The following is a 56,218-nucleotide window of genomic DNA, read 5'->3' on the forward strand; positions in this document are numbered from 1 at the left end:
ACACCCGGGTCAACACCCCCACCGACACCAAATCCGACAACCGACGATCCGACTCCGGCTTCACCCACCCAGCACGAGGCATACCACCAAACTACACCGCTGTAAGCTTAACTGAACGGTATTGGGGTTAAAGGGCGATTGCCCAGTCTGTTGGCTATTCCGTGATCCGTCGCTAGGGTTTGCATCAGGTTTGACCTGCATCTCACGCCACGGGATTCCGCGGCACCCGCAGATACTGATCCGCGCCCGGCATCGGCTGTGGACCCGAAGGACGGCTCATGCGGCACACCCCCGCTTCCCCCGCACGCAGGCGGCTCGCCCAAGCCGGACTGGCCGTTGCCCTGACGCTCGCGGGAGCCGTGATAGTGCAGCCCTCGGCCGCCTTCGCGGCCAGTACGACACTGATGGTCTCCACCACCGCCGACATCGCCGCCGGTTCGGCGGCGTGTGGCAGCAACGCCACCACGCCGCCGTCACCACTGAGCCTGCGTGAGGCAACCTGCCTCGCCGACAACATCAGCCTGAGCACGGGCAACGCCATCACGATCAACGTGCCGGCCGGCACCTACAACCTCACCAGCGGCGAGCTGCAGCCAGGTTCCAACGGCAATGCCACCATCACCATCACCGGGGCAGGCGCGGGCGCCACGGTGGTGAACGCCGGCAGAGCCAGCCGGGTCTTCGACCTCGACGCCAACGTGGTGGGCGGGGTGACGGCCGACATCTCCGGCCTGACGATCACCGGTGGAAGTGACAGCTCGTTCGGCGGCGGCGGCATCATCGGTGGCTCGGCCAGCGCGACCACTGGTGACACGCTCACCCTCAATGCCGTCACGGTCACCGACAACGCCTCGTCCGTGGGATCACCCGCGGCCACCAACAAGTTCGGCGGCGGCGTGCAGTTCGCCGGCGGCTCGCTGACCATCACCAACTCCACGATCAGCAACAACACCTCGAACTCCAGCCCGGGCACCGGCGTGGCCTACGGAGCCCAGGGTTCCGCCGCGGGTGAGCACCTCACCATCAGCAACACCACGTTCAGCGGCAACTACGGAACCAACACCGCCGGAACGGCGCAGAACAACGGCGGCGCGCTCTACGTCAAGACGGCCGTCGGCGGCACCAGCTACGACGTCACCGACTCGCGCTTCGTGAACAACTCGATCACCTCGAGCACCGGCGGCGCGACCGGCGGTGCCATCCTCGCGGGCAGCGGCACCCTGAACGTCAGTGGCTCGACCTTCACCGGAAACACGGTCAGCGGAGGCAACGCCCAGACCGGTGGCGCCATCCAGCTGAACAACGCCACCGCCGGCCTGCACTACAACCGGTTCACCCAGAACGTCGCCAGCACCGGATCGGCACTGGCCGCCAACGCCAGCACGGTCGACGCGGCCAGCAACTGGTGGGGCTGCAACACCGGTCCGGACACGACCGGCTGTGACACGGTGTCGGGCGGCGCGACCGTCGTGCCCCGCCTCGTCCTGACGGCCAGCGCCTCGCCCGCCACGATCGTCGGCCCGAATGCCACCTCCACGATCACCGCCGGGTTCACAACCGACTCCCTCGGCGCGACGGTGGGCGGCGCGCAGCTCACCGCGTTCGCCGGCCAGCCGATTCAGTGGCAGGACCCGCAGCCGGGCGACGCGACGGTGAGCTCCGCGGCGACCGCGGTCAGCTCCGGCCAGTCGAGCACCACCTACAACTCCCACACCGGCAGCGGCCCGGGCCACGTGCTGGCCACCTTCGACAACGCCACCGTCACCGCGGCGATCACCGTGAACCAGGCGCCGGCGATCACCAGCGGCAACACCGCGGCCTTCGACATCGGCCAGACCGGCTCGTTCACCGTCACCACCACCGGTTACCCGACGGCAAGCATCACACAATCCGGCACGCTGCCGAACGGCCTCACCTTCGTCGACAACGGCGACGGCACGGCCACCCTGAGCGGCACCCCGGCGGCCGGTAGCGGCGGCACCTACCCGCTGTCGGTCACCGCCGCCAACGGGGTCAACCCGGACGCCACCCAGACCCTGACCGTCAGCGTGGACCAGCCACCGGCCTTCACCAGCCCCCCGTCAGCCACCTTCACGGCGGGCTCCGTGGCTAGCTTTACGGTCACCACGTCGGGATCACCGACCGCGACCGTCAGCCGGACCGGCGGCACCCTACCGTCCGGCCTGAGTTTCGCGGCCGGGTCCGGTGGCACCGCTACCATCTCGGGCACCCCGGCGGCCGGAACGGGCGGCACCTACTCTGTGACGCTGTCGGCCACCAACCGGGTCAACCCGGACGCCACCCAGACCCTCACCATCACCGTCCAGCAGGCACCGGCCGTCACGGCCAACCCGTCCAGCCAGACGGTGAACCCCGGAGCCTCGGTGACGTTCAGCGCCGCCGCTAGCGGGTACCCGACGCCGACGGTCCAGTGGCAGCGCTCCACCGACGGCGGCGCCAGCTTCAGCAACATCGCCGGCGCGACGAGTACCGGCTACACCCTTACCACGGCCGGAGCCGACAGCGGCAAGAGGTACCGGGCCGTCTTCACCAACGTGGTGAGCTCGGCGACCACCACCGCGGCCACCCTGACCGTCGGCTCCGCGCCGACCGTCAGCAGCTCCAACACCACCACCTTCGAGGTCGGCACCGCCGGCAGCTTCACGGTCACCACCGCTGGCTTCCCGGACCCGACGCTGACCACCAGCGGCACTATGCCGAGCTGGCTGACCTTCACCGACCGGGGCGACGGTACGGCGACGCTGACCGGTACCCCGCCGGTGGGCGCGGGCGGCAGCTATCCCTTCACGGTGCTGGCCGACAATGGGTTCAGCCCGTCCGACAGCCAGGCCTTCACCCTGAACGTCGACGAGTCCCCGACCATCACCAGCGCCGACTCCGCGACCTTCACGGTGGGCGCCGCCTCCAGCTTCGCCGTGACGACCAGTGCCGGCTTCCCGGTCGCGACCACCGTCACCGAGTCCGGCACCCTGCCCGGCGGCATCACCTTCACCGCGAACGGCAGTGGCGGCGCGACCCTGTCGGGAACTCCGGCGGCCGGTACGGGCGGCAGCTACCCGATCGCCATCAGCGCCTCCGCCACCGGCGGCAGCACGTCGGCGCGGACCCAGAGCTTCACGCTCACGGTGACCGAGCCGCCGACGATCACCAGCACGGACTCGGCGACTTTCACCGTCGGCCAGGCCGGCTCCTTCACGGTGCGGACCGCCGGCGGGAAGCCCAGCGGCCCCGGTGACATCACGCTGACCGAATCCGGCGCCCTGCCGACCGGCGTCACGTTCGCCGACCAGGGCGACGGCACGGCAGTGCTCTCGGGCAGTCCGGCCCTCGACACCGGCGGCAGCTACCCGTTTGCCATCACCGCCACCAACGGCGTGGGCCCGGACGCGACCCAGTCCTTCACGCTCACCGTGCGCCAGCCGCCGCGGTTCACCAGCACGAACCACGTCACGTTCACCCTCGGTGCCGCGGCCGCCTTCACCGTCACCACGTCCAGCGGTGTACCGGCCACGCCGGTCACCATCACGGTGACCGACCCGACCGCGCTGCCGGCCGGCATCACCCTCGTCGACCAGGGCGACGGCACCGCGATCCTGGGCGGCACCCCGACGGCCGGCGGGGTGTTCCACTTCAGCCTGAGGGCCGGTAACACGGTGGCGCCGGACGCGACCCAGAGCTTCACGGTCACCGTCAACGAGGCGCCGAGCATCACCAGCGCCGACCACACGACGTTCACCGTCGGCACCAGTGGCACGTTCACGGTGATCACCAACGCGGGTACGCCGGCGGCGACGACGCTGAGCGAGACCGGAAGCCTTCCGCGCGGCGTCACCTTCGCCGGCCGGGGCAACGGTACGGCGACGCTCTCGGGCACGCCGGCCACCGGAACGGGCGGCGTCTACAGCCTCACCATCCGCGCGAAGAATGCCGGCCTGCCGGCAACGAGCCAGTCGTTCACGCTGACGGTCACCGAATCGGCCGTCGTCACGAGCGCGAATCACACGACGTTCACCGCTGGTACGCACGGGTCGTTCACTTTCACCACCTCAGGTGATTACCCGGCCCCGCCGCGGTTGTCGGCCAGCGGGAACCTGCCCGACGGCGTGACCTTCGTGGCGCACCCGGACGGCACGGCGACGCTGTCCGGCACCGCGATGGCCGGCGGGGTGTACCCGCTGACCATCACGGCATCGAAGAACGTGCTCCCGCAGGCCCAGAACGCGCGTGCGGCCAGGAGCGTCCAGCGTGCGGCCGCGTCCACGTCGGACATCAGCCAGTCGTTCACCCTCACCGTGAACGCGCCGCCGACGATCACCAGCCAGCCCAAGGCCACCTTTCCGGCAGGACTGGCCGATACCTTCACCGTCACCACGAGGGCCGGCGTTCCGGCGCCGACCACGCTGAGCGCGACGGGGCCGTTGCCCGAGGGCATCACGTTCACGCCGAACGCCGACGGCACCGCGACGCTGTCCGGCACCGCGACGGCCTCGGCGCTCAATACGTACCCGATCACCCTCACCGCGTCCAACGGCGTGGACCCGGACGCAACGCAGGCCTTCGAGCTCACCATCGCGCCGCCGCCGGTGCTCCCGTCGCCGCCGCCGGTGCTCCTGGTGGCCGCCTCGCCGGCCGAGCCGATCGGCCTCAGTGGCGGTGGCACGCCGATCAGCGGCACGCCGATCAGCGGCGGCGGTGGTGCAGGCGGCCTCGCAAACACCGGCCCGGACACCGACCCCCGTAGCACGGCCGGCTATGCCGCGCTGCTGATGCTCACCGGCTTCTCGCTGCTGTTCCTCAGCCGCCGTCGCCATCGCGGCGGCGCGCTGTAGCGCACCGCGGCGATAACCAACGAAACGCCGCTGCTGTGCGTACGGGCCGTCTTCGGTAAGCCCGATAAATCGGTTGCGCGGTCGACTAGCGTTGACAAATCGTGACTGCCGATTCGATTCTGGCGACCGAACAAGCCCACCTACTACAGTCCCTCGCCTGCCTCGACGAGATGCGGGACGCGGCCGAGCGTATCGCCGACTACGGCGTCGATGCCCTTGCCAGTGAGGGGCTCGGCAGGATGCGTGCCGCGCGCATCCAGCACCTCGCTGCCGATGCCTCGGCGCCACCGTTCTTCGGGCGCACCGATCGCGAGGCCGAGGCCGAGCACCCGTCCGGCGAGGTCTTTCACATCGGCCGCCGGCATATCCGCGACGACTCCGGTGACCCGATGGTGGTGGACTGGCGCGCTCCCATCGCCCGGCCGTTCTACCGCGCGTCGACGGTGGACCGGCAGGGTGTGCGCTTACGCCGACGGTTCGGCTTCGCGGACGGCCGGCTGACGTCCTTCGAGGACGAGCGGCTGGACGCCGGTGAGGAGCTGGGGCTGGCCTCGGACCTGCTGCGCGAAGAGATCGAGCGTCCCCGGGTCGGCCCGATGCGCGACATCGTCGCGACGATCCAGCCTGACCAGGACGAGCTGGTGCGGGCGGATCTCGACACCTCGCTGTGCATCCAGGGCGCGCCCGGCACCGGCAAGACGGCGGTCGGCCTGCACCGGGCGGCGTACCTGCTCTACAGCTATCCGGAGCGGCTGCGTCGTTCCGGCGTGCTGGTGGTCGGTCCGAACTCGGCGTTCCTGCGCTACATCGCCCAGGTGCTGCCGGCCCTCGGCGAGAACGGCATCCAGCAGACGACCGTGGACCAGCTCGTCGCGCACGTGCCGGCAACCCGGCAGGAGCCGGTCGAGGTGGCGGTGCTCAAAGGCGATGCCCGGATGGCCGACCTGCTGCGCCGGGCCGTGTTCAGCTATATCGCCAAGCCGGTGGACGACGTGGTCCCCATCGTGGGGACGCGGCGCTACCGGATTCCGGTGGAGCGGGTACGGCGCTATGTCGACGACGCGCGACGTTCACTGGCGGCCGGTGAGCTGCGCTGGGATTCGGCGCGCGAGCGGCTGCGGAACCTGCTCGCCCAGGACGTCCGGCGGCAACGCGAGGACGTGGGCGGCGCCCCGTCGGACAGCGAGACCCGCAAGGTCGCCAGGTCCCAGCAGGTGCGGGAGTTCGTGGACAGCGTCTGGCCTGCGCTCGACCCCCGGGCGGTGCTGGTGCGGCTGTACACCGATCCGGCCTTCGCCCGGCGCTGCACGGGCACCTCGCTCACCGACGAGGAGCTGGCGCTGCTCGCCTGGACCGGTGCCCCGCCCCGCACGCCGCGGCTGGCGAAGTTCTCGGCGGCGGATCAGGTACTGGTCGATGAGCTGACGGGGCTTCTCAGCAGCAATGACGCCTACGTGCACGTGGTGGTGGACGAGGCGCAGGATCTGTCCCCGATGCAGTGCCGGGCGGTCGCCAGGCGCTGCCCGCTGGGCTCGATCACCGTGCTCGGCGACGTGGCGCAGGCAACCGCGCCCTGGGCCGCGGGCTCCTGGCCGGTCACGTTGACGCACCTGGGCCAGCCGCACGCCGTCGTCCGTCCGCTGACCATCGGCTACCGGGTGCCGGGTGAGGTGCTGGAGGTGGCGAACCGGCTGCTAGCGCACATCGCCCCGAATGTTCCGCCGGCCTCGTCCGTGCGTGCCGGCGGGGACGCGCTGACGTACTCCACGGATGTGGCAACGGCCGTCCGCCGGTGCCTCGCCGTGGCGGGATCCATTGCCGTCATCGTGCCGGACGCCCGGGCGGACGCCGTGCTCGGTGAACTGGCCTCAGCCGGGATCGAGGCGGCCACCCTGGCCGAGGAGCTGGGCCACCGGGTGACGGTGGTGCCGGCCACGGCCGCCAAGGGCCTGGAGTACGACTCGGTGGTGCTGGTCGAGCCCGCGGAGATCGTGGCCGCGGAACCGACTCGGGTCGGCGGGCTGCGCCGGCTGTACGTGGCGTGGACGAGGGCGGTCTCGCGGCTGGCGGTGGTCCATCAGCAGCCGCTGCCCGAGGAGCTGACCGAGCCGATGGAGCACCGCGAACCAGCCGGCCTCATCGGCTAACGGTTATCCGCTAACGGCTAACGGCTAACGGCTAACGGTTATCCGCTAACGGCTGCGGCGGGCGGCCCGGGCCGCGATCTTCTCCCGGCGGAGGGCGGTGGCCTGGGTGCGCTCGCGCCGGGACCGTTCCTCGCGGATCGCCTCGCCGGTCCCCAACGCGTACCCGGCCTTGTACAGCCGGTGCTCGGTCGTCTCGGTCATGTAGCCGATCGCGTAGATGAGTCCCATCAGCCCGCCGCCCAGGGCACTCATACCCCTGATCCAGAACGGTCCCGGAATGAAGATCAGGACGGCGGCGATCAGCGGTGACATCTGCAGCAGCGAGCGCAGGACGTGTCGCAGCCACCAGGTGCGCGAGGTGGTGTCGTGCAGCACCCAGGCGCGCAGTTCCGCCGGAAGCCGGGCGCCGAAGGAGTACCTGAGCCACTGCCACGGGCTCGGCCGGCGGCGAACAGTCGGTTCTGTCATGACACCTCCCCTGGTCGGCTGGCGTCTTCTTCGGTAACCAGGTTACGGCTCGTAGCACCGGCGGATGCGACCATCGGCCTGCGAAGGTAAGGCGGATGTGAAACGATTCGGCGCCCTACCGTCCACTGATCAGGAACCGCCACCATGAACGAGAGCTTCGGTCCGCCTCGCCCCGCCGCTCAGGCCTGGTACCCGCTACCGGCGGCGCCCCGTCCGCCGGAGGCAGTGGACGAGGGTTGGCCATCGCCAGCTTCGTGCTGTCGGCACTCGCGCTGGTCGGTGTCCTCGCGGTCGCTGCGTGGGTGATCTTCGTCGGCCCCGGGGGTGGCAGCGGCGCCAGCGTGCCGCTGACCGGTCAGCTGCCCCGGTCAGCCGCCGGAGCCGCCCTCGCCGGCAGTGATCTGTCCGCTGCCGTCACCGCCCGCGTCCGCCAGGACGGCGGCGACGTCGCGGAAATGACCTGCCCTCGGACCCCCAAGGTCGGCCAGGGAGTGGTCACCGTCTGCCATGGCGTGATCAGCGGATCGGACTACGCGGTCGTCGTGTACTTCGAGACTGCGGACGGCCGCTTCACCCTCGAGCCGGTGTGACACCCGGACAGGGGCGAAACAGCCCGCGCCTCAGCCTTGGGTGATGTAGCTCTCCAGCTGTCCCCGGGCCGTCTCAAGGTCCCGGATCCGGGCGGCTACCACGTCGCCGATACTCACGATGCCGGCCAGCTCGCCGCCGTCCAGCACCGGGACGTGCCGGATTCGCCGTTCGGTCATGGCGACGCTGATCCGGTCCACCGAGTCGGCCGGCTCGCACGTGAAGAGCTCGGTCGTCATCAGGTCGGCCACGGAGGCGTCGAGCACCCCCGCGCCCTCGCTGTTCAGCCCCCGCACGACGTCCCGCTCGGAGACGATGCCGATCGGACGGTCATGCTCCACCACCACGACGGCGCCGATCCGGTTCTCGGCCAGCACCGCGGCGAGTTCGGCTGCCGAGGCCTCCGGCGCGATGGTCAGCACCGCGGCTCCCTTGCTTCGCAGTATGTCGGCGATGATCATGCGACCTCCCGGACCCGGCCCTGCTCGTCCCGGCCTGTACCTGCACCCGGGAGTGGAACGCTAGTCACTGCGGAGGCGCCGCGAAAGGGGACTGCGGTCAGCCGCGAAAGGCGACTGCGGGTCAGCGGTAGCGGAAGCCGTCCAGAAAGCGCCGGAACACCCCGCCCTGGCGGGGTAGCGGCGCGGCGGGCGGGGGCGGCGTGGCACGCTGCCGGGCGATCGGCTGGTCGTAGTCCGTCCGTGTGATGGCGTCGACGACCTGGGCCTCGCTGAAGTCCTCGGAGCCTTCGATCTGCGGTACGAAACCGACCAACACGCCGTTACGCATCACCTGCGCCTCGAGGCCCGCTGTGCCGTCGGTGTCCCACTCGGCCTCCCGCCCGTCGCCCAGGGCAACCCGCACTCCGAACCGATACACGCCGGCGTGCGCAAGCTGGGCGTCCATCCCCCGGTCGCGCAGCGCGTCCACCACCCGGCGGGCTCTGTTCTCGTCCATCGCCTCACAGTACGGCGGGCCACCAGGCCGGATGGTGCCGGCAAGTCGCTGCGGCAGCCGCGGAGTCATGCTGGAAATCCTCGGTGTTACCGATGAGTACATGGCGTGCGCCACAGCAGGCCCGGCTTCGTGCGACTATGTGGGCAAGCAATGGCTTCGGGTGCTCGACACCCCTGAGTCGCCGGTCGCCGCACATTGCCTTGGCAGAGCAAAGCAGCACCCAGCGGCGATCCCGTGGCGGTGCTCAGAACGCGAGGAGCGTAGATGTCGCTGCACCATGAAGTCCTTCCGGAGCCGGACCTGATCCAGCTGCTGACTCCCGAGGGCATCCGGGTCGAGCACCCGGACTATCCGTTGACGATCACCGACGACGAGATCAAGTCGCTGTACCGGGACCTGGTGCTGGTGCGCCGGTTCGACGGCGAGGCGACCGCGTTGCAGCGTCAGGGTGAACTCGGTCTGTGGGCCTCCTGCCTCGGCCAGGAAGCGGCCCAGGTCGGCCCGGGTCGCGCGATGCGCACCCAGGACATGGCGTTTCCCACCTACCGCGAGCACGGTGTGGCCTGGTGCCGTGATGTCGACCCGCTGACCTTGCTCGGCATGTTCCGCGGTGTCAGCCTCGGCGGCTGGAATCCCAACGACAACAACTTCAACCTGTACACGATCGTGCTCGGCGCGCAGACGCTGCACGCGGTCGGCTACGCGATGGGCGTCACCCGCGACGGGGCCGTCGGCACCGGCGAGGCCGACCGCGACACCGCGGTCCTGGCCTTCTTCGGCGACGGCGCGTCCAGCCAGGGTGACGTCAACGAGGCGTTCATCTGGGCGGCCGCGGCGAATCTGCCCGTTGTCTTCTACTGCCAGAACAACCAGTGGGCGATCTCTGAGGCGGTGGAGCGCCAGAGCCGGGTTCCGCTGTACCAGCGGGCCTCAGGATTCGGCTTCCCCGGCGTCCGCATCGACGGCAATGACGTCCTGGCCTGCCTTGCCGTGAGCAGGATGGCCCTGGACGACGCCCGCTCCGGACAGGGGCCGACGCTGATCGAGGCCTACACCTACCGGATGGGTGCGCACACCACGTCGGATGACCCGACCCGCTACCGGCTCACCGACGAGCTCGAGACCTGGCGGCTGCGGGATCCACTGGAGCGGGTTCGCGCCTACCTCGTCCGTGAGGCGGCCGTCGGTCAGGACTTCTTCGACGAGCTCGAGGCGGAGTCCGAGGCGCTGGCCGAACGCATCCGTGAGGCCTGCCGGACGCTGCCGGATCCGAGTCCGCTGTCCCCCTTCGACCACGTGTACGCCGAGCAGACCGACGAGCTTGCCGAGCAACGTGCCGACTACGCCGACTACCTGAACTCCTTCGAAGGGTCAGGCCATAAATGAGTGAGCATCGCAGTGAGCGTCAGCGAGCGAGGAGCGGAGCGAAAGTAGCGCCGAGTGAGCATCGCAGTGAGCGTCAGCGAGCGAGGAGCGGAGCGAAGGTAGCGATGAGCGCTTGCGCGAAGAGCGGAGACCGGAAATGACCACTTTGAGCATGGCGAACGCGCTGAATACGGCGCTGCGTGACCGCCTGGAGCACGACCCCAAGGTTCTCGTGATGGGCCTGGACGTCGGCAAGCTCGGCGGCGTCTTCCGGATCACCGACGGCCTGCAGAAGGACTTCGGCGAGGACCGCGTGATCGACGCACCGCTCGGCGAGTCGGGCATCATCGGGTCCGCGGTCGGCCTGGCCATCCGTGGCTACCGCCCGGTCTGTGAGATCCAGTTCGACGGCTTCGTCTACCCGGCGTTCGACCAGATCGTCAGCCAGCTGGCGAAGTTCCACAACCGCTCGCTGGGCATGGTCAAGATGCCCATCACCATCCGGATTCCCTACGGCGGCGGCATCGGCGCAGTGGAGCACCACTCCGAGTCACCCGAGGCCTACTTCGCCCACACCGCCGGCCTGAAGGTCGTCACCTGCTCCAATCCCTCGGACGCGTACTGGATGCTGCGCCAGTCCATCCAGAGCGACGACCCGGTGGTGTTCTTCGAACCGAAACGCCGCTACTGGGCCAAGGGCGAGGTGGACACCGCCGGAACGCCGGCCCTCCTGCACAAGGCGCACGTCGTCCGTCCGGGCAAGGACGCCACTTTGGTCGCGTACGGACCGATGGTGGCGACGGCGCTGGACGCCGCGAAGGCCGCCGCCGAGGACGGCCGCGAGCTGGAGGTAGTGGATCTGCGTTCGCTGTCACCGATCGACACCGACACCGTCGTGGAATCGGTCCGAAAGACCGGCCGGCTGGTGATCGTGCACGAGGCGTCGGTCAATCTGGGCATGGGCGCGGAGATCGCCGCCCGGGTGCAGGAGCGGGCCTTCTACTCCCTGGAGGCGCCGATCCTGCGGGTCGGTGGCTTCGACACTCCGTACCCGGCGAGTCGGATCGAAGAGGAGTGGTTGCCAGACGTCGACCGCATCCTCGACGCGGTCGACCGCACCTTCGTGTACTGAGCGCCGGAATCCAGGAGACATCTACCCGTGGCTGAACTGAAGCAATTCAAACTCCCCGATGTCGGCGAGGGATTGACCGAGGCCGACATCCTGCGCTGGGAAGTCAGGGTCGGCGACCCCGTCGTGGTGAACCAGGTGCTTGTCGAGGTCGAGACCGCCAAGGCCGCCGTCGAGCTGCCGTCGCCCTTCGCCGGCGTGGTGCACGAGCTGCACTTCGCCGAGGGCACCACCGTCGACGTCGGGCAGCCGATCATCACCATCCGGGTGGGCGCGGGCGAGCTGCCGTCGGACGCGGCCCAGCCGGTGAACGGCAGCGGCCCGACGCAGCCCCTGGTCGGCGGCGGCGCGGAGGACATGATTCCGACCCCGCCGGCCGATGGCGGCGTGTCCCCCGATGGCACGGACAGCAGCGGCCCGTCCGCGCCGGCCGTCGAGCGGCAGGCGGTGCTGGTCGGGTACGGCGTCTCCGGCGAGCGGGCGCGGCGCCGCAAGCGGTCACAGCCGTCCGCCGCATTGCCGGCGCCGAGCGCCAACCCGGCGTTCGACGTCACCCCGGGCACCACCGCGGCCGTCGCGGTCGTCAACCCGGACCGGACGGTGCTGGCGAAGCCGCCGGTTCGCAAGCTGGCGAAGAGCCTGGGCGTCGATCTCAGCACGGTGATCGCCACCGGACCGAACGGCACCATCTCGCGGGAGGACGTGCAGCAGGCGATCTCGATGCCACCGGCAGCGACGGCGGTGCCCGCGCGGGGGGCGGAGACGCGCATCCCGATCAAGGGGGTGCGCAAGCACACCGCCGCGGCGATGGTGGCCTCGGCCTTCACCGCCCCGCACGTCACCGAGTTCATCACCGTCGACGTGTCCGAGATGATGGAGCTGCGCAAGCGCATCGAGGCCCGTGCTGAATTCAAGGGCGTCAAGGTGTCACCGCTGCTGTTCGTGGCGCGGGCGGTGTTGTGGGCGGCCGAGCGGACGCCGATCATCAACTCCACCTGGGACGAGGCGGCCGGCGAGATCGTGATCAAGCATCACGTCAACCTCGGCATCGCGGCGGCCACCGAACGGGGCCTGATCGTCCCGAACATCAAGAACTCGGGCGCGCTGTCGCTGCTGGAGCTGGCCGGTGCGCTCACCGACCTCACCGAGACGGCGCGTTCGGGCAAGACCGCGCCCGCGGACATGAGTGGCGGAACCTTCACGATCACCAACGTCGGCGTGTTCGGTATCGACACCGGTACGCCCATCCTCAACCCCGGAGAGGCCGCGATCCTGGCCTTCGGCGCGATCCGCCGGCAGCCCTGGGTTGTCGGTACCGGGGACGACGAGCGGATCGAACCGCGTTGGATCACCCAGCTGGCGGTGTCCTTCGACCACCGCTCGGTGGACGGCCAGCAGGGCTCGGAGTTCCTCGCGGACGTCGCGGCCGTGCTGCGGGACCCGGGGCTTGCCCTGCTCTAGCAACGAGCTGCGCGATCAGGGGCCGTCGGACCGCTACTGCGGCTCGACGGCCCTTGTGCTGCTGGCCGATTCTGCTGAGCCTTGAGGGTCGAGAAGATCAGCCGGGCAGGTTCGATTCGATCGCGCTGACCACGCGCTCGTCCTCGGGCTCGGTGCGTGGATCGAAGCGGGCCACCACCTCGCCCGACGGCGCGATCAGGAACTTCTCGAAGTTCCAGCGGATGTCGCCGGTGTAGCCCTCGGCGTCCGGCACGTCGACCAACTCGGCGTAGAGGGGGTGCCGCTGGGGTCCGTTGACGTCCACCTTCTGTGTGAGCGGGAAGCTGACCCCGTACGTGGTCGAGCAGAACTCGGCGATCTCGGCATCCGTGCCTGGCTCCTGGCCGGCGAACTGGTTGCAGGGAATTCCGAGCACGGTGAAGCCACGGCTGCCGAATTGTTCCTGCAGTCGCTCCAGGCCCTCGTACTGCGGGGTGAGCCCGCACTTGGACGCCACGTTCACGACCAGCGTCGCCATGTTGGGACGCGGCGCGATGGTGGCGTCTGAATCGCCGCTCAGTGGAGCGATAGCTACCTCGTGAATCGACATGGGTCCAGCTTAGGGTGGGGTGCGCCGATGCCGCCGGCCTGTCCGGACGGCAGGCCGCGAGCGCCGAAACCAAGCTGTTCGGGATGGCGCCGACCTCACAACCCAGCGCGGCCGATCACCGCTGAGCGAAATTGCGAGGAAACGGCGCCCGGAGGTTCTAGCGTCTGGACGTGGACATCATCGAAGTGATCCCCGGCCTACACCTGCTCCCGCTGGGCATCAGCAACGCCTACGTGTGGCACGACAAGGGCGGCACAACGCTCGTCGACACCGGGCCGCCCGGCAGCGGACCCGCGATCAGAGCCGCGCTGGAAGACCTCGGGCTGCCGCGCGAGGAGCTACGGCGCATCGTTCTCACTCACTTCCACGACGACCACGCAGGCTCGGCTGCCGACCTGGCGGAGTGGGCGGGCGTCCCGGTCATCGCGGGAGCCGCCGACGCACCGTTCGTGCGAGGCGAGGACGGTCCACCGCCCGCGTTCACGCCCGCGGAGCAGCAGTGGCACGCCGTTGTCGCCGCGGACCTGCGCCCGGCGCCACCCTGTCCCGTCGATCAGGAGGTCACGGATCAGGACGTCCTGCAACTGGGCAGCGGGGCTGTCGTGCTCTCGGTGCCGGGCCACACCCCGGGCAGCATCGCCCTACACCTCCCGGAGGCCGGAGTGCTGCTCACCGGGGACACCATCGCCGAGCACCAGGGCGGCGTGGTGCTCGGACCCTTCAACACCGATCGCCACCAAGCCTGGCGGTCGCTGGAACGCCTCGTGGCCCTGGACGTCGACGTCGCCTGCTTCGGCCACGGCCAGCCGGTCATCGGCTCCGCCCACCAGGTCCTGCGCGCGGCCACCGACCCGTTCGGCTGAGCCCCCGCGGCCAGTGCGCCGCGGAGACGAGTGGTCTTGCTCGTCCATGCGGCACCATCTCGGGCGACGCCGCCCTTGTCAGTGCGCGTGCGCGTCGTTGGTGGGGACCGGATCGGGCAGGGATCGGACTTCAATGGCTCCGCCGGCGACGGCACAGGGCGTGTGGGCGACTAGGCGAACCGCCTCGTCGAGGTCGACTGCCTCCAGCAGGCTGAACCCGACCAGTGGTGCGCCTGCGGTGGCGAAGGGACCGGGGCTCGTGTGTGGTGTGCCGGCCGGGGTTCGTACCACCGTGGGATCGCCGACTACCGAGATGAATGCGCCTCGCTGCCGCAGCATGTCGTCCTGAGCGAGCAGCTCGGAGCGCTGGCTCTCGGACAGGACGAGCCAGTCTTCTTCTCGGCCGTAGGCGAGGCAGAGGAACTTCATCGGTAGTCGTTCTCCTTCAAGCACTCTGCAGATTTCACCAAGTCGCGCTGTCCTTGCCGATCAATGCGAGCCAACATGACCCGACGCTACTGCTCGGCGCCGACAAGCCGCCGGGCTGCCTCTGACGTTCGTGGATTTGTGACGGCAGCGTCGCCGTGCTCCGGCCGCCGTCCGACTCAACCGGTGGGGTACCCAAAGGAGCCGGCGGTGATGTCACCGTAGATACGCGCGGCAAGCGCGGAGGCGTCGTCGTCCGGATCGGTCAGCACGTGACGACCGTCGATCTCCGCGTCGGCGAACTGCAGGTACATGTGGCGGGCCGCCGCGAGGTCGGTGAAACCATGATCGGTGCGGGTGCGGACCCGCTCGAGACAAGTCTCGAGCGGAGGCAACAACGTCACGTAGTGGATCTGTTTCAGTCCCGTTCGTCGAGCGAAGGTCGGCAAGAACCACGGTCCCACCACGCCGTCGTAGACAACCCAGCAATGCCGACTGAGCCAGCCGGCGGCTGCGGCCGCTGCCTCGATGACGACAGTGTTCTGCTGATCAGATTCTGGCAGCCAGGGTGGGATGTAGCCACGTTTCAAGAATCCGAAGAACTCATCACCGGCAACGACCGCGCTCGGTTCCACCATGTCGGCGAGCTGCGATGACACCGACGACTTCCCGGCTCCAGGGGGACCGGTCACCACGATCAGCTCGCCCATGAACGCATTCTCGCCGAATCGCGCCCCTCGGCCAACGCGGTTGGTCACCCGGCTGGAGAACCGCGGCCTGCTGCAGCGCCGCAGCGTGCAGTCCGAGCTTGCCCACTCGTCTCGGCACTCGATCGCCTGGAATAAGGCTGATGTCTCGTAACGTTAGGCATAACGAAGCCACTACTGTGGTTTCGTAAGGTCAGACAGCTAAGCTGTCTGATAAATCGGGACAAGAAGCAGCAGTTGATCGAACAGAACGTGTTCGATGGGCTTGCCCGGTGCAAGCGGCAACGGCGTCACTTATCACGAAGGGCAACATCATGACGAACCTGAAGCAGAAGATCCGCGCTCGCCGGGCGTACCGCCAGTACGAGCGTGCGGTCCTCACCGCCACGCCGAGCATGCGGACCGAGTTGCTCGCTATGGCAGCGCATCAGAACTACAACCGCTGAGCAACTCTGCGGCGCGCGACTGTGCTGCACACCAAGGGCCGTCCTCCTCACGAGGGCGGCCTTTCGGCTGCCCGGAGCCGTCCCACGCTCACTTCCAGGTACGGAATCGCGTTCCGTCCCCGGTGGTTGGGTATCCACGTGACTCTTCAGCGATCAGCCCGCGTGCGGGCGCCGGAGTTTCCGGCAGGCACCTGGTTCAACGTCGACACCGCCCTCAGCCTCAAGGGCGTGCGTGGCAAGGTCGTGCTGCTCGACTTCTGGACGTTCTGCTGCGCCAACTGCCTGCACGTCATCGATGAACTCCGGGAGCTGGAGAGCCGGTTCGCCGACGAGCTGGTCATTGTCGGGGTGCACTCCCCCAAGTTCGAGCACGAGAAGTCCGACACCGCTGTGGCAGCGGCGGTCCAGCGCTACGGCGTCGAGCATCCGGTCCTCAACGACCCCGCGCTGCACCTGTGGCAGCAGTACGCGGTGCGCGCGTGGCCGACCCTGGTGCTCGTCGACCCGAACGGCTATGTGGTGGCGCAGGCAGCCGGCGAGGGACAGGTTTCCTCGCTCGGACTGCTGATCAGCGAACTCGTGGCCGAGCACGACGCCGCCGGAACCCTGCGCCGCGGCGACAATCCGTACCGTCCGCGCAAGCCGGAGCCCGGCGACCTGCGCTTTCCCGCCAAGGCCATCCGGTTGGCGGACTCCCTGCTCATTGCCGATGCCGGGCACCACCAGCTGGTCGAAACCGAACTGGACGGGTCCACCGTCCGGCGCCGGATCGGCACCGGCGAGCGCGGGAACGACGGGCAACGCCTGGCCGAGCCCAATGGCCTGACCGCCCTGCCTCCCGAACTGGCGGCCGAGGTCGGCTTCGACGTTGTCGTCGCCGACACCGCCAACCACCAGCTGCGCGGGGTGCGACTGTCCGACGGCTCGATCGAGCGCACCGTTGACCTGCCGGCCGGCCTGGCGGGGCGGACGACGGTCACCGGTGCCGTGCCCGCGGTGCTGTCACCGTGGGACGTCGCCTGGTGGCCCGCGGCGGGAGTGGTCGCCATCGCTGCCGCCGGCGTCCACCTGCTGCTGGGCTGGAACCCGCGTACCGATGCGGTGAGCATCCTGGCCGGCACCACCGTCGAGGGCCTGAAGGACGGGCCTGCCCTGGACGGGTGGCTCGCACAGCCTTCCGGCCTCGCCGTATCCGGGGAGCGACTGTGGTTCGCCGACTCCGAGAACTCGGCGCTGCGCTACCTCACCGTCGACGGGCAGTTGCACACCGCCGTGGGTGAGGGGCTGTTCGACTTCGGTCACGTCGATGGCCCCGCGGCCAAGGCCCGGCTGCAGCACCCACTGGGCGTCGCGGTCCTGGCGGACGGCTCCATCGCCGTCGCGGACACCTACAACTCCAGCATCCGATGCTACGACCCGGTCACGGACGAGGTCGGCACGCTTGCCACCGACCTGGCGGAGCCGTCCGGGCTCGTGCTGGTCGGCGGCGAGCTGGTGGTGGTGGAATCCGCCGCACACCAGCTGGTGCGGCCGGTGACCGCCGGACGGCTGACGCAGGTGCTGGCCGATCCACTCCGCACCCAGCGCCCGGTCACCGACCTGCGCGACGGGGTGCTCGAACTGAGCGTGCCGTTCGTTCCGCCGCCCGGCCGCAAGCTCGATGACCGGTACGGGCCCTCGACGCGGCTGACGGTGAGCGCCTCTCCTCCCACACTGCTCGCGGACGGCGCCGGCTCCGGGACGGAGCTGGCTCGGACGCTGGTGCTGACGGGCCACCCCGGGGACGAGGGCGTCTTGCACGTCACGGCCCAGGCCGCCTCGTGTGACGACGACCCGGCCAACGTTCATCCCGCGTGCCACCTCGCGCGCCAGGACTGGGGCGTCCCCGTCCGGATCAGCGCGAGCGGTGAAACCGAGCTTCACCTTCCGCTGTTGGGGTGATCCTGCTGCGACGGACCGACCAGCTTCGCGCGAAGTGCTTCGGTGTCCCGCTCCGTCCAGCCGTGCGAAGCCAGCCAGCCGAGCACGCTGCCGTACTCGGCCCGCACAGCCGAGAGCACTGCTTCCATCACCTCGGCACTGGCGGTCGGGATCTGATCCGGCTGGGTCACCTCGCGGTCGTAGAGGTCGCTGCGCGCCAGGTGCGCGAGGATCAGCGCCATCTGTGACTGGGTGAGGGCGTAGTCGGCCGCGACGCTCTCCGGGGGAACGCCGACGATCGTCAGGGCCAGCGCGACGACGACCCCGGTTCGGTCCTTGCCCGCGGCGCAGTGCACCAGGGTGGCGCCGTCCGGCTCGGCGATCGCCCGCAGCGCGGCGACGATGGAGTCCGGCCGCCGGGTGAGGTAGCGCAGGTAGGAACTGACGACGGGTGCCCGATCGGGAGTCAGCTTGTCGCCCTGCCAGGGCAGCACCGGCTTCGCCGCGTCGTCGTCGGTGCTGTCCGCCGGATTCTCGTCGATGGCCACGACGTTCTCGGCGTTGCCGTCGGAGTCCGGATACAGCGACAGGTGGTGGACCACCACGTCCGGCTGGGCATGCAAAAGCCCGGGGGCCGCCCGCTCGACCTCGACGTCGGTGCGCAGGTCCACGACCCGGCGCACGCCGAGGTCACGTACCAGAGTCGTCACGTCCGTAGCGGTGAGGTGCTGCAGGTTGGCGGATCGGATCAGCGCGCCTGGCCGGATCGCCCGTCCATCCGCCGTGGTCATCCCGCCCACGTCGCGTACGTTGACCGCGCCCTCCAGCTGGATCCAGCGCGCCGTTACCGAACTCATGGCGACACCCTATCCAGCTAGAAGACGTCCTCGGAGACATCCATGATGGCGTTGTCGGTGCCCTCGACGATCTTGCGTCGCGACACCAGTTCGGGCAGCACATTGTTCGCGAAGAACCGGGCCACCGCCAGCTTGCCCTCGTAGAACGCCTTGTCCGAGGCTGACAGGCCGTTGCCGTCCAGCTTCTCCAGGGCAACCAGCGCCTGCCGCAGCAGCAGCCAGCCGATGACCAGGTCGCCGGCCGAGAGCAGCAGTCTGGTGGTGTTCAGTCCGACCTTGTAGATGTTGCGGATGTCGTCCTGGGTCGACGTCAGCTGCCCGATCATGGCGCCGACCATCGTGCCGACCTCGGACAGTGCCTTTCCGACGGCCTCACCCTCGACCTTGAGCCGCGCCTCGTCCCCGATCGAGTCGAGCGTGGCCTGGATCTCGGCGGACAGGGCGCCGAGCGCGGTGCCCTTGTCGCGGACGATCTTGCGGAAGAAGAAGTCCTGTCCCTGGATGGCTGTGGTGCCCTCGTACAGCGAGTCGATCTTGTTGTCGCGGATGTACTGCTCCAACGGGTAGTCCTGCAGGTAGCCGGAGCCACCGAAGACCTGCAGCGACTGGCCGAGCTGCTCGTAGGAGCGCTCCGAGCTGACGCCCTTGACGATCGGCAGCAGCAGGTCGTTGAGCCGCTCGTCGACCGACGCCTGCCGCTTCGCCTTCTCTCCAGCGGACGCCTCGCCGTCGGCCAGGCCACCGGGAACCTCGTTGCCCTTCTCGAACTCCGCGACCTGGATCTTGTCCTGCACGCTGGCCGCGTAGAGGGCGACCGCCCGCAGCCCCTCGGCGTACGCCTTCTGAGTCATCAGTTGGCGGCGGACGTCCGGATGGTTGATGATCGCCACCCGGGGAGCGGACTTGTCACCGGAACGGGTGAGGTCAGCGGACTGGATCCGGGTCTTGGCGTACTCGAGCGCGGCCAGGTAACCGGCCGAGAGCTCGGCGTAGGCCTTGCTGCCCACCATCATCCGGGCGTGCTCGATGACCTTGAACATCTGCGCGATGCCGTCGTGTACCTCGCCGAGCAGCCAGCCCTTGGCCGGGATGGTCTCGCCGAAGCGCATCTCGCACGTGGTCGACGCCTTCAGGCCCATCTTGTGCTCGACATTGGTCACCATCGCGCCGTTGCGGGTACCGAGTTCACCGGTCTGCCAGTCGAAGTCGTACTTCGGGACGATGAACAGTGACAGCCCCTTGGTGCCTGGTCCGGCGCCCTCCGGACGGGCCAGCACGTAATGGATGATGTTCTCGCTCATGTCGTGCTCGGCCGAGGTGATGAACCGCTTGACGCCCTCGATGTGCCAGCTGCCGTCGTCCTGCCTGCTCGCCTTTGTGCGGCCGGCGCCGACATCCGAGCCCGCGTCGGGCTCGGTCAGCACCATCGTCGCGCCCCACAGCCTGTCGACCATGAGCTGGCCGATCGCCTGCTGCTCCGGGGTGCCGAGCTCGTGGATGATGTTGGCGAAGGCCGGCCCGCAGTTGAACATCCACACCGCCGGGTTGGCGCCGAGCACCATCTCTCCGATGGACCACACCAGCGACCGCGGGGCCAGCGTGCCGCCGTAGGCCGGGGTGCACTCCAGGCGCCACCACTCGGCGTCCTGCCAGACCTTGTACGACTTCTTGAAGGCGGCCGGCATCATCACGGAGTTCGTGGCCGGGTCGAAGACGGGCGGGTTGCGGTCGGAGTCGACGTAGGAGTCGGCGAGCGGTCCCTCGGCCAGGGTGCGGACCTCGGCGAGGATGTCACGAGCGGTCTCGGCATCGATGTCGGCGAAGGGCCCCTTGCCCAGCCGGTCTCCGGTGCCCAGGACTTCGAACAGGTTGAACTCGATGTCTCGAAGGTTGCTCTTGTAATGGCCCATCGCCGCGCGTCTCCTTGTTACTGGTCAGTAGGAGAAGGGTATTACTGGCGAGTAGCCCTTGCAAGCGGGTCGTCCAAACCTGTGTATATCCGGCTAGCTGGCACTCCGGCGACCGGGCGGCTGCCGCGGGAAGGCCGGCTTGCCGGACTGCCGCGATAACCTCGGACACATGAAGCTGCGCGTATTCACCGAGCCCCAGCAGGGTGCCACTTACAGCCAACTGCTGACGGTCGCCAGAGCCACCGAGGACCTCGGCTTCGACGCCTTCTTCCGCTCGGACCACTACCTGCACATGGGCGATGTCAGCGGCTTGCCGGGTCCGACGGACGCGTGGATCACGCTCGCCGGACTTGCCCGCGAGACCAGCCGGATTCGCCTCGGGACCCTGGTCAGCCCGGCGACGTTCCGGCTTCCCGGCCCGCTGGCCATCAGCGTCGCCCAGATCGACGAGATGAGCGACGGCCGCGTCGAGCTGGGCCTCGGCGCGGGCTGGTTCGCCGAGGAGCACGCCGCCTATGGCATTCCCTTTCCCGGTCTCGCCGAGCGGTACCAGATCTTCGCGGAGCAACTCACCGTCATCGATGGCCTCTGGCGGGCACCGCTGGGCCAGACATTCGACTTCGCGGGCGAGCATTACACCCTCACCGGCGCTCCGGCCGTACCGAAGCCGGTCCAGTGGCCGCGGCCGCCGATCATCCTCGGCGGGGCGGGCAAGAAGCGCTCGGCCGCCCTGGCCGCCCGGTACGCCGACGAGTACAACGTCGGGTTCAAGCCGGTGGCCGAGACGAACGCGGTGTTCGACCGAATCCGCGCCGCCGTGGCCGGGGCCGGCCGGGAAGCGGACTCGATGGCCTACTCGACCGCCCAGGTCGTCTGCGTAGCCAAGGACGACGCGGGCCTGGCCCGGCGGGCGGCCGCTCTCGGACGGGACCTCGACGAGCTCCGCACGAACGGCCTGGCCGGTACTCCCGCCGAGGTGGCGGACAAGATCGGCCAGTTCGCCGACACGGGTGTCGACCGGGTCTACCTGCAGCTCATGGACCCGACCGACCTCGACCAGCTCGAACTCATCGCCGCCGACGTCAGCCCACAGCTCTGAGCTGCCCAGCTCCCGAAATGCTGAGCCGGACCCACCGCGGGCCTCAGGTGAGGACGCGCAGCCGGATCGTCTCGGGCATCGCGCGGATCTGGTCCACGATCTCTTGGGTGGTTCCGCTGACGCTGTCGGTGACCAGGTACCCGACGTCGCCCTTGGTGCCCAGCAGCTGAGCCTCGACGTTGACCTCGTGCTCGGCAAGGATGCCGTTCACCCGGGCCAGCACGCCGGGGACGTTGCGGTGCAGGTGCACCAGCCGCAGGGTGTCCTTGCGCCGGGGCAGGCCGAGGCCGGGCAGGTTGACCGACAGGGCGGTGGAACCCTCGTTCACGAAGTCGAGGAACTTGTTGGCGACGAACTGTCCGATGTCCTGCTGCGCCTCTTCGGTTGAGCCGCCGATGTGCGGGGTGAGGATGACGTTGTCGAGCCCCCGCAGCTCGGACACGAACTCGTCACCGCGCCGCTTCGGCTCCACCGGGAAGACGTCGACGGCGGCGCCCACGATGTGGCCGTCCTCGACGTGCCGCCGCAGGGCCGCGTAGTCGACGACGAAGCCACGGGACAGGTTGAGGAAGATGCTGCCCTGGCGCATCGCGGCGAACTCGGCGTCGCCGAAGATGTTCTTGTTCTCCGGTCGGCCGTCCACGTGCAGGGTCACGACGTCGGAGTCGTGCAGCAGCTCCTTCAGGCTGGCGCTGCGGTGGGCGTTGCCGAGCGCGAGCCGGTCGGCGGTGTCGTAGAACAGCACCCGCATGCCGAGGTTCTCGGCCAGGACGGACAGCTGCGTACCGATGTTGCCGTAGCCGATGATGCCCAGCGTGCGGCCGCGCACCTCGTGCGCTCCGTCGGCGGACTTGTCCCAGACGCCGGCGTGCATGGCCTTGTTCTTCTCCGTCAGCCGGCGGGTGAGCGAGATCAGTTCCGCGATCGCCATCTCGACGACGCTGCGGGTGTTGGAGAAGGGCGCGTTGAACACGGTCACCCCGTGCGCTGTGGCCGAGACCAGGTCGATCTGGTTGGTGCCGATGCAGAAGGCGCCGATAGCGAGCAGGTGCGGTGCGGCATCGAGCACCTTCTGGGTGACCTGGGTCTTGGAGCGGATGCCGAGAAGCTGTACCTGGGCAAGCGCGGCGACGAGCTCGTCCTCGTCCAGCGCCCGATCGAGTGAGGTGACGTCGAAGCCTGCGCACCGGAGCAGCTCGACGGCCTCGGGGTGGATCTGCTCCAGCAGTAGGACACGGATGGGGTTCGCTTGCACTTCTCACCTCGCGGGGAACGGCGGGAACAGCGCCCACCGATCGGGGTCGTACCGGATCCGCGAGCCGCATTGCCCGCGCATCCATCTTAGTGGCCCCAAGATCCGGCGAGCGCACCGCGGGCGCGCGCGGGGAATGGATTAGATTCGCTGTAGGCGCCGAGCCGTTGACCGCTTCGTCCGAAGCGAGCAGTGCTTCCTCAGCGGGACGACGCCCTCAGGAGTGACATGACCGAGACCCGCTGGCTCAGCGATCAGGAGCAGCAGTCCTGGCGCGCCTTCATCGACGGCTGTCGGGCGCTGTTCGACGTCCTGGACCGGCAGTTGCAAGCCGAGAGCAACCTTCCGCACGCCTACTTCGAGATCCTCATACCGCTGTCCGAGGAGCCTGGCCGGGCGTTGCGGATGAGCGAGCTGGCCGAACGGGCCAGGTCCTCGCGAAGCCGGCTCTCCCATGCCGTGGCTCGGCTGGAGGAGCGCGGCTGGGTGCGCCGTACGGACTGCCCCACCGACAAGCGCGGCCAGCTCGCGGAGTTGACCGACGAGGGATTCGCGGTGGTGCAGGCCGCGGCGCCCGGCCATGTCGAGGCGGTTCGCACGTACCTGATCGACCAGCTCTCACCGGAGCAGATCCGCGTACTCGGCGAGGTGGGCGACATCATGCTGCGCACCACTGCCGAGACGGACCTGCCACCGCGGCGAAACTGAGTCGGGTTCCCGCTCGGGCTCACTCGGCCCCGCGACACGATCGTTCTGTATGGCTCAATCTGCGGTCAGCGCTAGACACCGCGATACGGTCCGATCCATGGACCCGGTTCTCAACCCGTACGCCCCCGGCGCCGGTCAGCGGCCACCTGAACTCGCCGGCCGCGACTCCGAGCTGATCGCCTTCGACGTGGTACTGGAGCGGATCATCAAAGGCCGCTCCGCTCGCTCGCTGGTGCTGACCGGGCTGCGGGGTGTCGGAAAGACGGTGCTGCTCAATGCCCTGCGCTCGGCCGCCGTCCGAGCCGGCTGGGGTACCGGCAAGCTCGAGGCCAAGCCGGACCAGCCGCTGCGCCGGCCCCTGTCGGCCGCGCTGCACGTGGCCATCCGGGAACTGGGCGGCGCGCATCCCGAGGACACCGCGCAAGTTCTCGGCGTGCTGAAATCCTTCGCGCAGAAGGAGGCGCCCACGGCGAAGTTACGGGACCGCTGGCAGCCGGGCATCGGCGTGCCCGCTGTCTCAGGCCGGGCCGACTCCGGGGATATCGAGATCGACCTCGTCGAGCTGTTCTCCGACGTCGGCGGGCTGGCCGCGGACACCGGCCGAGGCATTGCCGTCTTTCTCGACGAGATGCAGGACCTGGCCCCTGACGACGTGTCGGCGCTGTGCGCGGCCTGCCACGAGCTGAGCCAGAACGGCCTGCCGCTCGTCGTGGTGGGTGCCGGCCTGCCGCACCTGCCCGCTCTGCTGTCGGCGAGCAAGTCCTACAGCGAGCGGCTGTTCCGCTACGCCCGGATCGACCGCCTGGACCGGACGGCCGCCGATCGGGCGCTGCAGTCACCGGCGCAGGACGAGGACGCCGAGTTCACGCCTGAGGCTCTCGAGGCGATGTACCGGGTGACTGCGGGCTACCCGTACTTCATCCAGGCCTACGGAAAGGCGGTGTGGGATATCGCGCCCTGCTCGCCGATCACCGCCGACGATGTCGCGATGGCAGCACCCGAGGCCGAACTGGCCGTCGGCTTCTTCGGATCGCGGTTCGAGCGGGCGACCCCGGCTGAGCGGGAGTACCTGCACGCGATGGCCGCCGCCGCGATGCCGCCTGCGGAGCCGACCCCGGACTCCGGCTGTGGACCGGTCGCTGAGCCGGAGTCTGTTCCCACCGCGGTGGTCGCCGAGCACCTGGGTCGCAAGCCGCAGTCACTGTCCCCCGCGCGCGACGCGCTGCTGAAAAAGGGCCTCATCTACTCCGGAGAGCGGGGCCGAATCGCATTCACGGTGCCGCACTTCGGCCGCTATCTCCGGTCCCAGGGGGCCGAACTATGACGGTTGCTACGCTGCTCTACGGCTGACTCTAGAAATCCTTAGAGAAGGCAATCGCCAGTGCTCTGCGGTCACGTCCAGATCCCGTACCGGCATGGTCCTCGAAGCTCATCCTGACTACGTCGCGGGTGGCGCGGTAACTTCGAGACGTGACCAACTCTGACGTTCGTATCGGTGTCCAGCTTCAACCCCAGCACGCCAGCTACGCCCGGATTCGCGAGGCGGTGACCGAGGCCGAGGACATCGGCGTCGACATCGCGTTCAACTGGGACCACTTCTATCCGCTCTACGGCGATCCCGAGGGTCAGCACTTCGAGTGCTGGACGATGCTGGCCGCGTGGGCCGAGCAGACTTCGCGAGTCGAGATCGGCGCGCTGGTCACCTGTAACAGCTACCGCAATCCCGAGCTGCTCGCCGACATGGCGCGCACCGTCGACCACATCAGCGACGGACGGCTGATCCTCGGCATCGGCTCCGGCTGGTTCGAGAAGGACTACCAGGAGTACGGCTACGAGTTCGGCACGGCCGGTTCGCGGCTGAACAAGCTCGCCGAGGACCTGCCGCGGATCGAGCAGCGTTTGGCCAAGCTCAACCCGGCGCCGACCCGCAAGCTCCCCGTCCTGATCGGTGGCGGCGGCGAGAAGAAGACGTTGCGGATGGTCGCCCAGCATGCCGACATCTGGCACTCCTTCTCCGACCTCGACACACTCCAGCGGAAGTCGGGCGTGCTCGCCGACTGGTGCAAGGAGTTCGACCGGGACCCCTCCGAGATCGAGCACTCGGTCGGCGTCCAGCCCGGCAAGCCGGAGGACTCCGGACCGGCGTACCTCGAGGCGGGTGCCCGGTTGTTCACCGTCGGGGTCGGCGGACCGGACTACGACCTGACCTCGGTACGCGAGTGGGTCACCTGGCGCGACAGCCTGTAGGCCGGCGCCGGACGCGTCAGCTCAGGGGGCTTCCACCTGGGCTGACGCGTCCAGTACATCCTGAGGGTCGGTGTCCTCCCCGCTCAGCCCCCGGGCCTTGTCGTGCTCCTCGTGGAACTGCAGCCAGCTCATGCCGAGCTCTTCGCGCCGCTCGTCGGACACTGCCTGTTTGAAGTCAGGCAGGAACTCGCGCTCCTCATCCGCCATGTGGGTCGCATTGACGTCCTGAGTGGCTCGTACGGCCTGCCACCAGTCTTCGGAACCGACCTCGTGCCCGGTGACCGCCTGAATGGCGTGCCGGATGTCGTTGTGCTCGCGCACCGCTTCCTCGCTCTCGGCGGCGCCCTCCGCCACGCCGTGGGCCAGCAGCGGGTACACCAACTGCTCCTCGGCGACCGCGTGCACCTCCAGCGCCGCGGCCAGCTCCTCCCAGGCCGCAGCGAGCTCCTCGGCATCGTCGGCATCATTCAGTGCCGCGAACTTGCGGCGGAAGTTCTCGTGCTCGCTCAGTACCAGGACGGTGATCTCGAAGTCGCTCATGCACCCATTCTGGTTCGCTGCGGCGGCAGCCGGTTGTGCGGGCTCAAACTTCTGCAACCTCCGCGCCGCGGGTGTGGCGGTGATAGAACCGGAACGTCCGGCACGGTCAACGATGGAGTGGGGTAAGCAGGCATGGCATCAGGAGTGGCATCGGTATGGGTTCCGGTTCAGGACATGGACCGGGCCGTGAAGTTCTACGGTGAGACGCTCGGCCTGACTGTCAAGCAGTCGGGCGGGGACTGGTCCGAGATCGACGCGGGTGGCCTGATGATCGGGCTCAATGCCCGCGAGCAGACCTCGTCCAGTGGTTCCAGCGGCGGAGCGGTGATCAGCTTTCAGCCGGACGGCGGCATCGAGGACGAGGTGAGCCGGCTGCGGAACGGCGGCGTGGAATTCACCGGCGAGATCAGTGAGCACCCGTGGGGCCGGATCGTGCCGTTCAAGGACAGCGAGGGCAACGACCTGCAGTTCTACGCACCGCCGGCTTGAGTGCGCGTCGGCTCCACGGTCCGCCGTGGAGCCGGCTTCAGCTCCGGTCAGCCGCTCAGCCCAGCCGCTCGGCCAGAGCAGCGGCAAACCGGTCCGCCGCTCCGGCCGAGTGCTCGAAGAACAGTGACGGCTCGGTGAGTTCGGCCTCCACCACGACAGGACCGTCAGTTCCTGGCAGCAGGTCGATGCGCGCGTAGAGCAGCGGTGCGGCCAAGCCCTTGGTCAGCTCCGCGAGGACGCGGCCGGCGAGTTCGATCTCGGCAGGGTCGGCCTGCCGCGGTGTGATGTTCTCCGGAATGAACAACTTCTCGTCCCGCAGTTGGTGATGGGTTCCCGGAGCCAGCATGGGGCCCTTGCGGATCGAGTGGCTGAAGGTGCCGTCGATAAAGACGAGCGCGCTCTCGCCCGCGGTGTCCACCCCCGATTGGTACGGCTGCACCAGCACGGTGCGGCCGGCATCGTGCAGCGCCTCGGCGTGCTTGCGGGCACCGTGCAGCGCGCCCGATTGCGCGGCATCGAAACGCCCGGCGCCTCGGGAGCCGGCGCCGACCGACGGCTTGAGCACGAACTCGCCGGTGGCCGGCAGCTCCACCGGCTCGCCAGGCTCGAGGAACGTCGTCGGAACGACCGGGAGTCCGGCTCTCGCCAGGCCGGCGAGGTAGCGCTTGTCACTGTTGGCTTCGACCACCGCGACCGGGTTGAACAGCCGCGGCACGGTCCGCGCCCAGGTCAGGAACTCCGCACGTCGAGCGGTGTAGTCCCAGGTTGTCCGGAGAACGGTGGCGTCGAATGTCGCCCAGGTCTGAGGGGCGTCCCACGGCACGATGCTGACGTCGAAGCCGATTCGGGTGAGCGCTGCGACGAGGTACCGGTCGTCCGGGTCACCGTCGGGCAGTTCGGCGCAGGTCGCGATGGCGATGTGTCGGGTCACCGCCCGATCGTAGGTAGCCGGTCTTCGGCTCAGCCCAACGGGCCGTCTTCGTTGAGCGGGTGACGGGAATCGAACCCGCGCCGTCTGCTTGGGAAGCAGAAACTCTGCCATTGAGCTACACCCGCGTGCCGCGTGAGCGGTATCGCAACATACTAGCGAACACCGTGGCCGTACCAGGGCTCGGCAACGGCCCCGGTAATCTCGCGGCCATGCTGCTCAGCGATCGTGACATTCGCTCCGAGGTCAAGGCCGACCGGCTCAAGCTGGAGCCCTGGGACCCCGAGCTGGTGCAGCCGTCCTCGATCGACGTCCGGCTGGACCGCTACTTCCGGGTCTTCAACAATTCGCAGTACACCCACATCGACCCGTCCCTTCAGCAGGACGACCTGACCTCGCTGGTCGAACCGGATGGCGACGACCCGTTCGTCCTGCACCCCGGCGAGTTCGTGCTCGGCTCGACGCTGGAAGTCGTGACGCTGCCCGACGACCTTGCCAGCAGGCTGGAGGGCAAGTCCTCGCTCGGCCGGCTGGGCCTGATCACGCACGCCACCGCCGGGTTCATAGACCCGGGGTTCTCGGGGCACATCACGCTGGAACTGTCCAACGTCGCGAACCTGCCCATCACGCTGTGGCCCGGCATGAAGATCGGGCAGCTGTGCGTGTTCCGGCTGTCCTCGCCGGCCGAACACCCGTACGGCAGCGCCCAGTACGGCTCGCGGTACCAGGGCCAGCGCGGCCCGACACCGAGCCGGTCGTACCAGAACTTCCGGCGCTGGGACACCCGCTGACCGGTGCGGTAGGACTGAGCACCGACGGTCAGCCGCGCTCGGCGCCGATCCGGAAGTTGGCCTGCCACAGGTCGGCCAGGCCCAGGTCCCCGCGCAGCGACACCTGGTCATCGCCGGCTCGGTTCCACGCCCACCGGTACAGGTCCGAGCTGAGGCCGAACACGCTCAGGTCAGCGTCGTCCACCGCCCCCGACCGGCAGTGCACACCGGCAGGCGTGAGGCTCAGCGTCCACGCGTCGTTGGCATCCAGCGGGGTGACCGCGATCGTCCGGACACCGCTGACACCCTCCGGTGAGAACCGGTGCGGCGCGAGTGTCGCCAGCACCTCGTCCAGCCCGTCGGCGGCGAAGTCAGGATCGAACTCCTGCACTCCGAAATCCGCGGCCAGCTCCAGGTCCACTCGGTGGATCGCGGTCTCGTGCGCCTGCCGGCGCGCCCAGAACACCCGCGCCGAGGGGACGGGGACCAGCGTCCAGACGTCGAGCGTGGTCGGTGCCGACCGCAACGCGTCCAGCAGTTCGTCCAGTCCGGACGCCAGGACGGTGTCGAGCGCCTCGTCCGCGGGCCGCTCGAACCTGAACTGCGCCGGATCCCCGCCCCGCAGGATGGAGGCGACCCAGTGGTGGACCTTGGTGGTGTGCCGGGCCGCCTGCCCCACCGTCCAGCCCGGACACGACGGCACGGCCGTGTCGAGGTCGAGACAGCGCAGGCAGAAGCGGAGCTTCTCGCCTTCCCGGCGCAGCTCGTCCAGGTGACGGTCGAGGTCCATACGACAAGCTACCGCCGCGAACCGTCAGCCATGGCTGGTGGCGAGCAACGCCGGCAACGCGGCGGCCAGGATTCTCAACAGCTCCTCCTTGGAAATGTGCGGGTCCGGAACCCAGGCGAGGACGACCTCCTCGGCCATCGCCAACCATCCCCGCGCCAGCAGCCGGACGGCCGGGGTGTCCCGAGCGCCGAAGGCAGCCAGGTGCGCGGTGATGCGCAGGGTCAACGCGTCGCGGGTCTGGTCGAAGATCTCTCGGAGGGCGGCGTCTCCGCTTGCCGCGCCCCGGACGAGCGCGATGTAGCCGCGATAATTGGCGATCACGTAGTCGATGTAGTGCTCCAACGACAGCATCAGCCGGGGCATCGGATCGAGTGCCCGATCAGGCTCGGTGCGCTCGATCAGGTTGGCTGCCGCACGCTGCACCACGGCGCGATGGAACTCCTGCTTGTTCTTGAAGTAGTGGAACAGCAGACCACGCGAGATGCCGGCCTCTTCGGACAAGAGGTCGATCGACAGCTCGTCGAGCGTCCGGGTGGCGAGCATCTCGACGCCGAGTTGGAGCAATTGCTCCCGTCGCACCTCAGGGTCGAGTCGGACCCGCTTGGCAGCAGTCATGGCGCCATCCTAGACAGCGCCCGAACCTATTGATTGCCGTTCAATTGCAGTTCTGGCACGGTACCTAGCTCAGTGCGGGCGGGACCGGTGCGCATCGGGACGTGCGGAATGCCGTCCTCCAGAAAGGTGTCCCCGCAGCGTGCGAAACCGAACCTGGCGTACCAGCCCTCCAGGTGTGCCTGCGCGTCGAGCGCCAGCGGAACCCCCGGACCGACGAGTTCCAGCGCGCGGTTCATCAGCAAGGCACCGACCCCGGACGAGCGAGCCGCCTTGCTGGTGACCACCCGGCCGATACGGACGGTGCCGCCTGGCTCGCGCAGGATCCGCAGCGTGCCGGTAACCTCGGTTCCGGAGCGCGCTTTGGCTGACTCGGCTTTGCCGAACTCGGCTTCGACCGACTCCGCTTCTTGAGATTCGGCCCAGACCCAGCGTGTTCCCGGCTCCAGGTCCCGGCCGTCCAACTCCGGGTACGGGCACTCCTGCTCGACGACGAAGACGTCCACCCGCAGCCGCAGGATGCGATACGCCGTCATCATGTCGAGCTCGGTGGGAACTGCGTCGCGGAGTTCGAGGTCGGCCACATCAGCCAGCCTAAAGCTGATCCGAACACAACCCTGACATGGCCTTGCCCTGGATCGAACGTCCGCGCGGCATGGTGAGAGAAGTCAACCGCATCCCCAGTTCCACCGCTTTCCTGAGGAGTACGCATGTTCAAGCAGATCGTTCTGGCCGGATCGGCCGCCGCCGTGGTGCTGGGGGCCGGCACCGCCGCCCTCGCGGCGTCCGGCTCGACCTCCGCGCAGGCGGCGAGCCTGACCAGCACCACCAGCTCACAGCCGGCAGCCCCCGGCACGTCGGCTCCGGGCAAGGCTGCCAGGGGCCGCGAGGGCGCCAAGAGGCACCTGCGGCACGCCCTGCACGCCCAGTGGGTCACCCGCGCGGGCAAGGACAAGACCGGTTTCGTCACCCACGACGAGATCCGGGGCCAGGTCACGGCGGTGTCGGCGACCTCGATCACGGTCAAGGCCGCCGACGACGTGAGCCAGACCTACTCCGTGACGAGCGCGACGAAGGTGCACACCCGGGCCGAGGCCAGGGGCAAGGCCGCAACGATCAGCGAGGTCCACGCCGGCGACCGGGTCGTCGTCACCGGTACCGGAACCAGCACGCTGACCGCGCTTCACGTCATGGACGGCGCCAAGAAGTAGCCGTCCTCGGCTGGTAGCCGCACGGTGAAGCGGGCACCGCCCTCCGGGGCGTGGCCCGCTTCCGCCGTTCCGCCCAGACGCTGGGTCAGGCCGGCGACGATGGCCAGGCCCAAGCCGGTGCCCACCTGGCGTAGCCCGCGGTAGCGCTCGTGCAGCACCGATCGTTCGAAGGCCACCGGCAAGTCCGCATCGGTCAGGCCGGGACCGCCGTCGCGAACTTCGAACACCACCGCGGCCCGCCCGTCGGCTGCAACCTCGCGGCGCACCGCCAGCACGATCGAGGCGCCGGACGGGGTCACCCGGAGCGCGTTCTCCAGCAACCCGTCGGTGATCTGGCGGACCCGGGTGGGATCGGTCCGTAGCGGCAGGGCGGCGTCCGGAGCCTGCAGGCTGAAGGGAATTCCGGCAGCGGCGCACCGTCCGGCCCACACACCGGCGGCGTCGCGGCAGAGTGCCACCGCGTCGACCTCGACCGGTTCGATCCGGAAGTCCTGGGCGCCCAGCCTGGCGAGGTCGAGCAGATCCGCCACCAGCCGGTTGAGCCGGTGCGATTCGGTCAGCAGGATCGCGCCCACCCGCGGGGCCTGTTCCGGCGGCACGACGCCGTCGGCGAGCGACTCGGCGTAGCCGGTGATCGCGGTGAGCGGCGTGCGCAGGTCGTGCGACACCGACAGCAGGAACTCCCGCTGGCGCCTCTCCGAGTGGGTCAGCGCCGCGGCCAATGTGTTCAGCGCCCGGCCGACCTCGGCCACCTCCGTCGGGCCTTGGGGCCACACCAGCACGTCGCGGTGCCCGGCGGCGAGCGCGTGTGCGGCCGCGGCAGTGCGCCGCAACGGCCGCGAGATCCGGATCGCCACCAGCAGGCCGAGGACGACGGCGATGAGCACCGCCATGACGAGCGCCTCCTCGATCCGGCGGATCGTCGGGTCCGCCGGAGCCGTCGCGTCGACCTGCCGCTGGACGAGCGCGATGCCCCCGGCGTTCGTCCAGCGACCCTCGATCAGGACCTGGTGGCCGCCGCTCGGCCGCTGAGCCGACACGGATGAGCCGCCGAGCACCGTGGCGACATCCGCCGGCGTGAGCACCGATCTCGCCAGCGGGCTGCCGGTCCGCACGGTCCCACTCTCGCTGATCGCCGCGGACTGGATCTTCAGCACCTGCAGCGTCCGGCGCGCCCGGTTCTGGCTGATCTGCGGATCGTCCCCGGCATCAGCCGCCTGCTGAGCGGCGTCGGCGAGCCGGCCGAGCGTCTCGCGGGCGCTGCTGGCGCTGGATCTCTCGACGAGCCGCACCGCGAACAGCCCTGCCAGCACGGCGGTGATCACCGCGACGGCGGCCGCGAGGGCGGAGATCCGCAGCGCCAGCGTGCTCCGGGGCCGGCTCATGCGGCGGGGCCCGGCTGGTCGACCGCGTACCCGACGCCGCGCACGGTACGGATCGGGCTGGCCGACCCGAGCTTGCCGCGCAGCTGGGCGATGTGCACGTCGACGGTCCGGGCGCCGGCAATGGAGGAGTAGCCCCAGACCTCGCTGAGCAGCTGGTCGCGGCCGATCACCCGCCCTGGCCGGCGCATCAGGAAGGCCAGCAGGTCGAACTCGGTGGCGGTCAGCGGAACCTCGGTCGCGTCGGCGAACACCCGCCGTTGGGCGGCATCCAGCCGGACGCGGCCGACCTGCAGTGGTTCCGGGCCGTCGGTGAGTCCCTGCGACCGGCGCAGCACGCTGGAAACCCGGGCCACCACCTCCCGCGGCGAGAACGGTTTGGTGATGTAGTCGTCCGCCCCCAGTTCCAGGCCGATGATCCGGTCGGTCTCGTCGTCCCGGGCGGTCACGAACAGCACCGGCGTCCAGTCAGCGGCCGCGCGCAGCCGCCGGCACACCTCGATGCCGTCGATGCCGGGCAGCCCCACGTCCAGGATCATGGCCGCCGGCTTCAGCGCGGCCACCGCGGCGAGCCCCGCCTCGCCGTCGGCCGCCAGGTGCACACCGAACCCGGCCTTCGCCAGGTTCAGCCTCAGCACATCGGCGATCGCGGGTTCGTCCTCGACAACCAGGATCAGTCCGCGTTGCAGCACAGCCGCACCCTACTGAGCGAAACCCTGCATGGGCCTGCAATGCCGCCCACTCAGGAGTCCCAACCGAGTTGCGGGGTGGCGCAGGTGCCCCGGAACACGTACTGCGAGGGCAGCTTGCGCTGGTGACTCGACCAGTCGATGACCGGACGGTGCTGGTCGGCCGGCAGGTAGCCCAGGCGGTAGACGGCCATCAGTTCCAGGTCGTCCGGAACGCCCAGCAAGCTCTCGATGCGCGCCCAGTTGCCCGGAACCTCCATCGGGAACGAGACGAACTGGATGCCCATCCCCAACTCCACGGTGGTCAGCCAGACGTTCTCCATGGCCGCGCCCATGCTGAAGAGGGAGTAGAAGGACGACAGTTCACCCGGCCGGTACTCGCCCCTGTCGAGCAGCACCCCGAGCAGCAGCGGCGAGCCGGCCACCAGCTTGCGGTTCTCGTCCCCGAGGGTCTGCGGTACCCGCATGGCGTTCATCAGCCACTGGCCGCGGCGCGTGAACACCTGGCTGGTGAAGGGGCGCAACGGTGCGGGGAGCTTGTCGAACAGCATGCCGCTGCGATGCGTCCGCATCTCTTCGTCGCTGAAGCGGAAGTACGGCTTGTACCGCTCGAAGAACGTTCCGTTGGACATGGCCTCGGTCATGCTTTGGCCGCTGATGGCAGCGATCTGGGCAATGGTGGAGCGCTCTTCGATGAGGACGAAGCGCCAAGGCTGGCTGTTGAGCTGCGACGGCGCCCGGCCGGCGACCTCCATCAGCAGGCGCTGATGCTCCTCGGACACCGGATCGGGCAGGAAGCCCCCGTTGGTGGTCTTGCGGCGTCGAACCGCGTCCAGCAGTTCCACTGCTACCTCCAGGCCCGGACGGCACCTGCGGCGATCGGCGGCGCGGCGGTGAGCGCCACGACCACATGCCGGAGCCCCCGATCATGGACGAAGGGAATCACCGAGAGCGGCAGCACGGCAGGCAGCAGCGCCCAGCCCGCCCGGCTCTGGCTCCACCTCAGGGAGCTGACGGCGGCCAGTGTCGATGCCGCCGTCATCCCGAACAGCGCGTGGTGCAGCCATCGAACGTGCGAGGTGTCCACGCGGCGGGTGGCGACGGCGACGCCCAGGACGCAGTTGGCCGTGTAGCTGGCGGCTGCGGCGGTGAACAGGGGGGCGGGATCTTTCACGCGCGATGACTTCTTCATCAGAGGGCACATGATCCCAGACGTGCCGCCCTCGGCCGCATCCGGGTTTCACCGGAGCGGCGGCATGGTGGCCGTCTACGGAGCGGACATCCGCAGGAGGTATACAGGAGCTATGAAAGCGACGGTCATCCACGCGCCCGGCGACATCCGCATCGAGAACGTCCCCGACCCGGCCATCCAGCGACCCACAGACGCCCTCGTGCGCGTCACCGCGTCCTGTATCTGTGGCTCGGACCTGTGGCCGTACCGCGGGGTGACCCCGACGACGGAACCGCACCGGATCGGTCATGAGTTCGTCGGCGTGGTCGAGGAGGTCGGCTCCTCGGTGAGTGACCTAAGGGTCGGCCAGTTCGTCATCGCGCCCTTCGTGGTGAGCGACAACACCTGCGCGAACTGCCGGCACGGCGTGCAGACCTCGTGCCTGCACGGTGGCTCGTGGGGTGGCGAGGACGCCGACGGCCTGGCCGTGGACGGTGGCCAGGGCGAGTGGGTGCGAGTGCCCCAGGCGGACGGCACGCTCGTCGCGGTGGACGATGAGCCGGCCGCAGAGCTGGTTCCCGGACTGCTGGCGCTGTCCGACGTCATGGGTACCGGCCACCACGCGGCCCTGGGGGCCGGTGTCGGACCGGGCTCGAGTGTCGTGGTTGTCGGGGATGGCGCGGTGGGTCTGTGCGCGGTTATCGCGGCACGCCGGCTGGGCGCCGAGCGCATCGTGCTGATGTCGCGCAACGAGTCCCGCCAGAAGCTCGGGAGGACCTTCGGGGCCGACACCATCGTCACGGAGCGGGGCGACGAGGGAATCGCGCGGGTGCTGGACCTCTTCGACGGCATCGGCGCCGACGCGGTGCTCGAGTGCGTGGGCACCGACGAGGCGATGAAGCAGGCGGTGGCATCAGCACGTCCGGGCGGCCGCGTCGGCTATGTCGGCGTGCCGGTCTCGGGTAGCTCGCTGCCGGTGCAGGAGCTGTTCGGGCGCAACGTCGGCCTGGTCGGCGGCGTGGCTCCGGTGCGGGCGTACATCCCCGACCTGCTGGACGACGTCCTGTCCGGAGCGATCGACCCGGGAGCGGTGTTCGACCGCACGATGCCGTTGGCCGACGTCGCTGACGGCTACCGGGCGATGGATGATCGCAGCGCCATCAAGGTGCTGTTGCAGCCCTAGAGCCCGGCCAGAGCCGGTCTGGAGGACGGCGCGACAGCCCATCCGGGCCTAGTGGCTTGAGTTTCGAGTGGGTTACGGTCGTCAAGTACCGGATGCGACAGCCGATTAGCGTATTGTGTTCTCCTTCCACGGTTCGGCCGGTGTCCGACCGCGGGGGTGGCATGCGCTGCTCCGGCGACCGTCCGTGTCCACCCCGACGCTGGTCGGCCGGACCCTTGCCCTCGACTTCCTGCTGGTGGGCATCACCGCACTGCTGTCGACCTGCTGGCCGGCTCACTCGGAACACCGCTCGACCGGCGTCATCCGGATCCTGGCGGTGCTCGCCATCGTCAGCGCGCCGGCGTTCCTCCGGCTGCGCCGGAGCGACTGGTGGTTGTTGCACGGCATCACCCTGTCCGGGACGGCGACAATCACGATCGGCGTTTCCTTCGCCGGTGGCGGCACCACGGCCGTCGTCAGCAGCATGCTGTATCTGCTGGTGATCGTGCACGTCTTCTACGCCTACGCGCGGGCGGTTGCTTGGCTGCACGTCTGCGTTGCGGCTGCCATGGCCGTGCTGGTGCTGCACAACGACACCGCCGTCGGGCCGTCGGAACTGGTCGTGTTGCTCGGGGTGGTCGTGGCCATCTCCGTGCTGGTGGGCTGGCTGGTGCGGGCCGCTGACCTCGCGGAGATCGACTTCCTGACCGGCCTGGCCAACCGCCGGGGCTTGGAGTCAGCCGCCCAAGCCATGCTCCAGAGCCGGCCGGATGAGCATCAACTTGCACTGATCATGATCGATCTCGATGGCTTTCGGGCGGTGAACGAGCGGCACGGTCATGCCGGTGGCGATGACCTGCTCTCGTCGCTGGCCCGCAGATGGCAGCGGTTGCTGCCCAAGGGCGCTCTGCTGGCTCGGCACGGTGGAGACGAGTTCGTGCTGCTGTTGAACGACCAGACCGACTCGGAGCTCGAAGCCGTGCTGACTGGCATGCGGGCGGCCCTGGAGACGACGTCTTTCTCGGCGGGGGTCGCGTGGTTCGCGCCCGGCGAGTCGCTGTCGATGTTGCTGTCCAGGGCGGATTCAGCGCTCTACGAGGCCAAGCGTTCCGGCGGTGCGACGACGGTCTTCTCACCCGGGCCCAGCGATGACCAGAACGGGCAGGACATCCTTCTCGGCCTTGCCGCACGGGAGTTTGCCGTGTTCTATCAGCCGATCATCGATCTCAACACCGGCATGCTGAAGAAGGCTGAGGCGCTGATCCGCTGGATCCATCCCGAGCGCGGCCTGATCCCGCCGGACGACTTCATCCGCCGGGCGGAGGTGAGCGGAGTCATCACCATCCTCGGTGAATGGGTTCTCACCGAGGCCTGCCGGGACGCCGCCTCGTGGCAACCCAACGGCGACGGCGAGCCCATCGGGGTCAGCGTCAACGTGTCGGGACTGGAATTGGAAGACCCTGGCTATGCGACCCGGCTGGCGCGCATCCTCAGCGAGTCGGGGCTGGCCCCGAACCGCCTGATCATCGAGTTGGTGGAGACGGACTACAACGTGGACGCTCCGGTCGTCGCGGGCAACCTCGCCAACCTGGCCGTGGCAGGGATCAGGCTGGCAATCGATGACTTCGGCACCGGCTACTCGAGCATGAACCGGCTGCACCAGCTTCACGTTCACCAGCTGAAGATCGACCGCTCCTTCGTCGCCGGCATCACCCATCGCGAGCAGGACGTGCCTGTGTCACCGCCATCCTCGCCATGGCGCGTGCACTGGACTTGGAAGTCGTCGCGGAGGGCATCGAGCACCGCGAGCAGGCCGCCTGGCTGCGGGCCCACGGTTGCGGCCAGGCGCAGGGTTACCTGTACGGCCGGCCACAGCCCGGTCCGCCCATCCTGACCACCATGGACAGCGTCGACGAGCCGGACCGCGCGGTCCGGCCGGGCGGCTAAGCCGGGACGGGGTCGAGGACGACTACCGGGATCGCACGGTCCGTCTTGGTCTGGTACTCGTCGTACGCAGGCCAGATCTCTGCCATCATGCGCCACAGCGCCGGCTTCTCGTCGTCGTTGGCGGTCCTGGCGATGGCGGTCAAGTCCTCCGGGCCGACCTGCAGCGCGACCTCGGGGTTCTCCTGCAGGTTCAGGTACCACGCCGGATGCGTCGGTGCCCCGCCCAGCGACGCCACGACGACGTAGGACGCCCCGGACCTACCGTAGATCAGGGCGGTCCGCCGCAGCTTGCCTGACTTTCGACCCTTGGTGGTGAGCAGCAAGGTGGGCACACCGTTCCAGTCGTGGCCCTCTTCGCCGCCGGTCTCGACGTAGCGCTGGATGTGCTCCGAAACCCGCTCGGCCGGACTGTCGTACACGTGTGCGTCGCTGGAAGTCATGGTTCCACCGTACAAAGCTCAGGGCGCCGCTGTGAAGAACGTTCGCGCGAGTGGAACCGCGCCGGTTGTGGAGTCCTCGCCACCGTAGACGAATACCGCGATCGCCAGATCGCCTCGGGTGCCGGCGAACCACGAGTGGCTCTTGGGTGGCGTGTCCGTGCCGAACTCTGCCGTTCCGGTCTTGCCGCGAATCTGACCGGGCAGGCTGTTCAGCTCGGCGTAACCGGTCGCACCCGGCATCGATATCGTCGCCCGCAGCAGCGCGTTGAGGTTGGCGGTGACCTTCGGCGGGAGAGGCTGGGCTGAGCTGGCCCGATCCGTCATCAGCGTCGGTGCGACGGGCTTGCCGGAGGCGGCGGCTCCGGCGATCGACGCCATCGCCAGCGGGCTGACCAGCACCTTGCCCTGGCCGATCGCCTCTGCGGCGAGCTCGGTTCCGGTGGCGGTGCCGGGCAGCGAGCCGGAGAAGTAGTCCACCGGCAGGCTCCAGGTGCCGCCGAGCCCCAGTTCGGTGGCGGCCTTGTGCAGGGCGCCGGCGGGAAGCTTCATGGCCGTATTGATGGCGGTGGTGTTGCACGAGTACCCGAACGCGGCCGTGAGCGGGATGGGGCCGTGTGAGAACTTGTTCTCGTTCTCGAAGGACCTGCCGTTGACGGTGACCGTCGCGGGGCACGGGGCGGTCGAGGTTGCTGTCAGAGCCGGGTTGTTCTGGAAGGCCGCGGTGTAGGTCACGATCTTGAAGGTGGAGCCCGCCGGGTACTCGCCGGCAAGGGCGATGTCCTCGGTCGCCGCGCCACTGTTCGCCACGGCCAGGATCTTGCCGGTCGACGGTTGCAGAGCAACCAGGGCAGCAGGCAGCGTGACCGCTGAGAGCGTCGCGTCGGCGGCTTCCTGCAGCGCCGTGTCCAGGGTCAGGCGTATCGGCTTTCCGGCAGTAGCCGTGGTCACCGTGCCCAGCTCGGCGCCGAGTGCGCCGGTCGTATCGGTGGCGGCGTATACCGCCACGCCGGCGGTGCCGCTCAGCTGCTTGTCCAGCGCCAGTTGCAGCCCGGAGAGCCCAGTCTGATCGCCTGCCCGCACACGTCCCTTGGACTGGTCGACAAGCTCTTTGGTGGCTGGTCCGACGCTGCCGAGCAGCGGTTTGGCGAAGTTCGAGGTGGGCGGTAGCAGCAGGGTGCTCGGATTGAACTGGGTCCCCTTGAGCTCGTGGATCTTGGCCTTGACCTGCAGGTAGCTGCTCTGGCGCAGCGTGATGATCGGAACGAACTGGTTCTTCGGCGCTGCCTTGACGGCGGTCGTGATCTCTCGTGCGCTGGTCTGTAGCTGTGGCACCGCCGCCAGGGTGGCCGCCAGCGACGGCAGGTTCGCCACGTTGGCGGGGTTGATGCCGACCTCGACCACCGGCGTCCTGCTGAAGAGCGGCTTGCCGTTGCGGTCTTGCAGCGCGGCCCGGTCGGGTTCGGTCCGCTGGACGCTCAGGTGCGAGCCGTTGGTGAGCTGCGGGTGCAGATCGCTGGCCTTCCAGCTGACGACCCAGTTCTTGCCCTGCTTCACCACCGGCAGCGAGCCGCTGTACTTCCAGGGAGCGTTCACGCCGGGCAGTGTCCACGACGCGGTGTAGTCGGCGATCGCCGCGGCATCCTGGCGATCGGCAAGGCCGGTCACGGTGAGCGTCGCCTTGGCACCGATCCCTAAACCCCTCAGGCTATTCTCGATCGTCGCAAGCGCGGGTGCCGGATCGCTGGTCTGCTGGGCGGCTCCGGCGGCGTCACCGGACGCGAGCGCGGCCAGGTAGCGCTGGGCGACGACCTGCTCGGGCGGGGTCTTCTTTCCGTGACTGCAGCCGGCGAGGCCCAGGGCCGCGACGGCAACTGTGGCTGCGAGTGCGGACAACCGGAGGCGGCGGGAGGTCATGGGTGAATTCAACCAAAGCGCGCCGACAGTTCTGCCCGTGCGGCTGTGCGTGTGCTCAGCATGACTATTCGGTAGTAGCGGTATCAGACGGGTGGTCCGGTGACACCCCGCCCTGGCGCGCGTTTCGCCCGCTGGAACGCTCACCGGCTCGGCAGAGCGGCGCCCGTCCCGCTGCTGGGCTGGGCCTCGCTGGGGTGTCGCGGCCAGCCACTACGGTGGTCCGGTGACAGGCATCGGAGCTGCGATATTGGTCGGCGTTGCCGGGTTGGCGGCGGGAACGATGAACACCGTCGTGGGATCCGGCACCCTGATCACCTTCCCGGTGTTGCTGTCGCTGGGTGTGCCGCCGGTCACCGCGAACGTCAGCAACACCATCGGGCTGGTGCCGGGCTCGTTCAGCGGCGCATACGGCTACCGACGCGAGCTGGCCGGCCAGCGGGACCGGCTGGTGCGCCTGGGGCTGGCATCCTTGAGCGGCGGCGTGGTCGGCGCGCTGTTGCTGCTGGTGCTCCCGGCAGGCGTCTTTCGCGCCGTAGTGCCGGTGCTCATCGTGCTGGCCCTCGTGCTGGTGGTGGCGCAGCCCCGGTTGTCTCGGCGATTCGTCGGGACGGCGGCTGACAATCCCTCACACGGCCGACACCCCGTCCTGCTTTGGAGCCTGGTGCTGCTGACCGGCGTGTACGGCGGCTACTTCGGCGCTGCGCAGGGTGTGCTGCTGGTGGCGGCTCTCGGCGCTCTGCTGGACACGAACATGCAGCGGGTCAACGGCGTGAAGAACGTCCTGGCGGGCCTCGTCAACGGGGTGGCCGGCGTGCTGTTCAGCATCCTGGCGCATCCGAACTGGGTCTACGTCGGGATCATCGCGGTCACCTCGGCACTGGGCGGTCAGCTCGGCGCGGTGGTCGGACGGCGGCTGTCGCCGCTCGTACTGCGCGGGGTCATCGTCGTGGTCGGCGTTGCCGCCCTGGTGAAGTTCCTCTTCTTCTGAGGAGCGCGCGCCCAGGGCACTAGTCCGTCGCGGTCACCGTGGCGGGACGTGTCATCGACTGCTGCAGGATCTGAGCCACATCCAGTACCTGCACGTGCTCCTTGGCTGATCCATCGGACTTCTTCTCGTTGACGGCGTCCGACAGCATCACCATGCAGAACGGGCACGCCGTCGAAATGAGGTCCGGGTCCAAGCCCAGAGCCTCTTCGGTGCGCTCGGTGTTGATGCGCTTGCCGATCTTCTCTTCCATCCAGAACCGGGCGCCCCCGGCGCCGCAGCAGAATCCCCGGTCCTTGCAACGGTGCATCTCCTGCGACTTCAGCGCCGGAATGGCGCCGAGCACATCACGGGGCGGCGTGTAGATCTTGTTGTGGCGGCCCAGGTAGCACGGGTCGTGATAGGTGACGTTCTTGGCGACGGGCTCGACCGGCGTCAACTGCCCGTCCTCGACGAGCTTGGCGAGCAGTTGGGTGTGGTGGACGACCTCGTAGTCCCCGCCCAGCTGCGGGTACTCGTTGGCGATGGTGTTGAAGCAGTGCGGGCAAGTCGCGACGATCTTGAGCGGGCGACCCTCTGGCTTGATGGAGTTCAGCTTCTCGACGTTCTCGGCACCGAGCATCTGGAAGACGAACTCGTTGCCGAGCCGGCGCGCGGAGTCACCGGTGCACGTTTCGTTGGCGCCCATGATCGCGAACTCGACGCCCGCCACGTTCAGCAGCTCGGCGAATGCCTTGGTGACCTTCTTCGAGCGATCTTCCAGGGCGCCGGCGCAGCCGACCCAGAACAGGTACTCGACATCGTCGGGCAGCGACTCGCCCGGTGACACCCGTCGGACGTCGAAGCCGAGGCCCTCGGTCCATTCCTCGCGGTTGCGGGCGGGCAGGCCCCACGGGTTGCCCTTGTTCTCCAGGTTGCGCAGCATCGTGCCCGCCTCGGAAGGGAACGAGGATTCGATAAGCACCTGGTAGCGCCGCATGTCGATGATGTGGTCGATGTGCTCGATGTCGACGGGGCACTGCTCGACGCACGCCCCGCAGGTGGTGCAGGACCAGAGAACGTCGGGGTCGATCACGCCGTGCGAGGCGAAGTCACCGACCAGCGGCCGCTGCACCTGCTCGATACCCGATCCCTCGACCCGCGGGTAGCCGGCCTCTGGAACGTGGGTGCCGTGTGAGCCGCCTTCCGCGGCGGGCGTGCTGAAGTTGGGCATGGCATCGTCGGCAACGGTCTTGCCGCCGATCAGGTAGGGCGCCTTAGCGAACAGGTGATCGCGAAGGTCCATGATCACGAGCTTCGGAGACAGCGGCTTGCCGGTGTTCCACGCCGGGCACTGGGACTGACAGCGTCCGCACTCGGTGCAGGTCGCGAAGTCGAGGTAACCCTTCCAGGTGAAGTCCTCGATCTTGCCCTTGCCGAACACGGTGTCCTCGGACAGGTTCTCGGCGTCCATGAAGTCGATCGGCTTGCCCTCGGCATCCTTCACGGGCGGTAGCGCGCCGAGTGCCTTGGGCAGTCGCTTGAAGTAGATGTTGATGGGGGCCGTGGCGATGTGCAGGTGCTTGGAGTACGTGACGATGATGAGGAACGCCAGGACGACGGCAACCTGGGCCAGCAGGAAGATGGTGGCGAGGCCGGCGTTGTAGGCGCCGGTGCCCAGGGCCTTGGCGGTCAGGTACGAGGCGAAGGTCCACTTCGAGTGGCCGTACGAGAACTCGCCGGCGTTCATCTGGGCGCCACGGAGCAAGAACAGCGTCACGATCACCAGCGTGATCATGCCGAGGATGACCCACGCCGGGCCGGCGTGCGAACCGTAGAAGCGGGAGTCGCGCTTCTTGCGCTCAGGGGCGTTGCGGACGCGCAGAATGGCGAAGGTCGCCAGGCCGACCAGGACGGCAACCCCGAAGAAGTCCTCCAGGAACCCCAGCAGCTGCCACTTGCCGACCAGCGGAATGTGGAAGTCGCGGTTGATCAGCAGGGCGCCATAGGCTTCGAGGATCGTCAGGTTCAGGACCAGGAAGCCCCAGAACGTGAAGAAGTGGGCAAGGCCCGGGATGGACCATTTCAGCAGCCGCTTCTGGCCGAGTACCTCTTCGGCGTCGGTTACTACGCGGGTACCGACGTCCTTGCCGCGGCCGGGGTCCGCGGCTCCGGAGCGGATGAGCTTGACCAGCCAGAACACCCGACGACCCGCTATGGCCGCGGTCGCGACGGTCATGAGCAGGGTCAGAATGATGCGCAGTGCCACTGCGACCTCCAGCGTCGTCTAGCTTGTCGAGCTCAGGGAAGGGCTTGCGCAAGAATACGCGCTGTTACTCATGGGTAACCACGTCAGCACCACACCGAATTGGTCACACCTGGGCCGAGCCCGATCGCGGTCGGTCGGGTGGCTCGGGTGGTTGGCCCCGCAACAGCTCATCGACCTGGTCAGCCACCGCCAATAGCCACTCTCGGTAGCTGCCCCACCCGTCAGCTTCCGCGGCGTAGCCGAGCCCTAGATCTGAGGTGAGGAACTGGGCAACTACGGCGTCGTCCTCGTCGGAGAATCGTTCGAGCAGGTCGTGCACCTCAGCCCCGAGGGCTGGAGCGTGCGTCGGCTCGGACAGCGCAAAGTCCCGAATTGCCGACCAGGCGCTCTCATACTCGTCCCGCCAATCTTCGTGGAGGTATCCAGCTAGTAAGTTTTCTAGGGCCTTGAAGTCCTTCACTCGGTCACCATCGCCGTCTGTATGCGGTATCCCTCGCGGGCACCGGGGTCGCGTCGGAGCACGAGTCGGATGCCCGTTCCTTCGGTGATCTCCTCGGTCGCACGAGAGAGGCAGCTACCAAGTGCGCGGCTTGCAGTGCCGGTGAGCACAACTTTCTTGCCATCGGTTCTCAGCCAACGCTCTATCTCGCTTCGGTTTGCCTTCAGCAGATCTGAGATGGACTGTTCAGCCACCTCGCGGTCGTAGAAGCTGGAAGCACCTCGGATGTCCGGCTCAGTCGCCAGCCTGCGCGCCAAGAACTCTTCGCTCTTGCCCACATGCTTCTCCAAAGTGTGGCCGCCCGCTGCCTCATGAGCTGCGAGCCCTCCACCAGGCACCACCCGACTGATGGTTCGCACGCCTGGCGCAAACTCTTCGAGAGCGTGCGCGGCCTGCCCAATCTCGCGCCCGGCGGTGAACGCCTTGCCGCCGACCGGCAAGGCGCCCATCGCGTCGAGCCCCAGCGTCGAGGCGCTGACATGGTCCCCCCGAGTTCGACGCACCACGTCGGTGGCCAACTGGGCCGCGGCGACCACCGTGGCGGCGGTCAGGCATGCCGCGCCGGCTGGCGGGCAGATGAACAACAACGCGAACCCGATCACGGACAGCTCAGTGCTGAGGATGCCCAAACACTCTGAGGCGTTCTTCAACGTCGGGTGCATGAGCATGTAATCGATCGGCGCGGCGTACTTGGCGATCCGATCCAGCTGCCTGCCGAGCGCGGCGAGCCCGTGTACGTCACGCGTCGGATCGCTGGCGTCGGCACGCAGCAGGGCCGTGCAGCAGCGGTCGAGGGCGTCGGCCCACTCGTCGTAACCGGCCTTGAAGCGCTGGGCGTAAGCCCGCAGTTCCACGCTCGCGGCTTGGGCTGCCGGGGACTGGGCAGTCAGAGCCTGGGCGCCCGCAGCATGACCGGCGCCGGGGGACGCCGCCGATTCGTGAGTCCACGTCGGACCGAGGCTCGGACTGCCCAGCGGCGTCGTACCCACCCCGGCACGGTTGGCGAGTTCGCCTCGCAGCCACCGCAACTGCGGCGACGCGATGTCGAGAGTGCTGGCATAGCCGGCCAGGGCTGCCGCGTACGACTCGTACCGCTCCGCCGTCGCGTCCAGATGAGGGGCCTTCGCGCGCAGCGTGTCGGCGAGGGCCTGCTGCGCCTTCCCGCGCCAGAGGCCGCCGTCCGCACTCGACAGCAACACCCGTGCCGCGGACCGCAGTTCCGCCGCAAGCGCACCGGAGCGAAGGGCCACCGAGCGAACCTGCTGCGGGTCGCCCGTCGGCACTCGTTGCGCCAGGCAAACGTCCCGGGCCGTCGGGCCGTCCGACGGCAACTCGAAGCGGCTAAGCGCCATGGTGTCGTTCCATAATGAAGCACCCTAGACACGACCGACGTACCCCCCAGAAAGTTATCCACAGGATGGCTGGGCCTGTGGGTAAGCGCGCCTCCGGCCCACGCGATCAGGCAGACTCCCAGGGGTGGATATCAACGAGGCAGTTGCCGCAGGCACCGCACGCGCCCGGGCGCACGATGCCGGGGAGCTACTCACGCTGCAGTTGGCGGCCTGGGTCCGCGAGGGTAGAGAAGCGCGGCGCATCGACATCCCACCGCTACTCGAGGAACTCAGCGACGTAGCCGCCCAACTGGCGGATCCGGCGCTGACCATCTGGGTCTACCGCGACTCGACTGCTCGGATGATCGCCACGGTGCGGACCTCGCTGCTCTCGCCCACCACGGCGTTCCTCGGCCGGCTGGGTGTGGTGCCCGACCGCAGCGGCGAGGGCATCGGTGGAGCGATGCTCCGACTGGCGGAGAGCAGGGTGCCCGCCGCGGTGACGAGGATGGAGCTGATCACCGGCGTCCGCAGCGTCAGCAACCACCGCTTCTACCAGAACCGCGGGTACCAATTCATCCCACTCGTCCGGCCCGACGACGGCCAGCCAGTCGTCCGGCTAGCCAAGGAGCTCAACCGCCAATGACTATGACCCAACCACACCACCGGACGGAAGTTGAGTCCCCCAGACTCAGTTGTTTTGACAGCAGGTCGATCCAGGTAGCAATATCAGAGCCAGCAGTCGATCAAGCTGAGAACTACAAGCACAGACTTTGAGGAGTTCACATGGCACGCGCGGTCGGAATCGATCTCGGCACCACCAACTCCGTCGTCGCCGTACTGACCGGTGGCGAGCCGGAGGTCATTGCAAACGCGGAGGGCTCGCGGACTACCCCGTCCGTCGTCGCCTTCGCCAAGAACGGCGAGGTACTCGTTGGCGAGGTTGCCAAGCGCCAGGCCGTCACGAACGTCGACCGGACCATCCGTTCGGTCAAGCGCCACATGGGCACCGACTGGTCGGTGGACATCGACGGCAAGAAGTACACCGCGCAAGAAATCAGCGCCCGCGTCCTGCAGAAGTTGAAGCGCGACGCCGAGGCCTACCTCGGTGAGACCATCACCGACGCTGTCATCACCGTCCCGGCGTACTTCAACGACGCCGAGCGCCAGGCCACCAAGGAGGCCGGAGCGATTGCCGGTCTGAACGTCCTGCGGATCGTCAACGAGCCGACCGCCGCGGCCCTCGCCTACGGCCTGGACAAGGGTGAGAAGGAGCAAACCATCCTGGTGTTCGACCTCGGTGGTGGAACCTTCGACGTCTCGCTGCTCGAAATCGGCGACGGCGTGATCGAGGTCAAGGCCACCTCGGGCGACAACCACCTCGGTGGCGACGACTGGGACCAGAAGATCATCGACTGGCTCGTCGAGAAGTTCAAGGCGGCGCACGGCATCGACCTGACCAAGGACAAGATGGCGCTGCAGCGGCTGCGCGAGGCGGCCGAGAAGGCGAAGATCGAGTTGTCTTCGTCGCAGCAGACCAGCATCAACCTGCCTTACATCACCGTCGACACGGAGAAGAATCCGCTGTTCCTGGACGAGCAGCTGAGCCGTTCTGAGTTCCAGCGGATCACCGCTGACCTGCTCGAGCGCACCAAGGTTCCGTTCCAGAACGTGCTGCGTGACGCCGGCATCCCGCTGGACCGCATCGACCACGTGGTCCTGGTCGGCGGTTCGACCCGGATGCCCGCGGTCAGTGACCTGGTCAAGGAGCTGACCGGCGGCAAGGAGCCCAACAAGGGCGTCAACCCGGACGAGGTGGTCGCCGTGGGTGCCGCGCTGCAGGCCGGTGTTCTCAAGGGCGAGGTCAAGGACGTCCTGCTGCTCGATGTCACCCCGCTTTCGCTGGGCATCGAGATCAAGGGCGGCATCATGACCAAGCTGATCGAGCGCAACACCACGATCCCGACGAAGCGATCCGAGATCTTCACGACCGCGGACGACAACCAGTCCAGCGTGCAGATCCAGGTCTACCAGGGCGAGCGCGAGATCGCGGCGTACAACAAGAAGCTCGGCGTCTTCGAGCTGACCGGCATCCCGGCCGCTCCCCGCGGCGTGCCGCAGGTCGAGGTCACCTTCGACATCGACGCCAACGGCATCGTCAACGTCTCCGCCAAGGACCTTGCTTCGGGTAACCAGCAGGGCATGACGATCACCGGTGGATCGAGCCTGTCCAAGGACGAGATCGACCGGATGATGAAGGATGCCGAGGCCCACGCTGCCGAGGACAAGGGCCGCCGTGAGGCAGCCGAGGTCCGCAACACCGGTGAGCAGCTGGTCTACCAGACGGAGAAGTTCATCGCCGACTCCGGCGAGAAGATCGCCGCCGAGTCCAAGACCGAGCTCGAGAACGCGCTGGCCGAGCTGAAGACCACTCTGGCCGACGCCGGCGCGAGCAACGAGACAATCCAGGCCAAGACCACCGCCCTGAACGAGGTCAGCAGCAAGGTCGCCACGGCGATGTACGCCTCGGCCTCCGAGGAGACCGCCGGCGCGGACGGCGGGACCACCACCGGTGGTGCCGGCGCGGGTGCTGACGACGTGGTCGACGCCGAGGTCATCGACGAGGAGAAGTAGCAGTGAGCGAGCAGGGAGCGGATGAAGCTGGCACCGGGGCAGACAAGCCGGCGCCAGGCTTCACCTTCGCGAACAAGCGCAAGATCAACACTGACGGCTCCGCCGTGTCCACACAGGGCGCGCCCGAGCCGGCCGGTGACGACGTCATCGAGGGCGAACTGATCGACAGCACCCCACCGGCCGAGGTCGATGCGAACGAACTGCTCGCGGCAGAGCGGCTGATGGACCTGCAGCGGCTGCAGGCCGAGTACGCCAACTACCGCAAGCGGATGGATCGGGACCGCTCCGCGGCGCGTGAACTGACGATCGGCTCGGTCGTCGAGTCACTGTTGCCGGTGCTCGACGACATCCAGCTGGCTCGCCAGCACGGTGACCTCGACTCCGGTCCGTTCGCCAGCATCGCCGAGAAGCTGGAGGCGACGCTGAGCAAGTACGGCGTCGAGCGTTTCGGCGAGCCGGGAGCGGCGTTCGACCCCGCTGTGCACGATGCCCTCATGCACGTCGAAGCGGAACTGGCCGAGGGGACGCAAGGCACCACCGTGGTCGCTGTGCTGCAGCCCGGTTACCGCATCGGCGAGCGGATCATCCGACCCGCCCGGGTCTCGGTGGCCGATCCGCAGTAAGCCGTCGACCGCGGTACTAAACAAGCGTGGTACGGACCAGCTGCGGCAAGAACCAGCCCCAGCGAGAACCACCACGTAAGAACCATGGCTCGGGCCGCCCGCCGAAACGGTGGGCGGCCCGACCATCCAGACACCTATAAAGGAGGTACGACGTCATGGCTAACCAGGACTGGTTCGACAAGGACTTCTACAAGTCCCTGGGCGTCGCCTCTGACGCGTCGGATTCGGACATCAAGAAGGCCTACCGCCGGCTCGCCAAAGACCTGCACCCTGACAAGAACCCGGGTGACGCAAATGCTGAGCAGCGGTTCAAAGAGGTCAGCGAGGCGTACTCCGTGCTCTCCGACGCCGAGCAGCGCAAGGAGTACGACGCCGTCCGGACGATGAGTCACGGCGGCGCCCGGTTCACCGCGGGCTCCGGCCCCGCGGGGGGATTCTCCGATGACGTCTTCTCCGGATTCTTCGGCCGGCAGTCCGGCCGCCAGGCAGGCGGCGGCAGCAACATCAGCATCGAGGACCTGCTCTCGGGCGCGTTCGGCAACGGCGCGGGCGGTGGCTTCGGCCAGTCGCCCCGCGTCGGGAGCGACGTCGAGGCATCCACCTCGCTCACCTTCCGCCAGGCAGTCGAGGGCGACACCGTCACCCTGCGTCGTGGCGACGGGTCCACGGTCACCGCGCGAGTTCCGGCAGGCGTCAAGGACGGCCAGAAGATCCGGCTGCGCGGCAGAGGCAACCCGGGCCCGGCCGGCAACGGCGACCTGATCCTCACCGTGAACGTCGAGCCGCACCCGCTGTTCGGCCGCTCCGGTGACGATCTGACCATCACGGTTCCGGTCACCTTCGCCGAGGCGGCGCTAGGCGCGAACATCGCGGTCCCCACCTTCGACGGCTCCACCGTGACGGTGAAGCTGCCGCCGGGCACACCGTCCGGACGGGTACTGCGCGTCAAGGGCAAGGGCGTGCAGCGCAAGGACGGAACGGCTGGCTACCTGCTGGTCACGGTTTCGGTCGCTGTGCCGCAGAAGCTCGACTCGGCGGCCCGCGAGGCGGTCGAGGCCCTGGCCGCGGCGACAGCTGGCGACGATCCACGAGCGGGGCTGTTCGCCCAGGCAAGGCAGGCCTGAGATGGCTCCCAGGGTGGGGCCGGCTTTCGCGGAATCTGCTGCGGTGTTCGTCATCTCGGTGGCCGCCGAACTTGCCGGCATGCACCCACAGACGCTGCGCCAGTACGATCGGCTGGGGTTGGTGTCGCCGCAGCGCACCGCGGGCCGGGGGCGACGCTACTCCGCACGTGACATCGAGCAGCTGCGCGAGGTTCAACGGCTCTCGCAAGAAGAGGGCGTGAACCTCGCCGGCATCAAGCGAATCCTCGATCTCGAGAACCAGGTGCACGCCCTGCGCAGCAGGCTCGCCGCGAGCGAGAGTGAGCGCCGTGAGGCCACCTCATCACCGCCCGCCGGTTCGGTGCAGCGGCGGCTCTTCGCGGCAGGCTCGGCCGGGGACATCGTGTCGATCCCGTTGCGCCGCCCGTTCGCCGATCCGTCCACCGCGCTCGTGGTGTGGCGGCCGCAGGCCAAGAGCCAACAGTCCTGAGCTCTACCCGTGGTGAGCACGGCAGTCATTGACTCCACGACGGAGCTGCCCGCGCACACGATCCGCCGAGCCGGCTCGGCGCGCGGGGACAGCCGCATCCGCACCGGCCGGCAGCACGAAAGGCAGGCACACGAAAGGCAGGCACACGAAAGGCAGGCATCAGTACGGCAGTCTGCAAGACTTGAGCGGAACAGGCTCAACCTTTGTATCGTTGATTCCAGTGACGCCGGGCACCCGCCCGAGCGAATTGATCAACACAGCGACAAACAGGGGGAGATAGACGTCATGGATCTGACCACCCTCAGCCAGAAGGCGCTTTCCAATGCGGCGCGCGACGCTGCTCAGCGCGGCAACCCAGCCGTGGAGCCCGTTCACCTGGCGGCAGCCCTGCTGGCCGATGAGAACGGTCTGGCCCGTCCGATGACCCAGGCAGTGGGTGTCGACCCGGCGCGGCTGGTGAGCGAACTCAACACACTCGTCTCGGCACTGCCGGCAGCGGCCGGTTCGACGGTCTCGGCACCGCAGCCCTCGCGCGGTCTGTTGAGCGTGCTCGCTGCCGCGGAGCGGATCGCCAAGGACGCCGGTGACGAGTACGTCTCCGGCGAGCATCTGCTGCTGGCCCTCGCCGAGGTCACGTCCGAGGTCTCGGCGCTGCTGACCAGGGTGGGCGCGACGCCCGGCGCGCTCCGAGAGGCGCTGACCCAGGTCCGGGGCTCCACCCGGGTGACCAGCCCCGATCCCGAAGGCACCTACCAGGCGTTGGAGAAGTACGGCGTCGATCTGACCGCGGCCGCCCGTGAGGGCAAGCTCGATCCCGTCATCGGGCGGGACTCCGAGATCCGGCGCGTCATCCAGGTGCTCAGCCGCCGCACCAAGAACAACCCGGTGCTGATCGGCGAGCCAGGCGTGGGAAAGACCGCCGTGGTCGAAGGCCTGGCTCAGCGCATCGTGGCCGGCGACGTTCCGGAGTCACTGCAGGGCAAGCGGCTGGTTTCTCTGGACCTGGGCGCGATGGTCGCCGGTGCCAAGTACCGCGGCGAGTTCGAGGAGCGATTGAAGGCCGTCCTCACCGAGATCAAGGACTCCGCCGGCCAGATCCTCACCTTCATCGACGAGCTGCACACCGTCGTCGGAGCCGGTGCCACCGGCGAGGGCGCCATGGACGCGGGCAACATGCTCAAGCCCATGCTGGCCCGCGGTGAGCTGCACATGGTCGGCGCCACCACCCTGGACGAGTTCCGCGAGCACATCGAGAAGGACCCTGCTCTCGAGCGCCGGTTCCAGCAGGTCCTCGTCGGCGAGCCGTCCGTCGAGGACACCATCGGCATCCTGCGCGGATTGGCCGGCCGCTACGAGGCCCACCACAAGGTGCAGATCTCGGACGGCGCGCTGGTGGCCGCCGCCACCTTGTCCGACCGCTACATCACGTCCCGGTTCCTGCCTGACAAGGCCATCGACCTGATCGACGAGGCCGCGTCCCGGCTGCGGATGGAGATCGACTCCCGTCCGGTCGAGATCGATGAGCTCCAACGCGCGGTCGACCGGTTGAAGATGGAGGAGTTGGCACTCTCCAAAGAGACCGATCCGGCCTCCATCGCGCGGCTCGCGGCGCTGCGAAGTGAGCTGGCCGACAAGACCGAGGCCCTCGACGCGCTGAACGCCCGTTGGGAGCGCGAGAAGTCCGGCCTGAACCGCCTGGGCGAGCTGAAAGAGAAGCTGGACGATCTTCGGACGCAGGCCGAGCGCGCGCAGCGCGAAGGTGACTTCGAAACCGCGTCCCGGCTGATGTACGGCGAGATACCGGCGACGGAGAAGGAGCTCGCCGTAGCGTCGGAGAGCGAGCAGGCACCGGCAGCGGACGTCATGGTCAAAGAAGAAGTGACCGCCGATGACATCGCCGAGGTGGTTGCTGCCTGGACGGGTATCAACGCCGGACGCCTGATGGAGGGCGAGACGGCAAAGCTGCTGCGCATGGAAGAGGGACTGGGCGCCCGCGTCAAGGGCCAGCGGCAGGCGGTGCAGGCAGTGTCCGACGCCGTCCGCCGGGCCCGGGCCGGTATCAGTGACCCCAACCGCCCGACCGGCTCCTTCCTGTTCCTCGGCCCGACCGGTGTCGGAAAGACCGAGCTGGCCAAGGCGCTCGCGGAGTTCCTCTTCGACGACGAGCGGGCGATGGTCCGCATCGACATGAGTGAGTACTCCGAGAAGCACTCGGTCGCCCGGCTCGTCGGTGCCCCGCCCGGCTACGTCGGTTATGACGAGGGTGGGCAGCTCACCGAGGCGGTCCGCCGCCGGCCCTACTCGGTGGTGCTGTTCGACGAGGTCGAGAAGGCGCACCCGGACGTGTTCGATGTGCTCCTCCAGGTTCTCGACGACGGTCGGCTGACCGACGGTCAGGGCCGGACGGTGGACTTCCGCAACGTGATCCTGGTGATGACGTCCAACCTCGGGTCGCACATTCTGGTCTCGGAGATGGTGGACGCATTGAAGAAGGAAGCGGTGCTCGAGATCGTCCGGTCGCACTTCAAGCCGGAGTTCCTGAACCGCCTCGATGACATCGTGGTGTTCGATCCGCTCAGCACGGTCGAGCTGGCCGGCATCGTCGACGTGCAACTCGCTGCCTTGCAGCGGCGGCTCGAGGGTCGCCGGTTGGTGCTGGACGTCTCCGATGCGGCGCGTGAGTGGCTGGCGCTCAACGGTTTCGACCCGCTGTACGGGGCTCGGCCGCTGCGGCGGCTGATCCAGACCGCGATCGGTGACCGGTTGGCCCGTGCGCTGATCGCCGGCGAGGTCACCGACGGTGACAAGGTCCTCATCGACGTCACGGAGGACCGATCGGGCTTGACGGTGAACGACGTCCACTGACGGCACCGTGCTGGTGGACCGGCGTGCTACTCGGGCTGCGACGCGGGTAGCACGCCGAGCCACCTGGTGACCGATCGTTGGTAGCTGAGCGCCAGCATGATCAGCGCCAGCAGGCCGATGACGATGGGGACGCCGGCGCTCACGTCGCCACGCAGCCACCAGAAGCCGCTCAGCACGAGGATGCCGGTGCCGGCGGCGGTCATCGCGATCCGCCCGCCGAGCCGCCCGGTCAGAAGTGCAAGACCGCCCAGGGACGACGCGAGAGCGAGGCCGAAGTTGACCAGCGCCATCACCACGTACCCGGAGTCCGTGCCCCGGTAGAACGACCGGTCCGGGGCGCCGTAGTCATCCTGCAGCCCCAGGATGGCCAGCAGCACCATTGCCAGTAACCCGAGCGTGACGCCGAGCGCGATGGCGATGATCCCGGCCATGGTGGCGGGTCCCGGGGCTCCCTGCTGGTGCTGCCTGGAACGCGCGTGGTACTCGTCCGCCGCCACCGTGTCGGTGCGTGCTGCCGGAGCCGGTGTCGGGATGGTGACGTTGTACGGATCAGCCAGGCTGCCCCGGTACGGATCGGTCGTCGGCGTTCCCGCCAGTTCGCGCGCGTCTCTCTCCGGCGCGCCACGATGCCGTGCTGCTGCCATACGGTGACGGTAACCCGGATGAACCATGCGGCGCAGCGTCCTGACCCACCGGACGGGCGACATATTCCCGATGGCGGTCCCCGAAGCGAAGAAGTTCGATAGATTCTGGCGGCAAGCGCCGGTCCGGTGCATTGCCTAATCGCTGAGGAGACAGCAATGACGCAGTGGGGAAGCGACCCGAACGGCGACTCGGCCGAGAACAAGCCGTCTCAGCCGGATCCCTGGGCGGCGCCGCAGCAGGGGCAGCAGCCGGACCCCTGGGCCGCACCGGAGTCAGGACAGGAACCGGGCCAGCAGCAACCGGGCCAGCAGCCACCGGGCAGCCAACAGCCGCCGAATTACAGCCAGCAGCCCTATGGCCAGCAGCAGCCTGGCTATGGCCAACAGCCGTACGGTCAGCAGCCGGGATACGGCCAACAGCCCTACGGTCAGCAGCCGGGATACGGCCAACAGCCCTACGGTCAGGCCGGCTACGGCTCCGCGCCGCCTCCTTACGGGTACAACCAGTATCCCGTGGCCGGGCCGGGAGCGCCGGCCAACATGGGCCGCCGATTTCTCGCCTTGCTCATCGACCTCATCATCCTCGGCATTATCAACACGATCATCCGGTCCATCTTCGGAACCTCGGGTGGTACGTCGCTCACCGGCATCCTGGTTTCGCTCGTCATCGACTTCGGCTACTTCGGCTACCTGATCGGTGTCCGCCAGCAGACCGTGGGAATGATGGCGCTGAGTATCAAGGTCGTCGACGCGTCGAGCGGTGGCGCGATCGGCGTCGGCCGCGGCCTGCTGCGCTACCTGGTGCAAGCCCTGACCGGGCTGCTGTGCCTCGTCGGCTACATCTCGCCGTTCTTCGACGGCACCAAGCGGTACCAGGGTTGGCACGACAAGGCGGCGCGCGACTTCGTCATCTCGGCCAAATAACACGCCACGAACATGCGCCACGCAGTGAGGGTGGTACCCGCGACGGTTGCCGGTGCCGCCCTCGCGGCGTTGGCAGCGTTGTACGTGATCGATCCCAATTCCACGTACGTGCCGCTGTGCCCACTACACGCGCTGACAGGGCTGTGGTGCCCGTTCTGCGGTGCCACTCGCGCGACCCATGCACTGCTGCACGGCGACCTCGGCACCGCCCTGCACGACAATGCGTTGCTCGTGTGCGCGATCCCGCCGGTGGTGCTCCTCGGATGGCACCGGGTACGCGACGGCCAGCCGATCCACCACCCGCTGCCCGGGGCGGCGCGGTGGGCACTGTTCGGGATGGCCGTTGTTTTCACGGTGCTGCGAAACCTGCCCGCCGGATCGTGGCTGGCTCCGCCGGTCTGAGCCGCCGGTACGCTGCTGCAGATGAGCATCAACCCCGCCCCGGCGGCTCCGGAGGGATCGGGCCAACCCGTCCGGCCCGCCCGTCCCCGCAGCATCGACTACGCGGTGTGGGCGATCCTTGCCCGGTGCGTCTTCGCACTCGGTGCGGCTTTCGCGCTGTACGGCACCCGCGCCGATGCACGACGGACCGTGGCCAGGGCAAACCCCACCTGGACGGCCCGGCAGATCGAGGACTACATCACCTCGGCGTTCCGGTCCAGCATGGTGGTCACCATCGTCTCCATCCTGCTGGTGCTGTTGCTGGCCAAGCTGATCCGCGACGGCCGCAACTGGTCACGATGGCTGTTCGCGGTGCTGGTCTTCATCGTTCTCGGTGACGTGCAACGGGTGTTCGGCTTCTTCGCCAGCGGCAGCGTTGCCTTCCGGGTGCTGTCGGGGCTGACCGGCCTGTCGGCCGCCGCCGCCCTGGTGCTGCTGTTCCTGCCTGCCTCGAATGCGCACTTCCGGCGCCCCGGCACGGTGGCGGTATCGCCGTTGCGTGCGCTCCTCGGTGCCCGCACGCAGCCGCTCCGCACCCCCGCCAGTTCCCGCTCGGGTACCTCCGGTTCAGGAACGGTCGATCCCGCCACGGCTGAGTCGCCAGCGCAGGCGTCGGCCACCTCACCGTTCCCGAGGCGTCCGGCTCCCCGCGCGAAGTCGCGAAAGCAGCGCACCGAATGAGCTGGACGCAGCAGCCGGACGCCGCGCAGCTGACCGGGTTCGCCCTGATCACCGGCGCGACCGCCGGGTTGGGGGCCTCGTTCGCCCGCCGGTTCGCCGCGGAGGGACGGGACCTGGTGCTGGTCGCTCGCGACGCCGAGCGGTTGGAGTCCTCGGCCGCCGACCTGCGGAGCCGCTATCCCGTCGAGGTCGAGGTGCTGTCCGCCGATCTCGGTACAGAGGACGGCCGGACGGCGGTAGCGGATCGGATCGGTTCTGTCGACCGGTCGGTGGACAGCGTCGTCAACAACGCCGGCTTCGGACTGTATCGGGCCTTCGGCAAGGCCTCCCTCGCCGAAGAGGAGCGCCTGCTGGACGTCAATGTCCGGGCAGTCCTTGCCCTGACCCATGCCGCGGTCAACGCCATGTGCCCCCGCGGACGCGGCGAGATCATAAACATCTCGTCGGTGGCGGGGTTCGTGCCCCGGGGCGGGGCGACGACGTACGCCGCGGGCAAGGCCTGGGTAACGACGTTCACCGAGGGGGTCGCCTCGCTGCTCGACGGAACCGGGGTGCGTGCCACCGCGGTGTGCCCCGGTTTCACGCATACCGAGTTTCACGCCCGAGCGGCCGCCGACATGAGCAGCACCCCGTCCTGGATGTGGCTCGACGCCGACCGCGTGGTGGCCGACGGATTGGCCGATGCCCGCGCGGGCAAGGTGGTGAGCGTGCCGAGC

52 protein-coding genes, 1 tRNA gene and 1 pseudogene (1 of these 54 cut by a window edge) are annotated in these 56,218 nt (G+C 68.6%); 29 read left to right on the top strand and 25 right to left on the bottom strand.

The genetic code is table 11. The features are described 5' to 3' along the window. Positions 1 to 278 precede the first annotated feature (278 nt). Both RM423_RS15905 and RM423_RS15910 read left to right on the top strand, forming a co-directional pair. On the top strand, positions 279 to 4,850 hold the full coding sequence (locus RM423_RS15905) for a beta strand repeat-containing protein (protein WP_311424028.1): 4,572 nt from the start codon (positions 279 to 281) through the stop codon (positions 4,848 to 4,850). A 101-nt stretch (positions 4,851 to 4,951) separates the two neighbouring features. Next, positions 4,952 to 6,997: a HelD family protein gene (locus tag RM423_RS15910; protein ID WP_311424029.1), complete on the top strand. Its 2,046-nt coding sequence runs from the start codon at positions 4,952 to 4,954 to the stop codon at positions 6,995 to 6,997. 45 nt (positions 6,998 to 7,042) lie between these two features. Here the strand turns inward: RM423_RS15910 and RM423_RS15915 are convergent, their stop codons facing one another. Beyond that, a complete protein-coding gene (locus tag RM423_RS15915; protein ID WP_311424030.1) occupies positions 7,043 to 7,465 on the bottom strand; it encodes a DUF5313 family protein in 423 nt (140 codons plus the stop codon). Positions 7,466 to 7,701: 236 nt separating this feature from the next. Here RM423_RS15915 and RM423_RS15920 point away from each other — a divergent pair, with 236 nt between their 5' ends. Next, a complete protein-coding gene (locus RM423_RS15920; protein WP_311424031.1) occupies positions 7,702 to 8,055 on the top strand; it encodes a DUF4333 domain-containing protein in 354 nt (117 codons plus the stop codon). 30 nt (positions 8,056 to 8,085) lie between these two features. Here RM423_RS15920 and RM423_RS15925 read toward each other — a convergent pair whose 3' ends face one another. Both RM423_RS15925 and RM423_RS15930 read right to left on the bottom strand, forming a co-directional pair. Next, positions 8,086 to 8,514 (bottom strand): CBS domain-containing protein, encoded by a 429-nt coding sequence (locus RM423_RS15925; RefSeq protein ID WP_311424032.1) that lies wholly within the window; start codon positions 8,512 to 8,514, stop codon positions 8,086 to 8,088. 121 nt (positions 8,515 to 8,635) lie between these two features. Next, positions 8,636 to 9,010 carry a hypothetical protein gene (locus tag RM423_RS15930; RefSeq protein ID WP_396327745.1) on the bottom strand — a complete coding sequence of 125 codons (375 nt, stop codon included), beginning with the start codon at positions 9,008 to 9,010 and terminating at the stop codon, positions 8,636 to 8,638. Positions 9,011 to 9,274: 264 nt separating this feature from the next. Here RM423_RS15930 and RM423_RS15935 point away from each other — a divergent pair, with 264 nt between their 5' ends. The 3 genes from RM423_RS15935 to RM423_RS15945 all read left to right on the top strand — a co-directional run bounded on the left by RM423_RS15935 (position 9,275) and on the right by RM423_RS15945 (position 12,965). Beyond that, complete coding sequence (locus RM423_RS15935; protein WP_311424034.1) at positions 9,275 to 10,396, top strand: thiamine pyrophosphate-dependent dehydrogenase E1 component subunit alpha; 1,122 nt, start codon at positions 9,275 to 9,277, stop codon at positions 10,394 to 10,396. A 136-nt stretch (positions 10,397 to 10,532) separates the two neighbouring features. Next, positions 10,533 to 11,507: an alpha-ketoacid dehydrogenase subunit beta gene (locus RM423_RS15940; protein WP_311424035.1), complete on the top strand. Its 975-nt coding sequence runs from the start codon at positions 10,533 to 10,535 to the stop codon at positions 11,505 to 11,507. A gap of 27 nt (positions 11,508 to 11,534) precedes the next feature. Next, a complete protein-coding gene (locus RM423_RS15945; RefSeq protein ID WP_311424036.1) occupies positions 11,535 to 12,965 on the top strand; it encodes a dihydrolipoamide acetyltransferase family protein in 1,431 nt (476 codons plus the stop codon). Between the two features lie 97 nt (positions 12,966 to 13,062). Here RM423_RS15945 and RM423_RS15950 read toward each other — a convergent pair whose 3' ends face one another. Next, on the bottom strand, positions 13,063 to 13,554 hold the full coding sequence (locus RM423_RS15950) for a glutathione peroxidase (RefSeq protein WP_311424037.1): 492 nt from the start codon (positions 13,552 to 13,554) through the stop codon (positions 13,063 to 13,065). A gap of 170 nt (positions 13,555 to 13,724) precedes the next feature. On the opposite strand from RM423_RS15950, the gene RM423_RS15955 reads away from it, so the two are divergent. Further along, positions 13,725 to 14,417: an MBL fold metallo-hydrolase gene (locus RM423_RS15955; protein WP_311424038.1), complete on the top strand. Its 693-nt coding sequence runs from the start codon at positions 13,725 to 13,727 to the stop codon at positions 14,415 to 14,417. A 78-nt stretch (positions 14,418 to 14,495) separates the two neighbouring features. Here the strand turns inward: RM423_RS15955 and RM423_RS15960 are convergent, their stop codons facing one another. Both RM423_RS15960 and RM423_RS15965 read right to left on the bottom strand, forming a co-directional pair. After that, positions 14,496 to 14,846: a YciI family protein gene (locus RM423_RS15960; RefSeq protein WP_311424039.1), complete on the bottom strand. Its 351-nt coding sequence runs from the start codon at positions 14,844 to 14,846 to the stop codon at positions 14,496 to 14,498. A gap of 176 nt (positions 14,847 to 15,022) precedes the next feature. Further along, entirely contained in the window at positions 15,023 to 15,553 is a 531-nt protein-coding gene (locus tag RM423_RS15965) for an AAA family ATPase (RefSeq protein ID WP_311424040.1), read from the bottom strand. A 311-nt stretch (positions 15,554 to 15,864) separates the two neighbouring features. Between RM423_RS15965 and RM423_RS15970 the strand changes: the two genes are divergently transcribed. After that, a complete protein-coding gene (locus RM423_RS15970) occupies positions 15,865 to 15,996 on the top strand; it encodes a hypothetical protein (RefSeq protein ID WP_311424041.1) in 132 nt (43 codons plus the stop codon). Between the two features lie 138 nt (positions 15,997 to 16,134). Beyond that, positions 16,135 to 17,937, top strand: coding sequence for a thioredoxin-like domain-containing protein (locus tag RM423_RS15975; protein ID WP_311424042.1), 1,803 nt, complete (start codon positions 16,135 to 16,137; stop codon positions 17,935 to 17,937). On the opposite strand, the gene RM423_RS15980 is transcribed toward RM423_RS15975, so the two are convergent. After that, complete coding sequence (locus tag RM423_RS15980) at positions 17,916 to 18,773, bottom strand: tyrosine-protein phosphatase (RefSeq protein WP_311424043.1); 858 nt, start codon at positions 18,771 to 18,773, stop codon at positions 17,916 to 17,918. The genes RM423_RS15975 and RM423_RS15980 overlap by 22 nt on opposite strands. 17 nt (positions 18,774 to 18,790) lie before the next feature. After that, complete coding sequence (locus RM423_RS15985) at positions 18,791 to 20,683, bottom strand: acyl-CoA dehydrogenase (RefSeq protein ID WP_311424044.1); 1,893 nt, start codon at positions 20,681 to 20,683, stop codon at positions 18,791 to 18,793. Between the two features lie 169 nt (positions 20,684 to 20,852). Here RM423_RS15985 and RM423_RS15990 point away from each other — a divergent pair, with 169 nt between their 5' ends. Beyond that, on the top strand, positions 20,853 to 21,782 hold the full coding sequence (locus tag RM423_RS15990) for an LLM class F420-dependent oxidoreductase (protein ID WP_311424045.1): 930 nt from the start codon (positions 20,853 to 20,855) through the stop codon (positions 21,780 to 21,782). 43 nt (positions 21,783 to 21,825) lie between these two features. On the opposite strand, the gene serA is transcribed toward RM423_RS15990, so the two are convergent. Then, entirely contained in the window at positions 21,826 to 23,037 is a 1,212-nt protein-coding gene (serA, locus tag RM423_RS15995; protein ID WP_311424046.1) for a phosphoglycerate dehydrogenase, read from the bottom strand. A 225-nt stretch (positions 23,038 to 23,262) separates the two neighbouring features. On the opposite strand from serA, the gene RM423_RS16000 reads away from it, so the two are divergent. From RM423_RS16000 to RM423_RS16010, 3 genes are all read left to right on the top strand, one after another. After that, entirely contained in the window at positions 23,263 to 23,742 is a 480-nt protein-coding gene (locus RM423_RS16000) for a MarR family winged helix-turn-helix transcriptional regulator (RefSeq protein WP_311424047.1), read from the top strand. Positions 23,743 to 23,839: 97 nt separating this feature from the next. Further along, positions 23,840 to 25,066: an ATP-binding protein gene (locus RM423_RS16005; RefSeq protein ID WP_311424048.1), complete on the top strand. Its 1,227-nt coding sequence runs from the start codon at positions 23,840 to 23,842 to the stop codon at positions 25,064 to 25,066. A gap of 146 nt (positions 25,067 to 25,212) precedes the next feature. Beyond that, on the top strand, positions 25,213 to 25,989 hold the full coding sequence (locus RM423_RS16010) for an LLM class F420-dependent oxidoreductase (protein WP_311424049.1): 777 nt from the start codon (positions 25,213 to 25,215) through the stop codon (positions 25,987 to 25,989). A 21-nt stretch (positions 25,990 to 26,010) separates the two neighbouring features. Here RM423_RS16010 and RM423_RS16015 read toward each other — a convergent pair whose 3' ends face one another. After that, positions 26,011 to 26,529: a hemerythrin domain-containing protein gene (locus RM423_RS16015; RefSeq protein ID WP_311424050.1), complete on the bottom strand. Its 519-nt coding sequence runs from the start codon at positions 26,527 to 26,529 to the stop codon at positions 26,011 to 26,013. 132 nt (positions 26,530 to 26,661) lie between these two features. Between RM423_RS16015 and RM423_RS16020 the strand changes: the two genes are divergently transcribed. Continuing rightward, a complete protein-coding gene (locus tag RM423_RS16020; protein WP_311424051.1) occupies positions 26,662 to 27,018 on the top strand; it encodes a VOC family protein in 357 nt (118 codons plus the stop codon). Between the two features lie 55 nt (positions 27,019 to 27,073). Here RM423_RS16020 and RM423_RS16025 read toward each other — a convergent pair whose 3' ends face one another. Continuing rightward, the gene (locus RM423_RS16025) at positions 27,074 to 27,949 is read right to left on the bottom strand and encodes an ATP-grasp domain-containing protein (RefSeq protein WP_311424052.1); all 876 of its coding nucleotides are present in this window, start codon (positions 27,947 to 27,949) and stop codon (positions 27,074 to 27,076) included. A gap of 54 nt (positions 27,950 to 28,003) precedes the next feature. Next, positions 28,004 to 28,074, bottom strand: a tRNA-Gly gene (locus RM423_RS16030). Positions 28,075 to 28,158: 84 nt separating this feature from the next. On the opposite strand from RM423_RS16030, the gene dcd reads away from it, so the two are divergent. Next, on the top strand, positions 28,159 to 28,737 hold the full coding sequence (dcd, locus tag RM423_RS16035; protein ID WP_396327746.1) for a dCTP deaminase: 579 nt from the start codon (positions 28,159 to 28,161) through the stop codon (positions 28,735 to 28,737). Between the two features lie 28 nt (positions 28,738 to 28,765). Here the strand turns inward: dcd and RM423_RS16040 are convergent, their stop codons facing one another. From RM423_RS16040 to RM423_RS16050, 3 genes are read right to left on the bottom strand one after another with little or no spacing between them, the layout of a single operon-like run. Next, positions 28,766 to 29,506 carry a maleylpyruvate isomerase family mycothiol-dependent enzyme gene (locus RM423_RS16040; RefSeq protein WP_311424054.1) on the bottom strand — a complete coding sequence of 247 codons (741 nt, stop codon included), beginning with the start codon at positions 29,504 to 29,506 and terminating at the stop codon, positions 28,766 to 28,768. A gap of 24 nt (positions 29,507 to 29,530) precedes the next feature. Beyond that, a complete protein-coding gene (locus tag RM423_RS16045) occupies positions 29,531 to 30,121 on the bottom strand; it encodes a TetR/AcrR family transcriptional regulator (RefSeq protein ID WP_311424055.1) in 591 nt (196 codons plus the stop codon). Between the two features lie 26 nt (positions 30,122 to 30,147). Continuing rightward, positions 30,148 to 30,657 (bottom strand): GNAT family N-acetyltransferase, encoded by a 510-nt coding sequence (locus RM423_RS16050; RefSeq protein ID WP_396327747.1) that lies wholly within the window; start codon positions 30,655 to 30,657, stop codon positions 30,148 to 30,150. 171 nt (positions 30,658 to 30,828) lie between these two features. Here RM423_RS16050 and RM423_RS16055 point away from each other — a divergent pair, with 171 nt between their 5' ends. Next, positions 30,829 to 31,329 carry a hypothetical protein gene (locus RM423_RS16055; protein WP_311424057.1) on the top strand — a complete coding sequence of 167 codons (501 nt, stop codon included), beginning with the start codon at positions 30,829 to 30,831 and terminating at the stop codon, positions 31,327 to 31,329. On the opposite strand, the gene RM423_RS16060 is transcribed toward RM423_RS16055, so the two are convergent. From RM423_RS16060 to RM423_RS16075, 4 genes are read right to left on the bottom strand one after another with little or no spacing between them, the layout of a single operon-like run. Then, entirely contained in the window at positions 31,302 to 32,714 is a 1,413-nt protein-coding gene (locus tag RM423_RS16060) for a sensor histidine kinase (RefSeq protein ID WP_311424058.1), read from the bottom strand. The two genes, RM423_RS16055 and RM423_RS16060, sit on opposite strands and share 28 nt — an antisense overlap. Next, positions 32,711 to 33,403 (bottom strand): response regulator transcription factor, encoded by a 693-nt coding sequence (locus tag RM423_RS16065; RefSeq protein ID WP_311424059.1) that lies wholly within the window; start codon positions 33,401 to 33,403, stop codon positions 32,711 to 32,713. The genes RM423_RS16060 and RM423_RS16065 overlap by 4 nt, the downstream gene beginning before the upstream one ends. A gap of 50 nt (positions 33,404 to 33,453) precedes the next feature. Beyond that, a complete protein-coding gene (locus RM423_RS16070) occupies positions 33,454 to 34,245 on the bottom strand; it encodes a nitroreductase family protein (RefSeq protein WP_311424060.1) in 792 nt (263 codons plus the stop codon). Positions 34,246 to 34,247: 2 nt separating this feature from the next. Then, positions 34,248 to 34,574 (bottom strand): hypothetical protein, encoded by a 327-nt coding sequence (locus tag RM423_RS16075; RefSeq protein WP_311424061.1) that lies wholly within the window; start codon positions 34,572 to 34,574, stop codon positions 34,248 to 34,250. A 130-nt stretch (positions 34,575 to 34,704) separates the two neighbouring features. On the opposite strand from RM423_RS16075, the gene RM423_RS16080 reads away from it, so the two are divergent. Next, positions 34,705 to 35,754, top strand: a complete 1,050-nt coding sequence (locus RM423_RS16080) for a zinc-dependent alcohol dehydrogenase family protein (protein WP_311424062.1) — start codon at positions 34,705 to 34,707, stop codon at positions 35,752 to 35,754. Positions 35,755 to 36,301: 547 nt separating this feature from the next. Further along, positions 36,302 to 37,680: pseudogene (locus tag RM423_RS16085) on the top strand (putative bifunctional diguanylate cyclase/phosphodiesterase). On the opposite strand, the gene RM423_RS16090 reads toward RM423_RS16085, so the two are convergent. Both RM423_RS16090 and RM423_RS16095 read right to left on the bottom strand, forming a co-directional pair. Next, positions 37,677 to 38,120: a nitroreductase family deazaflavin-dependent oxidoreductase gene (locus RM423_RS16090; protein ID WP_311424064.1), complete on the bottom strand. Its 444-nt coding sequence runs from the start codon at positions 38,118 to 38,120 to the stop codon at positions 37,677 to 37,679. The pseudogene RM423_RS16085 and the gene RM423_RS16090 overlap by 4 nt on opposite strands. An 18-nt stretch (positions 38,121 to 38,138) precedes the next feature. Then, the gene (locus tag RM423_RS16095; RefSeq protein ID WP_311424065.1) at positions 38,139 to 40,034 is read right to left on the bottom strand and encodes a penicillin-binding transpeptidase domain-containing protein; all 1,896 of its coding nucleotides are present in this window, start codon (positions 40,032 to 40,034) and stop codon (positions 38,139 to 38,141) included. 223 nt (positions 40,035 to 40,257) lie between these two features. Here RM423_RS16095 and RM423_RS16100 point away from each other — a divergent pair, with 223 nt between their 5' ends. Next, positions 40,258 to 41,022, top strand: a complete 765-nt coding sequence (locus RM423_RS16100; RefSeq protein WP_311424066.1) for a sulfite exporter TauE/SafE family protein — start codon at positions 40,258 to 40,260, stop codon at positions 41,020 to 41,022. 19 nt (positions 41,023 to 41,041) lie between these two features. Here the strand turns inward: RM423_RS16100 and RM423_RS16105 are convergent, their stop codons facing one another. The 3 genes from RM423_RS16105 to RM423_RS16115 all read right to left on the bottom strand — a co-directional run bounded on the left by RM423_RS16105 (position 41,042) and on the right by RM423_RS16115 (position 45,118). Beyond that, positions 41,042 to 43,261 carry a heterodisulfide reductase-related iron-sulfur binding cluster gene (locus RM423_RS16105; protein WP_396327748.1) on the bottom strand — a complete coding sequence of 740 codons (2,220 nt, stop codon included), beginning with the start codon at positions 43,259 to 43,261 and terminating at the stop codon, positions 41,042 to 41,044. A 109-nt stretch (positions 43,262 to 43,370) separates the two neighbouring features. Then, entirely contained in the window at positions 43,371 to 43,727 is a 357-nt protein-coding gene (locus RM423_RS16110) for a contact-dependent growth inhibition system immunity protein (RefSeq protein ID WP_311424068.1), read from the bottom strand. Continuing rightward, positions 43,724 to 45,118 carry an RNase A-like domain-containing protein gene (locus RM423_RS16115; RefSeq protein ID WP_311424069.1) on the bottom strand — a complete coding sequence of 465 codons (1,395 nt, stop codon included), beginning with the start codon at positions 45,116 to 45,118 and terminating at the stop codon, positions 43,724 to 43,726. Before RM423_RS16115 ends, RM423_RS16110 begins: the two co-directional genes overlap by 4 nt. 124 nt (positions 45,119 to 45,242) lie before the next feature. On the opposite strand from RM423_RS16115, the gene RM423_RS16120 reads away from it, so the two are divergent. The 6 genes from RM423_RS16120 (at position 45,243) to clpB (ending at position 52,812) form a co-directional block, all read left to right on the top strand. After that, complete coding sequence (locus tag RM423_RS16120) at positions 45,243 to 45,743, top strand: GNAT family N-acetyltransferase (protein ID WP_311424070.1); 501 nt, start codon at positions 45,243 to 45,245, stop codon at positions 45,741 to 45,743. Between the two features lie 140 nt (positions 45,744 to 45,883). Further along, complete coding sequence (gene dnaK, locus RM423_RS16125; RefSeq protein WP_311424071.1) at positions 45,884 to 47,731, top strand: molecular chaperone DnaK; 1,848 nt, start codon at positions 45,884 to 45,886, stop codon at positions 47,729 to 47,731. A 2-nt stretch (positions 47,732 to 47,733) separates the two neighbouring features. After that, positions 47,734 to 48,354 (top strand): nucleotide exchange factor GrpE, encoded by a 621-nt coding sequence (grpE, locus tag RM423_RS16130; protein ID WP_311424072.1) that lies wholly within the window; start codon positions 47,734 to 47,736, stop codon positions 48,352 to 48,354. A gap of 155 nt (positions 48,355 to 48,509) precedes the next feature. After that, positions 48,510 to 49,478, top strand: coding sequence for a DnaJ C-terminal domain-containing protein (locus RM423_RS16135; protein ID WP_311424073.1), 969 nt, complete (start codon positions 48,510 to 48,512; stop codon positions 49,476 to 49,478). Between the two features lies 1 nt (position 49,479). Then, positions 49,480 to 49,947, top strand: coding sequence for a heat shock protein transcriptional repressor HspR (locus RM423_RS16140; RefSeq protein WP_311424074.1), 468 nt, complete (start codon positions 49,480 to 49,482; stop codon positions 49,945 to 49,947). 276 nt (positions 49,948 to 50,223) lie between these two features. Then, positions 50,224 to 52,812, top strand: a complete 2,589-nt coding sequence (clpB, locus tag RM423_RS16145; RefSeq protein WP_311424082.1) for an ATP-dependent chaperone ClpB — start codon at positions 50,224 to 50,226, stop codon at positions 52,810 to 52,812. Positions 52,813 to 52,838: 26 nt separating this feature from the next. Here clpB and RM423_RS16150 read toward each other — a convergent pair whose 3' ends face one another. Further along, entirely contained in the window at positions 52,839 to 53,456 is a 618-nt protein-coding gene (locus RM423_RS16150) for a hypothetical protein (protein ID WP_311424075.1), read from the bottom strand. Positions 53,457 to 53,612: 156 nt separating this feature from the next. On the opposite strand from RM423_RS16150, the gene RM423_RS16155 reads away from it, so the two are divergent. The 4 genes in view from RM423_RS16155 to RM423_RS16170 are tightly spaced (at most 21 nt apart) and all read left to right on the top strand, a layout consistent with a single transcriptional unit that may run on beyond the window. After that, positions 53,613 to 54,380: an RDD family protein gene (locus RM423_RS16155; protein ID WP_311424076.1), complete on the top strand. Its 768-nt coding sequence runs from the start codon at positions 53,613 to 53,615 to the stop codon at positions 54,378 to 54,380. A 12-nt stretch (positions 54,381 to 54,392) separates the two neighbouring features. Continuing rightward, complete coding sequence (locus RM423_RS16160; protein WP_311424077.1) at positions 54,393 to 54,782, top strand: DUF2752 domain-containing protein; 390 nt, start codon at positions 54,393 to 54,395, stop codon at positions 54,780 to 54,782. Positions 54,783 to 54,803: 21 nt separating this feature from the next. Continuing rightward, the gene (locus RM423_RS16165) at positions 54,804 to 55,502 is read left to right on the top strand and encodes a hypothetical protein (RefSeq protein ID WP_311424078.1); all 699 of its coding nucleotides are present in this window, start codon (positions 54,804 to 54,806) and stop codon (positions 55,500 to 55,502) included. Further along, a protein-coding gene (locus RM423_RS16170) for an SDR family NAD(P)-dependent oxidoreductase (protein WP_311424079.1) crosses the window boundary here: on the top strand, positions 55,499 to 56,218 show its 5' portion. 78 nt of this gene lie beyond the right edge of the window; only the first 720 of its 798 coding nucleotides appear in the window; the start codon lies at positions 55,499 to 55,501; its stop codon lies beyond the right edge, outside the window. The genes RM423_RS16165 and RM423_RS16170 overlap by 4 nt, the downstream gene beginning before the upstream one ends.

It is taken from the genome of Jatrophihabitans lederbergiae (assembly GCF_031845305.1).
Taxonomy (GTDB): Bacteria; Actinomycetota; Actinomycetes; order Mycobacteriales; family Jatrophihabitantaceae; genus Jatrophihabitans_A; species Jatrophihabitans_A lederbergiae.

Bases quoted from the DNA above. Each gene is read 5' to 3' on its own strand.
- RM423_RS15905 (WP_311424028.1), top strand. From the start codon at position 279: ATGCGGCACACCCCCGCTTCCCCCGCACGCAGGCGGCTCGCCCAAGCC.
- RM423_RS15915 (WP_311424030.1), bottom strand. From the start codon at position 7,465: ATGACAGAACCGACTGTTCGCCGCCGGCCGAGCCCGTGGCAGTGGCTC.
- RM423_RS15925 (WP_311424032.1), bottom strand. From the start codon at position 8,514: ATGATCATCGCCGACATACTGCGAAGCAAGGGAGCCGCGGTGCTGACC.
- RM423_RS15930 (WP_396327745.1), bottom strand. From the start codon at position 9,010: ATGGACGAGAACAGAGCCCGCCGGGTGGTGGACGCGCTGCGCGACCGG.
- RM423_RS15935 (WP_311424034.1), top strand. From the start codon at position 9,275: ATGTCGCTGCACCATGAAGTCCTTCCGGAGCCGGACCTGATCCAGCTG.
- RM423_RS15940 (WP_311424035.1), top strand. From the start codon at position 10,533: ATGACCACTTTGAGCATGGCGAACGCGCTGAATACGGCGCTGCGTGAC.
- RM423_RS15950 (WP_311424037.1), bottom strand. From the start codon at position 13,554: ATGTCGATTCACGAGGTAGCTATCGCTCCACTGAGCGGCGATTCAGAC.
- RM423_RS15960 (WP_311424039.1), bottom strand. From the start codon at position 14,846: ATGAAGTTCCTCTGCCTCGCCTACGGCCGAGAAGAAGACTGGCTCGTC.
- RM423_RS15965 (WP_311424040.1), bottom strand. From the start codon at position 15,553: ATGGGCGAGCTGATCGTGGTGACCGGTCCCCCTGGAGCCGGGAAGTCG.
- RM423_RS15970 (WP_311424041.1), top strand. From the start codon at position 15,865: ATGACGAACCTGAAGCAGAAGATCCGCGCTCGCCGGGCGTACCGCCAG.
- RM423_RS15980 (WP_311424043.1), bottom strand. From the start codon at position 18,773: ATGAGTTCGGTAACGGCGCGCTGGATCCAGCTGGAGGGCGCGGTCAAC.
- RM423_RS15985 (WP_311424044.1), bottom strand. From the start codon at position 20,683: ATGGGCCATTACAAGAGCAACCTTCGAGACATCGAGTTCAACCTGTTC.
- RM423_RS15990 (WP_311424045.1), top strand. From the start codon at position 20,853: ATGAAGCTGCGCGTATTCACCGAGCCCCAGCAGGGTGCCACTTACAGC.
- RM423_RS16000 (WP_311424047.1), top strand. From the start codon at position 23,263: ATGACCGAGACCCGCTGGCTCAGCGATCAGGAGCAGCAGTCCTGGCGC.
- RM423_RS16005 (WP_311424048.1), top strand. From the start codon at position 23,840: ATGGACCCGGTTCTCAACCCGTACGCCCCCGGCGCCGGTCAGCGGCCA.
- RM423_RS16015 (WP_311424050.1), bottom strand. From the start codon at position 26,529: ATGAGCGACTTCGAGATCACCGTCCTGGTACTGAGCGAGCACGAGAAC.
- RM423_RS16020 (WP_311424051.1), top strand. From the start codon at position 26,662: ATGGCATCAGGAGTGGCATCGGTATGGGTTCCGGTTCAGGACATGGAC.
- dcd (WP_396327746.1), top strand. From the start codon at position 28,159: ATGCTGCTCAGCGATCGTGACATTCGCTCCGAGGTCAAGGCCGACCGG.
- RM423_RS16040 (WP_311424054.1), bottom strand. From the start codon at position 29,506: ATGGACCTCGACCGTCACCTGGACGAGCTGCGCCGGGAAGGCGAGAAG.
- RM423_RS16045 (WP_311424055.1), bottom strand. From the start codon at position 30,121: ATGACTGCTGCCAAGCGGGTCCGACTCGACCCTGAGGTGCGACGGGAG.
- RM423_RS16050 (WP_396327747.1), bottom strand. From the start codon at position 30,657: ATGATGACGGCGTATCGCATCCTGCGGCTGCGGGTGGACGTCTTCGTC.
- RM423_RS16055 (WP_311424057.1), top strand. From the start codon at position 30,829: ATGTTCAAGCAGATCGTTCTGGCCGGATCGGCCGCCGCCGTGGTGCTG.
- RM423_RS16060 (WP_311424058.1), bottom strand. From the start codon at position 32,714: ATGAGCCGGCCCCGGAGCACGCTGGCGCTGCGGATCTCCGCCCTCGCG.
- RM423_RS16080 (WP_311424062.1), top strand. From the start codon at position 34,705: ATGAAAGCGACGGTCATCCACGCGCCCGGCGACATCCGCATCGAGAAC.
- RM423_RS16090 (WP_311424064.1), bottom strand. From the start codon at position 38,120: ATGACTTCCAGCGACGCACACGTGTACGACAGTCCGGCCGAGCGGGTT.
- RM423_RS16095 (WP_311424065.1), bottom strand. From the start codon at position 40,034: ATGACCTCCCGCCGCCTCCGGTTGTCCGCACTCGCAGCCACAGTTGCC.
- RM423_RS16115 (WP_311424069.1), bottom strand. From the start codon at position 45,118: ATGGCGCTTAGCCGCTTCGAGTTGCCGTCGGACGGCCCGACGGCCCGG.
- dnaK (WP_311424071.1), top strand. From the start codon at position 45,884: ATGGCACGCGCGGTCGGAATCGATCTCGGCACCACCAACTCCGTCGTC.
- RM423_RS16135 (WP_311424073.1), top strand. From the start codon at position 48,510: ATGGCTAACCAGGACTGGTTCGACAAGGACTTCTACAAGTCCCTGGGC.
- RM423_RS16140 (WP_311424074.1), top strand. From the start codon at position 49,480: ATGGCTCCCAGGGTGGGGCCGGCTTTCGCGGAATCTGCTGCGGTGTTC.
- RM423_RS16150 (WP_311424075.1), bottom strand. From the start codon at position 53,456: ATGGCAGCAGCACGGCATCGTGGCGCGCCGGAGAGAGACGCGCGCGAA.
- RM423_RS16155 (WP_311424076.1), top strand. From the start codon at position 53,613: ATGACGCAGTGGGGAAGCGACCCGAACGGCGACTCGGCCGAGAACAAG.
- RM423_RS16160 (WP_311424077.1), top strand. From the start codon at position 54,393: ATGCGCCACGCAGTGAGGGTGGTACCCGCGACGGTTGCCGGTGCCGCC.
- RM423_RS16165 (WP_311424078.1), top strand. From the start codon at position 54,804: ATGAGCATCAACCCCGCCCCGGCGGCTCCGGAGGGATCGGGCCAACCC.